Genomic DNA, 45,033 nt, shown 5'->3' on the forward strand with positions numbered 1-45,033 from the left:
TTTTGGCACGCTGTTGAGTTCTCAAGGAACGGACGCTTCCTTTGTACTCACCCTCTCGGGCTTTCCTCCGGGCTTTCGTTCTGTTCTTGCTGTTCCTGCGTTTCCGACTCTACCAGACTCTTTCGCGTCCGATTCCCGGTCGAAGCGGGATTTGCTTCCAGGTATTCGCTTTCGCGTTTCCCTTTCCGGCGATTCCGACTCTATCAGCGATTCCCCGTCCCTCTGACCGCTCTCCGCCGTGCCAAAAAGGCATGCGCAAATGAGGTCGAGTTCAAGATCGATACTGAATAGGAGGGTTCCCGTCCATGGGGCGTTCGTGAGAAATTCACACGTGGCGTCCCGGCAGGAGTCACGACAGTACAGGCCCGCCGACGCCCAGGCAAATCGTTTCAGGCGTATGGTCTAGTCCACCGGTCTAGTCCACTAGTCTCCGTGCCGAAGGGCCAGCCCGGATCGGGACCAACATCGGGCGAACCCGAATATCTCGTGACTTATCCTTCTCAAGAGTACGCCGTTCGCGACGGGTAGTGACGGCGACACGAAGAAGCCCCACCCCTGGGAGGCCCCTCATGACCAGCGTGACGTCCCCACTTGCCGGGAACGCCATCGGACTCGCGGCAGTGCCCGATCCGGTGTTCTCCGGCGCGATGGTGGGACCGGGCACCGCTATCGACCCCGTGCGTGAGCCCTCGGAGGCGGTGTCCCCCGTAGATGGTGTGGTCGTCTCCCTGCACCCGCACGCGTACGTCGTCGTAGACGGTGAGGGCCACGGCGTCCTTACCCACCTCGGGATCGACACCGTCCAGCTCAACGGCGAGGGCTTCGAGCTGCTCGTCAACAAGGGCGACACGGTGACCCGCGGTCAGGCCGTCATCCGCTGGAACCCCGCCGCGGTCGAGGCCGCGGGCAAGTCCCCCGTGTGCCCCGTCGTCGCACTCGAGGCGACCCCGGACGCCCTTTCGGACGTCGTCGAGTCCGGCGACGTGAAGGCCAGCGACGTTCTCTTCAGCTGGCAGTGACGCACCCGCCTGCGAAGGCGAGTCGGACATCCACCGCGGCGGCCGAGCGCCCGCCGCCCTACCGGAGACGGTGAAATGGAGACAACGCTGCGAGGCGTCGGCGTGAGCCACGGTGTGGCGATCGGCGAGGTTCGGCACATGGGTACGGCGGTTCTCGAACCACCGGCCAAGCAGATCACCGCGGACGAGGCGGAGCGCGAACAGGGGCGCGCCCGTCAGGCCGTGGAGGCTGTATCGGCCGACCTGATCGCGCGTGGCCAGCTGGCCGGCGGCGAGGCCCAGCACGTGCTCGAGGCCCAGGCGATGATCGCCACGGACCCCGAGCTGATGGCGGACGTCGACCGGCGGATCGCCGTCGGCAGCACCGCAGAGCGCGGGATCTACGACGCGTTCGCCTCCTACCGCGACCTGCTCGCGGGAGCCGGCGAGTACATGGCCGGGCGGGTGGCCGACCTGGACGACGTACGGAACCGGATCGTGGCGCGCCTGCTGGGCGTGCCCATGCCGGGCGTCCCTGACAGTGACGAGCCGTACGTACTGATCGCGCGGGACCTGGCCCCCGCCGACACCGCGCTGCTCGACCCGGCCCTGGTGCTGGGGTTCGTGACCGAGGAGGGCGGGCCGACCAGCCACAGTGCCATCCTCGCGCGGGCGCTGGGCGTGCCGGCGATCGTGGCGCTCCAGGGCGCCGGCGAGCTCGCCGAGGGCACCCTCATCGCGGTCGACGGCAGCACGGGCGACCTGTTCGTGAACCCGACGCCGGAGAAGCGGGCCGAGCTGGAGGCCGCGGCGGCCGAGCGCAAGGCCGCACTCTCCGCGTCGTCCGGTCCCGGTGCGACCTCGGACGGCCACAAGGTGCCGCTGCTGGCGAACGTCGGCGGGCCGGCGGACGTGCCGGCCGCGGTCGAGGCCGGGGCCGAGGGTGTGGGCCTGTTCCGCACCGAGTTCCTGTTCCTGGACGACAGCAAGAAGGCTCCGTCCGAAGAGAAGCAGATCGAGTCGTACCGCAAGGTGCTCGAGGCCTTCCCCGAGGGTCGTGTGGTTGTGCGGGTGCTGGACGCCGGCGCCGACAAGCCGTTGGACTTCCTCACCCCGGCGGACGAGCCGAACCCGGCTCTGGGCGTACGCGGCCTGCGCTCGCTCCTGGACCACCCGGAGGTGCTGCGCACGCAGCTGACCGCGCTGGCCAAGGCGTCCGCGGGCCTGCCCGTCCACCTCGAGGTCATGGCCCCGATGGTGGCGGACCGGACCGACGCCAAGGCGTTCGCGGACGCGTGCCGCGAGGCCGGTCTGCAGGCGAAGTTCGGCGCGATGGTGGAGATCCCCTCCGCCGCGCTCCGGGCGCGCTCGATCCTGCGGGAGGTCGAGTTCCTGTCGCTGGGCACGAACGACCTCGCGCAGTACGCGTTCGCCGCAGACCGCCAGGTCGGCGCCGTCTCGCGGCTCCAGGACCCATGGCAGCCGGCGCTGCTCGACCTGATCGCCATGTCGGCCGACGCCGCCAAGGCCGAGGGCAAGAGCTGCGGCGTCTGCGGTGAGGCTGCCTCCGACCCGCTGCTGGCCTGTGTGCTGACGGGCCTGGGTGTCACCTCCCTGTCGATGGGTGCCGCCTCGATCCCGTACGTGCGGGCGACGCTCGCCAAGCACACCCTCGCGCAGTGCGAGCGGGCCGCTGCCGCGGCGCGTGCGTGCGACACCGCCGAGGAGGCCCGCATGGCCGCCCAGGCGGTGCTCTCCGGCGAGTAGCCGCCGGGAGGAGTGAGGATGCGAGGGGCCTTCGCCGGTGGCGGGGGCCCCTCGGTCCGTCCCCGGCCGCTCCCCTACGGGTCCGGAGCCGGGCTCAGTGGTGCGGGGAGGGGAGGTCCACCTCGTAGCCGGGGCAGTATTCGACCCCTGGTTCGGGGGCGACGGGATCGCCGGTGTCGGCGTCGGTGCAGTACGCGTTGAACACGGCCGCCGCGGACAGGGCGGTCAGCCGGCCCCGGTCCAGGCGCCAGCCGTGGACCCGGTCGCCGCGGTCCTCGCGCGAGCTGCGCAGGACCAGTCCCCCGGGGCCGCCGAGGGCCAGTCCGGCCGCCAGGACCGTCACGAAGTCGAGGCCCTGGCGGCTCTCGATGCGGGGCGGGGCGTCCGCGTCGGCGGTCACGTCGGCGTGCAGGACGGCGAGAAGTTGTTCCGTCGCGGTGGGGACGCTGCAGACGAAGTGGTGGTGGCCGGGACCGGCGCCGGCCAGGAGGCGTTTGAGGGCTTCGGCCGCGCGGTCGAAGGAGGCGTTGCCGATGTCCTCGCCGCAGTCCGCGCAGTCGCCCACCCCGGCGAGGAGGGTGGTGGCGTACTCCCAGGTGGCCTGGCGGACGGCCTCGTCCACGAGGAGCGGGACCAGTTCGTCGATGGGCTGGCCGCGGTAGGGAAGACCGGCGCTGCTGCCCGCGAGTTCCGCGGTGAAGCGGGTGCGGGCGTCGGCCGTGTCGGGGTCGAGGCCGTGTTCCGCGCAGTGCTCGGCGTACTCCTCGGGGTCGAAGAGGGCGACGGTCGTGTGGATGCCCTGGGCCGCGAGGGACCGGAGCAGGTCCTCTACGTGGCGCAGGTAGTCCTGGTGGTCGTCGAAGGTGAAGCTGCGGTAGCCGCGCATGGCCGCGAAGTCCCCGGGGTCGGCGAGGAGGCCGACGGTGCTGGGGGCTTCGCGGCGCGCCGTGCGGCGCCTGCTGGTGCTGCGGGTCGTGCGGGTGGTGGCGGTCCGCCTGGTGCGGTGGCTCCCGGTGTCGTCCTTCGGTGGCATGGCTCCCCCTGAGTGGCACGGTCGATTGCTCACTCAGCGTAATCATGACCACTGACAGTGACGTCAGCCGTGGGTGCGGGTGCGGGCCAGCTCCTCGTAGAAGGAGAGGAGGTCGAGGTTGTCGACCGAGCCCGGGTTGACCGCCTTGGCCATGGGGGCGCCCTGCAGGAGGCGCTTGACCGGGACCTCGATGCGCTTGCCGGTCAGCGTGTGGGGGATGCCCGGGACCTCGATGATCTCGTCGGGGACGTGGCGCGGGGAGAGCTCCTCGCGGATCGTCGCCTTGATCCGGGCGCGCAGGTCGTCGTCGAGACGGGCGCCGGGGGCCAGGTGGACGAAGAGCGGCATCCAGTAGCCGCCGTTCGGCTCCTCCAGGCCGATGACGAGGGACTCCTTGATCTCGGGGAGGCGTTCGACGGCCTCGTAGATGTCGGCCGAGCCCATCCGCACGCCCTGGCGGTTGAGGGTGGAGTCGGAGCGGCCGTGGATCACGACCGAGCCGTGGTCGGTGAGCGTGATCCAGTCCCCGTGGCGCCAGGTGCCCGGGAACATGTCGAAGTAGCTGTCGCGGTAGCGGCTGCCGTCGGGGTCGTTCCAGAAGCGGATCGGCATGGACGGCATGGGGTTGGTGACGACGAGTTCGCCGACCTCGCCGATGACGGGCTTGCCGGAGGGGTCCCAGGCCTGGAGGTCCGTGCCGAGGCAGGCGGCCTGGAGCTCCCCGATGTACACCGGGAGGGTGGGGACGGCCCCGGCGAAGCAGCTGCACACGTCGGTGCCGCCGCTGACGGAGGCGATCCAGAGGTCCTCGGCGACCTCGTCGTGGAGCCAGCGGAACCCGTCGGGCGGGAGTGGGGAGCCGGTGGTGGCGACGCACTTCAGGGCGGACAGGTCGAAGTCGCGGGAGGGGTGGACCTCCGCCTTGCGGCAGGCCATGACGTACGCGGCGGAGGTGCCGTACAGCGTCGCCCCGGTCCGCTCGGCGATGCGCCACTGGGCGCCGGTGTCGGGGTAGCCGGGGCTGCCGTCGTACAGGACGACGGTCGTGCCGGTGAGCAGGCCGGAGACGAGGAAGTTCCACATCATCCAGCCGGTGGAGGTGTACCAGAAGAACCGGTCCTCCGGGCCGAGGTCGCAGTGCAGGCCGAGCTGCTTGAGGTGTTCGAGGAGGATGCCGCCCTGGGACTGGACGATGGCCTTGGGGAGGCCGGTCGTACCGGAGGAGTAGAGGACCCAGAGGGGGTGGTCGAAGGGGACCGGCTCGAAGACGGGCGCGGTGTCGGCCGCGGTCAGGTCGGACCAGGCGAGGGCCCCTTCGGGGGCTTCGGTGCCCAGGACCGGGATGTGGACGACGGCGCGCAGGGAGGGGAGCTCGGCCCGGAGCTCGGCGACGGTCTCGCGGCGGTCGTGCCGCTTGCCGCCGTAACGGTAGCCGTCTACGGCGAAGAGGACGACGGGCTCGACCTGCTGGAAGCGGTCCAGGACGCTGCGGGCGCCGAAGTCGGGGGCGCAGGAGGTCCAGACGCCTCCGACGGCGGCGGTCGCGAGGAGGGCGACCACGGACTCGGCGATGTTCGGGAGGTAGCCGCTGACCCGGTCGCCGGGGCGTACGCCGAGTGCGCGCAGTTCGGCGGCGAGCGACCCCACCTGCCGGCGGAGCTCGGCCCAGGTGACGGGGACGGTCTCGTGGGTCTCGTCCACGCACAGCAGTGCGGCGTCCCCGGCGCGGGCCGGGTCCTCGGCGGCGCGCAGGGCGTGCTCGGCGTAGTTGAGGGTGGCGCCGGTGAACCAGCGTGCGCCCGGCATGGAGCGGTCGGCGAGGACGGACTCGTACGGGGTGGTGAAGCGGACCTCGAACCACTCGGCGACGGCCTGCCAGAAGGTGTCCAGCTCGTCGACGGACCAGCTGTGCAGGGCGGGGTAGCCGCCGTCGGCGGGGGCTCCGAACCGGTCGGCGGCCCAGGCCTGGAAGGCGGTGATCCGGGCCGCGGCGATCCGGTCGGGGCCCGGGGCCCAGAGGGGTTCCGGCTGCGTGGCTGAGGTCATGGGTGGGCTCCCGGTCAAGTCTGCGGCTCGCGCTTCGTGTGCGTACGGTGCCATCGCGCGCGGGGTGTGCGCGCGGCGGCTCACTGGGACGATGCCATGTGATCGACATCCGCACCAGAGGTGTCCCGTACGGTCGGCCGCGGTCGGCCGGGGGTGCCGCTGCCGGGTGAACGGCAGCTGAACGCGGTCTCCTCGACCGGGGCCCGGTGGCAGGGTGATCCGCATGAACGGTGGGGATCTGGTGCGTGCGGTGAAGGACCTCGGTACGGAGCGCGGACGGCGCGCCTGGCGCTCGGCCTGGCGCCACCGGCGCGCCGACGCGGTGGGGCTCCCGCGCCGGGGCGCGGAGCGGGCGCGCGTGCCGGGGCTGCTGACGGGTACGGAGCCCCGGCCGGGCGGCGGCGTGCTGCGCTTCGCGCGCTCGGAGCTGCTGGTGCGGGTGACCTCGGGCGGCGCCGTGTTCTGGGGCTGGGACGGGGCCGCGCCGACTCCGTCGTACGCGGTGGTCGGCGACGGGCCGGAGCCCGATCCGCGGGCCGTGCTGGAGCCGGACACCGAGGGCGGCTGGCGGGTGGTGTCGGAGCGGGTGACGGTCGCGGTGTCCCGGCACGGGTCGGTGGAGGTGCGCACGCCCGGCGGGACGGTGCTGCGCCGGGACCTGCCGCCGCGCTGGTGGGAGCCGGTGGACCCGGCGCGGGGCGGGGCCCGGTGGTCGCAGCGCAGCGAGGTGGGGGCGGACGCGCGGTTCTTCGGGCTGGGCGGCCGGGCGGCGGGGCCCCGGCTGCGGGACGGGACGTACCGGCTGTGGAACACCGATCCGAAGGGCGGCTTCGGACCGGGCACCGATCCGCTGTACCTGACCATGCCGGTGCAGCTGGTGGTCGCCGACGCGGGGACGCACCTGGTGTTCCACGACAACTCCTGGGACGGGCGGGTGGTGCTGCGCGAGGGCGAGGAGGGCGCGGGCTCGGGGGCGGACCGTCCGGGGTCGAGCGAGCTGCGCGTGGAGGGCGGGCCGCTGCGGTGCTGGGTCTTCGTGGGGACTCCGGCGCGGGTGCTGCAGGGCTGGTCGGGGCTGACGGGTCCCGCGGCGGTGCCCCCGGAGTGGGCGCTCGGCTACCAGCACGCGCGCTGGGGCTTCGGGAGCGCCGAGGAGGTCCGCCGGGTGGTGGACGGGTACGCGGCGCACGGCATGGCGCTGTCGGCCGTGCACCTGGACATCGACCACTACGACGGGCACCGCGTCTTCACGGTGGACGAAGGGCGGTTCCCCGATCTGCCCGGGCTCGCCCGGGAGCTGCGTGCGCGGGGCGTGCGCCTGGTCTCGATCGTCGACCCCGCGGTGCGGGCGGGCGGCGCGGTGCACGCGTCGGGGCTCGCGGTGGGGACGCGCGGTGCCTTCGTGCGGGACGCCCGGGGCGTGGAGGTGCGCGGGGAGGTGTGGCCGGGCGAGTGCGCGTACCCGGACTTCACCGATCCGGCGGTGCGGGAGTGGTGGGGCGGGCTGTACGAGGAGCGGCTGGGCCAGGGCTTCGCCGGCTTCTGGCACGACATGAACGAGCCGGTGTCCTTCGCCCCGTTCGGCGACAACACGCTCCCCCGCTCCGCGCGGCACGCGATGGACGGCGCGGGCGGCGACCACCGCTCCGGGCACAACGTGTACGGCCTCGGGATGGCGCGGGCCGGCTGGGAGGGCCTGGTCCGGCTGCGACCGGACGAGCGGCCGTTCCTCTTCTCCCGGTCCGGCTGGGCGGGGATGCAGAGGTACGGGGGCTCGTGGTCCGGCGACGTGGAGAGCAGCTGGGAGGGGCTGCGCGCCTCCTTGGCCCTGGTCCTGGGGCTCGGACTGTGCGGGGTGCCGTACTCGGGCCCGGACGTCGGGGGCTTCGGCGGCTCCCCCTCCCCCGAGCTGTACGTGCGCTGGCTCCAGCTGGGGGCCTACCTTCCGCTGTTCCGCACGCACTCGGCGATCTGGGCGGGGCGGCGGGAGCCGTGGGAGTTCGGTCCGGAGGCGGAGGAACAGGCCCGCGGGGTGATGGCGGAACGCGAGCGGCTGCGGCCGTACTTCGTGACGCTGGCCCACCTGGCCCGCCGGACCGGGGCCCCGTACGTGCGGCCGCTGTGGTGGGGGGCGCCGGAGGAGCGGTCGCTGCGGGACTGCGAGGACGCCTTCCTCCTGGGCGACGCCCTGTTGGTCGCCCCGGTGCTGGAGTGCGGAGCGGACCGGCGGGCGGTGCGGCTGCCGCGGGGCCGGTGGTACGACACCACGACCGGGGCGGCGTACGAGGGCCCGGGCCAGGTGCTGCTGGACGCCCCGCAGGGCCGGATCCCGGTCCTGGCCCGCGCGGGCGCGGTGCTCCCGGTCCGCGATCCGTCCGGTGGCGGCGGGGTGGCACTGGAGGCGTGGGCTCCGGCGCGGGGGCGGACGGGCGGCGGGCTGGTGGTGCGGGACGCGGGGCCGGGCTTCGCGGCGGGCAGGATCGAGCGGTACACCGTGCGGTGGGCGGGGGACGAGGTGGTGGTGCAGGACGAGGCGGGCGAGCGGGTGCCGGGCGTGACGGTGCGCGGGCTGTGGGGGCGCGGACGGTAGGGGCGCCCGTCGGGGCGGACCCGGGCCCGGTGGGGTTCAGGCGTACCGGCCCGCGAACCACGAGGCCGCGGCCCGGGTGTGGAGGGGGAAGGCCAGTTCCGACGGCCCCCGCAGGACGTGCCAGCCCGTGGTCTCGTCCGTGGCGGCCGATGCGGGCAGGGACGCCACCGGACGGGGCGGGAGCAGGCCGAAGAGGAGCAGGTGGCCGGCCGGGGAGCTGAGGGCGTCGGCCAGGGCCACGTCCCGGGCGGGGGCCTCGATGCCGGTCTCCTCGCGGAGTTCGCGGACGACCGCGTCCCGCCAGTCCTCGCCGAAGTCGATGAAGCCGCCGGGGAGGGCGATGCCGCCGAGGGCCGGTTCGATGGTGCGGGTGATGACCACGAGGCCGGTGCCGTCCTCGTCCAGGACGGGGAGGAGCACCACGGCCACCGGGAGCGGATTGCGGTAGGCGGTGTCGCCGCACGACGGGCAGGTGCGGGGCCAGAGGTCCGTGTCGAACGGTGTTCCGCAGGTGGAGCAGTGCGAGTCCCTCAGCTGTGCCGGCATCCCGCGATGGTATGCCAAGCGGTATGAGGGCGGCGGCTGTTGTGATCGGTGTGGGACTACTGGCTGCGCTGGGTGCGCCGGCGCCCGGGGCGACGGCTCCGGAAGCGGCGGCGTCGCGAGCGACGGCACCGGGAGCGGCGACACCGGGAGCGGCGGCCCGCGGATCGGCGGCCCGCGGATCGGCGCCGCCGGGGTTCGCGGCCCTGGCGCACGTGGATCCGACGGTCCGGCAGGACATGCGGTACGCGACCGCCCGCAACTTCACCGGCCGCCGGGTCGACGGGTACCGGGAACCGGCGTGCCTGCTCGCGCGCCCCGCCGCGGAGGCGTTGCGGGGCGCGCAGCGCGAGCTGCTGCCGCGCGGCCTCACCCTGAAGGTCTACGACTGCTACCGGCCGCAGCGCGCCGTGGACCGGTTCGTCCGGTGGGCCGGGGACCTCGCCGACCAGGGGAGCAAGACCGAGTACTACCCGGACGTCGACAAGGACAGGCTGATTCCCGACGGCTACATCGCCGAGCGGTCGGGGCACTCCCGCGGGAGCACCGTCGACGTGACCCTCGTCGACAGCGCGTCGGGTCGGGAGCTGGACATGGGGACCGCGTTCGACCACTTCGGGCCGCTGTCCCACACCGACGGTCCCGCGGTCCCGCCCGCCGCCCGCGCGAACCGCCGGCTCCTGCTGGGCGTCCTGGGCGCGCAGGGCTTCGTCAACCTGCCCGAGGAGTGGTGGCACTTCACGCACCGGCCCGAGGCGTTCCCCGGCACGCATTTCGACTTCCCCGTCTCTGTCGCCGCCGTCCTGCCGTGACTACCGTGCCCCCATGACGTTCCGTTCGTACGAGGAGTTCTGGCCCTACTACGTCGCCATGCACGCACGGGCCGCCACCCGCTGGGTGCATCTCACCGGCACGCTCACCGGACTCGCCCTCACCCTCTACGGGGTGGCCCGGGGGCGGAAGGGGTACCTCGCCGCCCTCCCCCTGATCGGGTACGGGACCGCGTGGCCGGCGCACCTCCTGATCGAGAAGAACAACCCCGCGACCTTCGGGCACCCCGGGTGGTCGCTCCGCGGGGACGCGCAGATGATCCGGATGATGCTCGCCGGGCGGGACGCGGAGCTGGCGGAGATCGCGCAGAAGTGGCTCGCCGGGAACCGGTGACCCGGAGGGCCTCCCGTGCCAGACTCCTGACGATGCGTCAGAAACACTGACACGGGAGGAATCTTGGCACGCACGCGCACCCCCGTCGTGAGCGGTTGGTTCACCGAGGACGCCCAGGGACCCGAACCCGGGGCCGGCCCCGGGGGCGCCTTCCGGCTGCTCGGAACCCGGTGCTCCGCCTGCACCGCGGTGTTCTTCCCCCGCGAGGACGCCTTCTGCCGCAACCCCCGCTGCCCCGGCGACGGCGTCCTCGCCGAGGTGCCGTTGTCGCCCCGCGGCCGGGTCTGGTCCTACACCGACGGGCGCTACCGGCCTCCGGCGCCGTACGTGTCCGACCCCGGCGTCCCCTGGGAGCCGTACACCCTGATCGCGGTGGAGCTGGAGGCCGAGGGGATCGTCGTGCTCGGGCAGGCGGCGCCCGGGGTCGGCGTCGGTGATCTGGCGGTCGGCATGGAGGTCGAGGTGGTCGGCGGGGTGCTCGGCGAGGACGCCGGCACCACGTGGTCGACCTGGCAGTTCAGGCCCGTGGGAGGTGCGTCGTGAGCGCCGCCGACATCGCCGTGCTGGGAGCCGGCATGCACCCCTGGGGCAAGTGGGGCCGCAGCTTCGTCGAGTACGGGCGGGCCGCCGCCCGGGCCGCGCTCGCCGACGCCGGCCTGGACTGGACGGACGTGCGGTCCATCGTCGGCGCCGACACCGTCCGCTCCGGGTACCCGGGTTACGTGGCCGGCGCCACCTTCGCCCGCGCGCTGGGCTGGCAGGGCGCCCGGGTGACCAGCGTCTACGCCGCCTGTGCCTCGGGGGCGCAGGCCATCGGGGCGGCCCGGGCGCAGATCCTGGCGGGGCTGGCGGACGTGGTGCTCGTGGTGGGCGCCGACGCGGCGCCCAAGGGGTTCTTCGCACCGGCCGGGGGCGAACGGCCCGACGACCCCGACTGGCTGCGGTTCCGCGTGCTGGGCGCCACCAACCCGGCGTACTTCGCGCTGTACGCGCGCCGCCGGATGGCCGTCCACGGGGACACCCCGGAGGACTTCGCCCGGGTCAAGGTGAAGAACGCGGCGGCCGGGCTGCTGAACCAGAACGCCCGCTACCGCAAGGCCGTGACCATGGAGGAGGTGGCCGCCTCGGCGGTGGTCGCCGATCCGCTGCGGCTGCTCGACATCTGCGCCACCTCCGACGGGGGCGCGGCGCTCGTGCTGTCCAGCACGGACTTCGCGCGCTCGCGCGGTGTCGCCGACCCGGTGCGCATCCGGGCGGTGTCGACGGTGACGCCCACCTATCCGCGTACGGTGCTGGACCTCCCGGACATCGCCACCGACTCGACGGTGGGGGTGGGGGTCGAGCCGGCGGCGGGCTCCTTCCGCGCCTCCATCGCGCGGGCGGCGTACGAGGAGGCGGGGCTCGGCCCGGAGGACCTCTCGCTCGCCGAGGTGTACGACCTCTCCACCGCCCTGGAACTGGAGTGGTACGAGGACATCGGGCTCTGCGGGGAGGGCGAGGGCGCCAAGCTCCTGCGGGAGGGGGCGACGGCCCTGGGCGGGCGCGTCCCGGTCAACACGAGCGGCGGGCTGGCCTCCTTCGGGGAGGCGGTGCCGGCCCAGGCCATCGCGCAGGTCTGTGAGCTGACGTGGCAGTTGCGCGGGGAGGCCGGTGCCCGGCAGGTTCCGGGGGCGCGGGCCGGGATCACCGCGAACCAGGGGCTGTTCGGGCACGGCTCGGCGGTGATCGCGGTGCGCTGAGCGGGCGCCGGTGGCCGTGGATCGGGCTTCGCAGGGGGTCCGAACAGCGGTTTCCCGCGGGTGTTGTCCGCGTACTTGACGGCCCCCGGCGGCGGGTTCACACTCGCTCCACGGTCCCGCGCCGCACTCCGGGCGCCGAATCCCCCACGAGAGCTGCGGCCCGTACCCCAGTCGGCGGGGGTACGGGCCGCGTCCGTGTCAGGCGCCGGCCGAGAGGCTCCGGCGGCGGGCGCGGGCCAGCGACATCGCGTGTTCCACCACCCCCACGAGGACGTCCTTCACGGACTCCCGGTCGCGGGCGTCGCACAGCAGCACCGGTACGCCCGGGTCGAGGTCGAGCGCCTCCCGCACGGTCACCACGGGGTGGTGGTCCGCGTCGTCGAAGCAGTTGACGGCGACGACGAACGGGATCTCGCGGCGTTCGAAGTAGTCGACGGCGGCGAAGCAGTCGGCGAGGCGGCGGGTGTCCGCGAGGACCACCGCGCCCAGCGATCCCTGGGCCAGTTCGTCCCACAGGAACCAGAACCGGTCCTGGCCGGGGGTGCCGAACAAGTACAGCACCAGGTCCTCGCGCAGCGTGATGCGCCCGAAGTCCATCGCCACGGTGGTCGTGCTCTTGCCCTCCACTCCCTGGGTGTCGTCGATACCGATGCCCGGTTCCGAGAGTTGTTCCTCGGTCCGTAGCGGTCTGATCTCGCTTACCGCACTGACCAGGGTGGTTTTGCCCACCCCGAAGCCGCCCGCGACCAGGATCTTCAGGGTCAGCGGCTCGACCGGTGACACGGCGTGCATGGCACCGGTGCGGCTAGAGCGCCCGAAGGCCATCGATCACCTCACGCAGAATGGATTCATCGGGTAGTTCGGCCGGAGGTACCGGCCTGGTCACGTGGACCAGTTCATCGTCGACGAGGTCGCCGATCAGCACCCGCACGACCCCGATCGCGAGGTCGAGGTCGGCCGCCAGTTCGGCGACCGACTGCGGGCGGTTCCGGCACAGCCCCAGGATGCGGGCGTGTTCCGGGGCCAGGGTCATGTCCCAGACCGGGTCGTCGGCCGCGGATTCGGCGACGACGAGCGCGATCAGGTCGAGGCGGTGCTGGCCCGCGTGGCTGGTCCGGCCGCGGGTCATCGCGTACGGGCGTACGACGGGACCCGCGTCGTCGTCGAACCAGTGCGGGTGTTCCGGGGCGGCGGGCCCCTCCCCGGACGGGGTGCGGGCAGGGTGTTGGTCCTGGCCTGGATCGCTCATGCCGTACGTCTCACCCTCCGGCTGGCAGCCCGGTGCGCGGGGCGGTCGCCAGGTGGTCGCCCACTCGCTTGACCATGAGCGTCATCTCGTACGCGACCTGCCCGACGTCGGACTCGGCGTCGGCGAGGACGGCCAGGCAGCTGCCGTCGCCGGCCGCCATCACGAAGAGGAAGGCCTCGTCGAGCTCGACGACGGTCTGGCGGACCCGGCCGGACTCGAAGTGCCGGCCGACGCCCTTGGCCAGGCTGTGGAATCCGGAGGCCACCGCCGCCAGGTGCTCGCTGTCCTCGCGGGTCAGGTCCCGGGAGGTGCCGGTGGGCAGGCCGTCGCCGGAGAGGACGACCGCCTTGCGGATGGAGCCGACCTTGTCCACGAGCTCGTCGAGGAGCCAGTTGAGCGGGCCTGAGCCGCGGCTCCTGCTGTCGTTTCCGGTCTGCGGTGCGGTCATCGACCGTCCCCTTCGTTCTCGTTCGCGGGACCGGTGGCGGCGGAGGTGCCTGCCCCGGTCGCGGACTGCGTCCGTGCCTGCTGGTTGCGGCCCGCGGTCCAGCCGCGCTGGAGCGCGGACATGCGCGTGCGTACGTCCTCCGCGTCCCGGTCGTCCGCGACCTCGTCGGCGGTGTCCGGGGCGGGGGCGGCCGCGCGGGAGTTCTTCAGCTGCGGGGCCAGGCTGGCCTGGCGGACCCGGCGGGGCAGCAGGCCGCTGCCGCCCGGGGCGGGTGCGGGGGCGTCGGCCCCGGCGGCGGGGGCCGGCGGCGGAACCGCGGACACCCGGCGCGGCTCGACGCGGCGGCCGTGGTCCGCGACCAGCGTCGGGGCGGGGCGGCGGCGCGGCAGCGGCACCGTCCCCTGGCCGGCGCGGGGGCCGTCGGGGCGGGTGGCCTCCGGGCGGGGGCCGTCGGGCCGGGCGCTGTCGAGGCGGACCGGGCCGGTGGGGGCGAGCGGTTCGCGCTCGCCGTTGCGTGGGCCGGCGACCCGGTCGGGGTGGCGGTCGGCCCGCCGATCGGGGTGGCGGTCGGCGTGCCGCGGCTCGGAGTGCCGGTCCGCGGACGGGCGGTCGGCCGGGCGCAGGCCGAGCAGGCCGCTGCGCGGGAGTCCGTTCGGCGGGGTCTCGTCGTCCAGGGTGGCCATGGCGGGGCGGCCGCCGACGCCGGTGATCCCGGTGGTGGTGCCGTCCACGACGGCGGGGTCGTCGAGGCCGAGGACGCCCAGCGGCGCCTCTAGCTCGACGGGCCCGCGCAGGTCCGCCGCGGGCAGGGCGCGCCCGGACGGGGCCCGCTCGACGGCGGGGGCGTTGCGCTCGGACGGGATCACGCCGGGCCGGCCCGGCTTGCCCGGCTTCCCGGCCATGCCGGCGCCGACGCCGGCGTTCAGCCGGATGCCGGTGCCGTTGGTGTCGGGGGCCTCGGTCAGCAGGGCGTCGGGGAGGAAGACCACGGCGGTGGTGCCCCCGTACGGGCTGGGCTGGAGGACGACCTTGACGGCGTGGCGCCGTGCGAGGCGGCTGACGACGAACAGGCCGAGGCGGTCGGTGTCGGAGAGCTCGAACTCGGGGGTCTCGGCGAGCCGGAGGTTCGCGTCGAGGAGCGCGTCCGGGTTCATTCCGAGGCCGCGGTCGTGGATCTCCAGGGTGAACCCGTTGGCCACGCGCTCGCCGTGCACCTGGACGGCGGTGTGCGGCGGGGAGAACACCGTGGCGTTCTCCAGGAGTTCGGCGACGAGGTGGGTCACGTCCGCGACGGCGGGCCCGGCGATGCCCAGGCGCGGGAGCCGGCGCACCTCGATGCGCTCGTAGTCCTCGACCTCGGCGACGGCGGCCCGTACGACGTCCATCAGCTGGACGGGCCTGCGCCACTGGCGGGAGGGCGCGGCGCCGGAGAGGATCACCAGGCCTTCGGCGTGGCGGCGCATGCGGGTGGTCATGTGGTCGAGGCGGAAGAGGTCGGCGAGCTCCTCGGTGTCCTCGGTGCGGCGCTCCATGGTGTCGAGGAGGGTCAGCTGGCGGTGCAGGAGCACCTGGTTGCGGCGGGCGAGGTTGACGAACACCTCGGAGACGCCGCGGCGCAGCTCCGCCTGCTTGACCGCGGCCTCGACGGCGGCGCGCTGGAGGGTGTTGAGGGCCTGGCCGACCTGGCCGACCTCGTCCCTCTCGTACTCCAGCCGGGGCGCCTCGGTCTCCACGTCCACGTGCTCGCCGGCGGCGAGGCGGCGCATGACGCCGGGCAGGCGGACGCCGGAGGCCTCGTGGGCCTCCTTGCGGAGCCGGGACAGGTCACGGATCAGCTCGCGGCCGATGCGCACGGACAGGACCAGGGACACGATCAGCGCGATGAAGCCGAGGATGCCGGCGACGGCGGCCTGGACCAGGACGTCCATGGCGACGGGCTCGACGCGCTTCTGGTAGCGGTCCCCGGCCTCGGTGCCCATGGTGGCGAGCTCGTCGAGGACCTTGGTGGCCGCGGCGTCCCACTGGGCGGAGGTGCTGCTGCGGGGGTTCTTGACCGCGCCGGCGCTGAGGAAGCGTTCCTCCGCGTCGCGCAGGACCTTGGTGTCGGTGCCGGCCCAGTAGCGCTCGAAGCGCTCGCGGTCGGCGGGCGGGAGGATCGCGAGGTTGAAGTCGTAGAGCAGGGTGCGGTTCGCGGCGAGGTCGGAGATGCGGCGGAGGTCGGCGGCGTTGACGCTGCGGGCCGCGAAGGAGGAGGCCACGAGGGCGTCCTCGCGGGAGAGCGCCTCACGGGCCCGGGTGATGCCGACGAGGGCGCGGCCCTGCTTGTCCATCTCGACGTTCTCCAGCGCGTGGAGGTTCATCAGGAACTCGTGGCAGGGGTCGACGAGGCGGTTGTAGAACTCCAGGGCCTGGCCGGTGTCGAGGGTGTTCTGGTCGACGGAGCGGCGGATGCTCTCGATGCCGTGGAACGCGGCGAGGATCGAGCGCAGGCGCTGGCCGTTCTGGACGCTCAGCTCGTCGGTGACCTCGGGGTCGCGGGCGCTCGCCCGTATCTCGGCGACCACCTCGTCGGTGCCGGCGCGGCGCTTGGCGAGCTCGGCCGTGGCGGTGGAGGCGCGGGGGTCGCCGATCACGACGAGGGTCTGGCGGCGCTCCTTCTGGACGGCGCGGACGACGTCCTCCATGGGGTAGCCGACCTTGTCGATGACGTACGCGACGTCGAGCAGCTGGACGGCCTGGCGGCCGGTGATGACCGTCGCGAAGCCCCAGAGGGCGGTGAGGGAGACGAGCGGCACAAGGAGCAACGCCACGATCTTCCGGCGGATGGATTTCCCGCGAAAGCGCATGGCCTCCCCAGCCTCCCCCAGCTCAACCCCGTTACGGGGAGTCGGTGTTCCGTCATTTAAACGGCGTGAGCCTACTACTGCCGAGCAACAGCTTCGAAGGCGTGTCCGGACGTTTTCGGCCTGACCTCTGGATGAAGATCACGAGTTGTCCGATACTTCCGGTCAAGAGTGGTGCGATATGCGGCAGATGACACTTGGTGGGGCGTCAGTCCCCGCAACCGGATGGATGGCTGGAATTGTTCGTTCCGCAATCAGCGGGGTCGTGGGGGTGTCCGCGATACGGGAATCTCTCGATCGTGCCGGACGTCTTCTGTTCGAGCGGACGCGTGGGGGTAGACGTGGTGGAGCAGGCGGGGCGGACCGCGCGGTGGGGAGTGAGCGGACCATGAGCAGGTACGAGGGGAGGGCCGTGGGCGGCGGCAGGGAGGTTCCGGCGCGCGGACTGTGGGTGGAGGAACCGGCCCGCAAGCCCCGGATGCCGGATCCGGTGCGGACGTCGGCGGTGCGGGCGGTGCTGATCGTGGCCGTGACGCTGACCCAGGCGACGGTCACGTTCTTCCTCACGCTGACCGGCTCCTGGCTGGCCTTTCCGCTGGCGCTGTGCGCGATCGCGGGGACCATCGTGGCCACGTGGGGCGTACTGGACGTGTGGATCACCCGGCAGATGTGGAACCAGCGGTACGGGGTCCTGTCGGAGCCGAGCAGCACGGCGCGGCGCCGCCGCCGGGAGGCCCGCAGGGCCGAGCGGGCGGCCGCGCGCGAGCCGGGCCCGGGGCGCGTGTCCCGGGAGGACGGGCCCCTGACGGCGTTCGGCCGCCGCTAGGGCGGGGCCTCGGGCCCGGCGGAGCGCCCGAGGGGGGCGGCCCCGGCGCCTCCGGCGGGCACCCGGCCCTGCCCCGAGCTCCCGGCATCCCGCCGGACGGAGTCCGGCGCAGCGGTGCGAGCCCCGCGTCGGGGAAGAAGCCCGGCGCAGCGGGGCGAAGCCCGTAAGGCGGCCCCGGCGCCGAACGGTGCGAGCCCCGCGTCGGGAAAGGAGCCCCGCGTCGAGAAGGAGACGGGCTCAGCTCCGGCGGAACATGCGCGTGGCCGTGATCTCGCCGTGGATGGCCTCCCCGTCCGGCGACTGCCGCGGCAGACCCGGCCGGAGGTGTTCCTCGACGCTGATGTACTTCAGGCCCGCCCGCAGGTCGGCGTCGTTGCGCAGCCGGATGACCAGCGGGAACTCGGCCAACGCCGTGGTGTCGAACAGGCCCGTGGTGTAGAGCAGCTGGACGCCGAGCGCGTCCGAGACGGCCCGCTGGAGCTCCAGCAGGTACGTGGCGTTCGCGCGCCCGATCGGGTTGTCGAGGAACAGCGTGCCCGCGTGCCGGTGCTTGTCCCGGCCGCGGTCGTTGCTGCGCAGCGCGGCCATCGTGCAGTACAGCGCGATCGCCGCAGTCAGCAGCTGGCCGCCGGAGAACACGTCGCCCATCTGGCCGACCGGTACCAGCTCGGCGCGCAGCACCGCGTCCGGCTTGAGGATCTCGACGGAGATCCCCTTGGGCTCCAGGGCCGCCTGCACGCCCCGCAGCAGCAGCGACATGCCGTCGCGGCGGCCCTCGCCAAAGGAGGCGGTGCTGTTCTTCTTCACGGCCGCGCGGGTGGCCTCGTCGATGACCTCGCCGAGCCGTTCGGTGAGGGTGGCCTGGTCGGGCTCCTCGAAGCGGATGCGCAGGAACTCCTGGCCCGACCACTCCCCCAGTCCCTCGGGGAGCTGGGAGAGCCGCTGGGCGGAGCGGAGGGTGGCCAGGGCCGATTCGACCAGGCCGCGCAGCCGGTCGACGATGCTGTCCCGGTTGCGCTCCAGCTGGGCGAGCTCGTCGGTGAGGACGCGCAGCCGGGGCGCGAAGGCGGTGGCCCAGGAGGCCGCGTGCTCGGGCAGGGCGGAGGCGGGCAGTTCGCGGATCTGCTGGCGCGCGGGGGTGCGTACCTGTTCGTAGCGGGTGGCGTTGGCGTGGCGGACCAGGATGTCGCTCGCCTCCCGTACGGCGGACTCGGCGGCCGAGAGGTCGGCCGCGCAGCCGCGCAGGGAGCGGCGGGCCTCGGTCGCCGACTGGCGGGCCTCATCCAAGGTGCCGCGGTGGGGGGCGGGTTCCTGGTCGTCGTCCGGGTGGGTGTGGTCGCGCAGGAGGTCGCGCAGCAGGGCGGCCGTCTCGTCGAAGCCCCCGGCGCCGTCCTCGGCGGTGCGGTGGGAGCGCAGCAGGTCCGCGTGGGCGGACCGGGCGCCTTCCACGGCGGCGGTGTGGGCGGCGAGCTGGGCGGTGGCCGTGCGCAGCAGGGCTTGGGCCTGCTCGACGTCCACGGGGATCAGGTCCTCGGACAGTTCGGTGTGGGCCCCGCCCTCGGCCGGGGCGTGCCGCTCGGCCTCGCCGCGCAGCCGGCCGAGCTGCTCGCTCGCGGTGGACGCGCGGGTCTCCAGCATCTGTACGAGGGATTCGGCGCGGGCGGCGGCGGCCTGGCGGGAGGGGCCGTCGGCGCCGTCGGTGCCTTCGAGGAGCTGGGCGGCGCGGGTGCGGACCTTGTTGGTCAGGCGGTCGAGTTCGGCGAGGGCGGCGCTCTCGTCGCTCTCGGCGCGGGCCTGCTCGGCGCGCAGGTCGGCGCCGACCCCGACCTTCTCGTAGAGCTGGGAGGCGGCCCGGTAGGCCTCGCGGAGGTCGGGGAGCGGAGCCTTGGGCGTGCCGTCGTCCTGCGGGAGGGGGTCGGGGGCGCCGGCGATCTCGGCGCGTTCGGCCCGCAGCGCGCGGGCGGTGCGGCGGGCGTCGTCGGCGGCGCGCTGGACGGCGCGGCGGTCCTCGTCGGCGGCGCGGGCGCGGTCGAGGCAGGCTTCGGCGCGCGCCTCGGACTCGGCGGCCTCGTCGGCGAGTTCGCGGACCTTGGCCTGCCAGCCGACGCGCTCGCGCAGCCGGTACGCGAGTCCGGCCAGGGCGTCGGCGACGCGGCGGGCGCGCTGGGCGGTGTCCTGACGCTCGTCCCGTACCCGGGTGGCGTCGGCGGCGGCCTCGTCGGCCTCGGCGCGTACGGTACGGGCCTCCGCGAGCTCGGCGTCGGCCTCCTCGGCGAACGCCCGTGCGGCCGCGGCCTGTCGGACGAGTTCGGCGAGGCGGCCGGGCGGGCAGCCGGTGCGCCAGGAGTTCAGGCGGGCGGCGAGCTCGCGGTCCCCGGAGAGGCGGGCGGCGAGGTCGCGGATCTCGGCGTCGCGGGCCGTGGCGCGGGTGCGCAGCGCCTGACGCTCCTCGTCGGCGGCGTGTTCGTCGTGCATGGCAGGGTTCGGCGGTACGAGGAAGACGGCCGTGTCGGTGTCGCCGGCCGGGGGCACGGGGGCGAGCAGGGCGGCGGCCGTGCCGACGGCGACGGTGGAGCGGGGCAGCAGGGCCGCCTGCGACAGGACCTCGCGGGCGCGGCTGTGCGTGTCGGGGTCGGTGATGACGACGCCATCGACGAGCTCGGGGCGGGCGGCGAGGACGGCGGCGTGGTCGGCGGGGTCCACGGACTGGGCGAGGTAGCGCCAGCCGGGGAGGGCGGGGATGCCGTGTTCGCCGAGGTATTCGACGGTGGTGAGGACGTCGGGGCCGGGGGGCAGCAGCCCGCCGTCGCCGAGGGCGCCGAGGATGCGGGAGTCGTCGGCGGCGGCGGTGCGCAGGTCGAACAGCTGGCGTTCGGCGGCGGCGACGGCCCCGGTCAGCAGTTCGCGCAGGTCGTCGGCGTTGCGGTCGAGGTCCTCGGCGGTGAGGCCGCCCTCCGCGCCGGCCGGCGCCGTACGGGAGACGGCGGCCGCGCTGCCGGAGTGCTCCGAGGCGTCGCGCGGGCCGGGCACCGACGGGTCGTCGGCCGACGGGTCCGTGCCCGGGGGGAGGCCCAGGAGGTCGGCCAGGCGGGGGGCTTCGGCGAGGACGGCGGCCGTGCGGTGCTCCGCGGCGTGGGCGCTCTCGGCGGCGTCGGCCGCGTCGGCGGCCCGGGCGGCGGTCAGTTCGGCGCGGGATTCGACGGCGGCGGCGTCGCGGGCGGCCTCGGACGCGGTGCGGGCGGCCTCGCGGGCCTCGTCCCAGGCGGCCACCGCCGACTTCTCGGCGTCGGTGGCGGCCAAGGCGGCGCGGGCCGGGTCGGCGTCGGGGGCGGTGTCGTCGAGCCAGCCGGCGCGTACGGCCTCGGCGGTCTCCTCCTGGACCTCGCCGAGGCGGGCCCGCAGGTGCTCGGCCTCGCTGCGGGCCCGCTGGGCGGCGGTGGCGGCGGCGGTGGCGTCGCGGTGGGCGGCCTCGCCGATGGCCTGGAGCTCGGCGGAGCGCTCCTCCTCCTCGTTGGCGAGGGTCTCGCCGTGCTCGGCGGCCGTGTGCAGGGCCCGTACGAGTTCACCGGCGGCGGTGGCCCGGGCGGCGAGCGCGGGGGCGGCGTCCCGCTCGGCCTCCAGGATCGCGGACGCGACCCGGGCGGAGCGGTCGGCGGCCGCGCGGTGGCGCAGGACGTTCTCGGCGGCCTGCCAGGCGGCGTGCAGGGTGCGGGCCTCGATGAGTTCGCGGCGCTGGGCGGCGGCGGCCTTGTCGGCGACGGTCAGCGCCAGCGAGGCGTGCCGGTAGGCGAGTTCGGCGGAGACGGCGGCGCTGCGGGCGCGGGCCGATTCGGCGGCGGTGACCTCGTGGACGGCGCCGGTGACCCGCTGGGCGAGGTCGGCGGCGCGGCCGCGCTCCTCGCCGGCGCGGGCGGACAGCCGTCGGGCGAGGGTGCGCGTACGGCGTTCGGCGCCGGCGTGGACGTCGCGCAGCCGGGAGCGGGTCTCGGCGGCCTCGACGATGCGGGTGAGCAGGTCCACGGAGCCGGCGGTGAAGTCGCGTTCGGCCATGAGCTCGGCGCGGCGGCCCAGCTTGTTGCCGAAGCCGTGGACGAGGTCGGCGAGGCCGTCCGTGTCGCGGGTGTCGGTGACGGCGCGCAGCAGCAGGTCGGTGAAGTCGGAGTCCTTCTTGACCGCGAAGAGGCCTGCGGCCTCGCCCTCGTCGGCGTTCATCTCGCGCTGGTAGCGGAAGAGTTCGGGGTCGAGGCCGAGGTCGGTGAGGTGCTCGTTCCAGCGGTCGTGGATCTCCTCGAAGCAGACTTCGAGGTGCGGGTAGGCCTTGCCGGCCTCGGTGAGGGCGTCGCGGAAGCCCTTCATGGTGCGCCGGCGGCCCTGGGCCCCGGAGACGCCTTCGCCGGGCGGGCGCACGGAGGTGGCCTCGGCGACCGGGAGGTTGTCGAGGCTGAGGCCGGGTCCGGGCCGGAAGGAGTACCAGGCCTCGGCGAACTTGCGGGGGTCGTTGGAGACCTGGCGGCCGCGCCACTCGCTGACCTTGCCGACGACGACGCACTCGCCGGTCTGGGTGTGCTGCCACTCAAGCGCCACGTGCCCGCAGTCGTCGGCGAGGAGGAACTTGCGCAGTACGCCGGAGCTGGCGCCGCCGAGGGTGTTGCGGTGGCCGGGGAGCATCACCGAGAAGATCAGCTTGAGGAGGACGGACTTGCCGCCGCCGTTCTCCAGGAAGAGCACGCCGGCGGGCGCGGGGCGGCGCGGCGGGCCGGTGGGCTCCTCCTCGAAGAACTCCGCCTGGGCGGGTGCCGGGTGGGGCACCGGCTCGCCGACTCCGCGCAGGTCGAGCACGGTGTCGGCGTAGCGCGCGCCGGCGGGCCCGATGGAGTAGAGGCGGATCCGGGACAGCTCGTACATGGCGGCGGACTCTCGTGGTCTCTCGTGGGTCGTACGGAGGGCGGGGGGTGCTCGGGTGGCTGCGCGGCTCAGGCGTGGAAGGGGAGTCCCGCGTCGGCGGCGAGTTCCAGGTCGTCACCCTCGGGCGGCGGCAGGAGGGTGGCGGAGCCGTCGCTGACGGGTACCACGCCCAGTTCCAGGAGCTCGGCCATGGCCGCGCTGCCCGCCATGTCGCGGACCTGGAGCTGGTAGCGGGGGGTGGTGCGGTAGGTGCCTCCGGCCTCGTCGCCGGTGCGCTGGAGGAATCCGGAGTCGGTGAGGAAGGCGGCGGCCTTGCCGACGATGCCGGTGGTGGAGCCGGCGAGGCGGCGGGCGTCCTTGGTGGCGCCGGTGGAGCTGCGGCGGGCGTAGACGCGCCAGGCCGCCTCCAGGCCGGGGGCGTCGGTCGCAGGGTCGGTGTTCTCGCCGAGTTCCTCGGCGCGCTCCTCCAGGCGGCGGCAGGTCTGCCGGACGAAGGCGTCGACTCCGTTGACGGTGATGCGGCCGATGTAGCCGTCGTCGGCGAGGTCCTCGGGGCGGGGGAAGGCGAGGGCGGCGACGGCGAGGTGGGCGAGGCCGTGCAGGAACCGGTCGGCGGAGTCGGCGGCGGTGCGGCGCGCGTAGTCGCCCATGCGGACGGCGAAGACGGAGTCCTCGTCGGCGGCGACGGCCATGCCGGCCCGGGGGGACACCTCCAGGACCACCAGGCCGAGGCCGGTGGCGACGGCGTCGGCGAGGCGCCCGAAGCCGGGGTCCTCGCGGTAGCGGCGGAGCAGTTTGGCGTACTCGGCGTCACGGGCGGGCAGCAGCTTGGGCTGCAGCCCGAAGGAGACGAGCCGGGCGGCGTCGGCCGCGTCGGCGGGGGTGACGGCGTGCGCGTGGGCGGGCGCGACGGGAGCCGACGGCGCGTCGGGCTCGCTCCACGCGGGGTGCTCGGCGTGGTGGTCGCTCACGGGCTGGTCTCCTCGACGGTGGGGTGGTCGTGCTGGTGGTGGCGGTGCACGGCGCCGGCACCCTGCCGGGCGGCGGCCCGCGGTACGCGGCCGCCGCCCGGCGGGGGCGGTACGGTCCGGGCTCCACACGGGGGTGGTACGGAGCCGCCGCCCGGCGGGGGCGGTACGGGTGCTGCGCCCCGCGGCGGCCGTACGGGCCCGCCGCCCTGCGGAAGCCGTACGGGCCGGGCGACCCGCGACGGCCGTACAGTCCGCGCGCCGCGCGGGGGTGTCACGCCGCCTCCGCGCGGTCGGCGGCCATGCCGGCGGCGTCGAGGAGGGCGGTGCCGACGATCAGGTCGGCGCCGCCGAACTCGGCGTCCTCCAGCTGCGTGCCGTCGTCCACCGCGAAGAGCAGCCGCTCCTCGCCCTGGCGGTAGGCGGTGCCGACGGCCGGGCTCGCCGCGTGGACGGCCAGCAGGGCCACCAGGTACGGCAGGTCGGCATCGCTGCGGCGGGCCTCGGCGAGCAGCCCGGACAGACGGCGGGGCGCGTCGTGCGGGAGGTCGAGGAGTCGCATCGCGGCGGCGAGCTGCTCCTCGCTGAAGCGGCTGTCGTCGGGGGTGGCGATGAGGTCCGGCTCGCGCATCTCCGCGCCGAGGTGCTCCCGCTCCACGGGCGGGGTGAGCAGGATCTCGACCAGGTCCCCGACCCGGACGGAGACCGGGGTGCGCAGGCCCGCGCCGGACGCGAAGAAGGCGTCGGTGACCCGTCGGGCCTGCTCCAGCGGAAGGGGCAGGAGCGGGGCCACGAGCTGGCCGTACAGGTCGATGCCGGAGCGCGGCGCGGGGGCGGCGAAGGCCTGGCGGTCCTGTTCGGCGCGGAACAGCGGGCCGGCGTCCAGCAGCCGCGACTGGAGCTGGGTGTGGCGGCGGATGCAGTCCTTGACGATGTCGACGAGCTCGGCGGCGCGGCGCTTGTTCTCCGGCTCCTCGGCCTCGTCGCGGGCCTTGCGGATGTTCGTCAGGATCGCGTTCTCGTGCCGGTAGCGGTCGGCGACGTGTTCGAGGGCTTCCGCGATCATGTCGGGTACGGCCTGGAGCCAGTCCACGGCCCGGACGTTGCGCCGGGTGGCGTCCAGGGTCCGGCGCAGGGTCTCGGCGTACTGGACGGTCCGGTAGCGGGCCTGCTCGGCGGCGAGCTGGGCGTCGGCCAGCCGGCCGCGGCTGATCAGTACCTCCAGCTTGACCTCGGCGGCGATCTGGGCGCTGGTCACGTCCGTGTCGAGGGCGCCGACCAGGACGTTGACGGCCTCGTCGGTGGTGCGCAGGTAGACCGCGCCGCCGTGGCCGAGGACCTCTTCGATCAGCTTGAAGTCGTAGTCCCGGCGGACGTAGACGCCGTCGGGGCCGAAGGTGCCGTAGATCGCGCGGAAGCCGCGGTCCACGCTGCCCACGTTGATCAGGTTCTCCAGCACCCAGCGGACGACCCGCTCGTGCTCGGCGGCCGGGCGGGCCGGGGCCTGGGCGGCGACGCGCGGGAGCAGCCTGGTCACTATCTGCTCGTGGTCGGCTCCGGTGTCGAAGTCCATGTTCAGCGTGACCATGTCGATCGCGGCGAGCGCAACCTCCGCCATCGCGTAGACCCCGTACTCGCCGGCCAGATTGGCCTTGCGTACGTCGAGGTCGTGCAGCGGGGCGGTGCAGGCGAGGGCGCGCAGCCGACGGGCCAGGCCCTCGTCGGCGGCCGGGCCCGGCGCCGGGGACGGAAGGGTCTTCGCCGGGGCGGGGAGAGTCACGCGCAAAGACTAGGCGCTGACCCTGACAACAACCCAAACGGCATGGTTCGGCCGGATCGTCCCCGACGGACAGACCGCGGGCGGGACTGCGGACGGAACCGCGGCCGGGCCGCGGACTGGACTGCGGACGGGGCGGGTCCTTCCCCGGCGTTCTACGCTCGGCGCATGGCTTCCATGATCACACCTCCGGCGGCGGCGATCGACCTCAACGCCGATCTCGGCGAGGGCTTCGGCCGCTGGACGCTGACCGACGACGAGGCGCTGCTGGCGGTCGTCACCAGCGCCAACGTCGCCTGCGGCTTCCACGCCGGGGACCCCTCCATCATGCGCCGCGTCTGCGAGCTGGCCGCGGAGCGGGGCGTACGGATCGGCGCCCAGGTCTCCTACCGCGATCTGGCGGGCTTCGGCCGGCGCTCCATGGACGTGCCGGCCGGTGAACTCGCGGACGAGGTGGCCTACCAGATCGGGGCCCTGGAGGTGTTCGCCCGGGCGGCCGGCTCCACGGTGTCGTACGTGAAACCGCACGGTGCGCTCTACAACCGCACCGTGCACGACGCGGACCAGGCCGCCGCGGTGGTCGCCGGCGTCCACCTGGCGGCCGGGACCGGCCCGGGGGGCCGGTCGGCGGCAGGGCTGCCGGTCCTGGGGCTGCCGGTCCTGGGGCTGCCCGGGTCGCTGCTGCTCGCGGCCGCCGCCGACGCCGGGCTGACCGCGGTGCCGGAGGCCTTCGCCGACCGCGCGTACACGGCGGCCGGGACGCTGCTGCCGCGCACCGAGCCGGGGGCGGTGCTGCACGACCCGGACGCCGTCGTGGCCCGGGCGGTGCGGATGGCCGTCGAGGGTGTGGTGGCGGCCGCCGACGGGTCCGCGGTCCGGGTCGCCGCGCGCTCGCTGTGCCTGCACGGGGACACCCCGGGGGCGGCCGGACTCGCCCGCCGGGTCCGCGACGCGCTGGCCGCGGCCGGGGTCGCGGTGGAGGCCTTCGCGTGAGGGCCCTGGTGGTCGGCGCCGAGGCGCTGCTGGTGGAGGTGGGCTCGGACGCCGAGGTGGCCGCGCTCCACGCGGAGCTGCTGCGGCGGCGGGACGCTGGCGAACTGGGCGCCGTCCGGGACGTCGTGCCCGCGGCGCGGACGGTGCTGCTGGACGGCGTACGGGACCCGGCGGCGCTCGGGGCGCGCATCGAGCGCTGGGAGGTGCCCCCGCTCGCGGAGGCCGGGGGGCCGCTGGTGACCGTCCCCGTGCGCTACGACGGGCCGGACCTGGCGGAGGTGGCCCGGCTGTGGGGCGTGGCCCCCGGGGAGGTGCCGGGCATCGTGGGGGGCATCGGGTTCCGGGTGGCGTTCTGCGGGTTCGCGCCCGGCTTCGGCTACCTGACCGGACTCCCGGAGCGGCTGCGCCTGCCCCGCCGGGCCACGCCCCGTACGGCCGTCCCGGCGGGCTCGCTGGCGCTGGCGGGCGAGTACGCGGGGGTCTACCCGCGCTCCTCTCCGGGCGGCTGGCAGCTGGTCGGGACCACCGACGCGGTGCTGTGGGACCCGGAGCGGGAGCCTGCGGCGCTGTTCGCACCCGGGGTGCGGGTGCGGTTCGAGGAGGCCGGCCGTGGCTGAGCTGGTGGTGGTGCGGCCGGGGGCCCTGACCACGGTGCAGGACGGCGGCCGCCCGGGCCACGCCCACCTCGGGGTCCCCCGTTCGGGGGCCCTGGACACGGCGGCGTACGCGCTGGCCAACCGGCTGGTCGGCAATCCACGGGGGGCGGCCGTACTGGAGACCACCCTCGACGGGGTCGGGCTGCGGGCCCTGGCGGCGGTGACGGTGGCCGTCACGGGCGCGCCATGTCCCGTACGGGTCTCCGGGCGCCCGGTGGCCTGGGGCGCGCCGGTCCGGGTGCCCGCCGGGGCGGAGCTGGAGGTGGGCCGGGCGGAGTCGGGGCTGCGCGGGTACGTCGCGGTACGGGGCGGCCTGGCCGTGCCGCCGGTGCTGGGCAGCCGCTCGGCGGACCTGCTGTCGGGCCTGGGGCCGCCGGTGCTGTCGGCCGGGGCGCTGCTGCCGGTGGGGCCGGCCGGTCCGGGCCCGGCCGCGGGGCCGGAGGTCTGCCCGCTGCCCGGGGCGCCCGCCGAACTGGTGCTCCCGCTGCGGCCGGGGCCCCGGGCGGACTGGTTCACCGGCGCGTCCCTGGCCGGGCTGTGGCGTACGGGGTACCGGGTGTCGGCGGTGTCCAACCGCATCGGCCTGCGCACGGAGGCGGGTCCGCCGCTGGTCCGCGCCCGGTCCGGGGAGCTGCCGAGCGAGGGCATGGTGCTGGGCGCGGTCCAGGTCCCGCCGGACGGCCTGCCGGTGGTGTTCCTGGCGGACCATCCGGTGACGGGCGGCTACCCGGTGGTGGGCGTGGTCCCGCCGGGCCCGGCCCTCGACGCGGCGGCCCAGGCCCGGCCGGGGGTACCGGTGCGGTTCGTACGGTCCCGGTGAGGCGTTCGTTCGAGGGGGCGCCCGACGGCTGCCCGCGCGCCGTCCGGCAGGCACCTCGCCCGGGCCGGCCCCGGCCCGTCGGAGCTCAGGGCCGCGGCCGGCCGGCGTGCGCGACGAGGCGGGCCACGATCAGGTGGTGGAAGGGCTCGATGGCCCGGAAGTACAGGCGGCCGGCGGGGCGGTTGAAGCGGACCGCCGTCGTGAGCACGCCCTCGGTGCCCGTCGGGCCGGTCGTCGGCCGCACGGCGAAGGACGCGCGGAAGTCCAGGTGCTTGTCGTCGTCCCCGCAGAGGACCTCGTCGTCGGCCACCGCCAGGACGCGCATCGGCCCGATCTTCAGGCCGGGTTCGAGGCGGATGTCCCGGTGCGGGCGGTCGCGTTCCTGTACGTGGAGCCCGAAGGGCGCGGCCAGCCGGTCGCGCAGGGCGGTCAACCGGCCGATCCAGCGCGGGCCTCCCGCGAGGACGAGCCGGGCGAAGTCCACCGCCGAGGTGCCGGCCGGCAGGTCCACCGCCACCGCGTCCACGTGGTCGACGGAGCCCAGACCGGCGCGGGCCGCGTCCAGTACGGGTGGCGTGTGTCTGCGTACCTGACGGCCCATCGTGTGACCCTTCGCCGGTGTGTGCCCGGGGCCCGCCCCCGCAGGGCCCCTTCCCGGAACACCCCGGGCTGCTACACGGCGGACTCCGGAGTGATCCGGCTCCGCACGGCGGACTGTACGTCCTCTTCCTCGGCGGGGTCGGCCGCCAGCCGCCGCAGCCGGGGCGCGACGCGCGCGTCGGCCGTTTCGGCGTGGCGGGCGGCCACCTCGCGGGTGGTCTCCTCGCAGTCCCAGAGGCACTCGACGGCGAAGCCCGCCGCGAAGCAGGGGTCGGTGCTGGCGAGGGCGCGCGCGGCGCGGCCCCGCAAGTGGGACGAGGACGTCTCGCGGTAGATGTGGCGCAGCACCGGGGCGGCGCAGCCGATGGCGAGCCGGCCCGCCCCGTCGACCAGGGCGAACAGCCGCCGGTTGTCCGGGCCCGCGCCCCGGACAGTGGAGCGCAGGGCGCCCAGGACCAGGGTGGCGTCCTCGGGGCCGCCGCGGGTGGCGAGGGTGGCTCCGGCGGCCGCGCCGAGAGCGTCGGGCCGGTGGATCCAGCGCCGGGCCCGCTCGACGGCGGCCGGGCCGCACATGCGCTCGTAGGCGGCCAGGGCGGGCTCGTCGGCGGCGGCTTCGATGAGGTCCAGCACGGCCGGGTTCTCCGGCTCGGCCAGGACCAGGTGGTGCAGGGCGGTGGCCCGGGCGGCCTCGCCGAAGGCTCCGGCGGCGGCCGCGAGGATGGCGGGCCGGTCCTCGGGCTGGGCCACGGCAGCGAGGCAGCGCGCGGCGGGGACGTGCAGCGGGGTTCCGCGGCGCAGTCCGTCGGCGGCCCAGTCGAACACGGCCTGGACGCCCCAGCCGGGCCGGGGCCCGTTCGGGGTCAGCTGGCGCTGCCAGCGGTCGAAGGAGCCCTGCTGCCGGGCGGCGCGCAGGCGCTCCCCGTACAGCGGTGACTCCTCCCACAGGCTCCAGGGCCGGGGCTCGTACGCGTCGCGGACGGCGGCGGCCAGCCGCGCCTCGCCCTCCGCCGTGGCGGGGAAGCGGGCGAGCACGGGCGCGGCGAGGCCGCGCAGTCCCTCGTCGTCGTCGCGCAGGGCGAGCTCGTCGAGGGCCCAGGCCCAGTTCGCGCCGGAGGCGGCGTACCGGCGCAGCAGCATGAGCGCGTCGTCGCGTCCGTACGAGGCCAGGTGGCCCAGCACGGACAGGGCCAGGCCCGTCCGGTGGTCCTCTTCGTCGAGGAGGTCGTCGGCGCCGAAGAGGTGGGCCTCGACGGCGCCGAGCGGGCCGTCGAGGTCCAGGTACAGGCGGGCGTAGTACAGGGAGCGGTTCTCGACCTGCCAGTCCTGGCGCGGATCCCGGAGCACGCACTCGTTGAGGGCGTCCAGGGCCTCTGGCCTGGGCGCCGCGAGGGCGTGCAGGGTGCCGTCGCCGCGGCCCCGCTGGAGGAGCCCGAGCAGGGTGCCGCTCGGCGCTATGACTGGTTCGAACATGGGAATGGCCTCAAATCAAGCTGGGGACGCAACCGGGAATCAAAATTCACAGGGCCGCGTAACAGCATGTGAGGACGTCCGCCGTCATGTTCCGCTCGATGTAGACCATTGCCTTCTCACTCTCGTCGGTGCTCCGGGAGCAGGGCGGCCGGGCCGGGCCCGGACACCCGACGTGTCCTGCCCGCTCCTGCCCGTCCGCCGTGTTCGCGAATCGAATCCGTCGCCATGATGACCCAGGCGGTTTGTGCGCCGCGACCACATTTATGGCCGCCGTGACCAACCTGTGAGGTCCGCAACCGGTCAGGCCGGACCAGGGCACGGCAAAAAACGGACTACTTGGCTCCGAAGAGTTCCAGCAGGTCGGCCTTTGCGAACATGCGGGCTGTGTCCACGGCGGACGGGGTTCCGGCGTTCGGGTCGGCCCCGCCGGCGAGCAGCGCGCGGATGACGGCCTCCTCGCCCTTGAAGACGGCGCCGGCGAGCGGGGTCTGGCCCCGGTCGTTGGCGCGGTCGGCCTCGCCGCCGCGCGCGAGCAGGGCCGTGACGGCCTCGGCGTGGCCGTGGTAGGCGGCGAGCATGAGGAGGGTGTCGCCGCGGTCGTTGGTGAGGTTCGCCGGGACTCCGGCGTCGAGGTACGCGGCGAGCGTCTCGGTCTCCCCCTGGCGGGCGAGGTCGAAGATCTTGGTGGCCAGCTCGATGACGTCCTCGTCGGGGACGTCCTGGGAGCCGGAGCCGCCTTCGGTGTGCTCGCTCATCGCGCGTACCGCCTTTCGCTCGCTGCGTGGGTGGCCCGTCCGGGAACCGGGCCGCGGGCCGGGCGGGCAGGGGGGTGCACGGCACTGCGTCCGTACGGGTGAAACGTCAGGGTAGCGCCCGGACCTGCACATGGAGGGCGCGGGCCGAGGCAAGGATCACTCTTGACCCCCTGCGTGCCGGACGCGCCAGCCGGGGTGGGCCGGTCAAGTGAAAAAGGGCTCGATTCACCCGTATGCACCTTTTGTCGCATTGATACTTGCTGTGAGCCTGGAAGGACTGATGGTGACTGTCCCCACCCACCAGGAGAAACCTCATGGTCCTGTCGATCTCAGGTGTCGTCCTACTCGGCATCATCGCCTTCCTGTTCTTCAAGAAGGACGGGATGAAGCTGTCGCACGCGTTCGTCTGCGCGCTCTTCGGCTTCTTCCTCGCCGGCTCCGCCATCGCGCCGAGCATCACGGCGAGCACGGCGAGCCTCGCCAGTCTGCTCGGCGGGATCAAGCTCTAGGCCGGCCACCACGGCACAGGAACACCAGCCACACCCGAATCACCCGTCAGCACCACATCTCCAGGAGACGCCCGTGGCCCGGCGCCCACTTCCCCGCATCCTCAGCAGCGGCACGACGTCGCTGGCCCGGGGCCGCGACCTCGCTCGCACGGCCGCCGACAGCGCCACGGACGTCCTCCATCCGCTCCTCACCATCGGGCGCGGCCTGCGCATCCTGGCTTCCGCCGGGCGGCGCAAGTGGTCGCAGACCCCCAAGGACAAGCGTGGTCCCGCGCTGTTCCTGGCGGCCGCCTGCGTCCTCGTGGTCGCGCTCGTCCCCTACGGCCCCCTCCTCGCCCTGATCACCCTCATGGCGGCGGCGGCCTGGCGGGGACGCGACCGCACCCCGGTGAAGACCGGACCCGGCGATGCCGAGACCGAACGGCTCGGCTCCCTCTACGAAGCCCTCGTGCCGTACTTCTCCATCCCGGAGGACCCCAGCCCGCTCTTCGCCCACGGCGGCGAGTGGGACAAGGCCTTCAGCGGCTACGAGTTCGACGAGGCGGGCCGCATCACCCGGCTCCGCATCCGCTACCCGGCCTACTTCACCGACGGCGAGGCCGCTGCACGGGCCCGGATCGAGGCACTGCTGCACGCCAAGTCCGGGCGCGGACGGGAGTACCTCTTCGACTGGGACGAGGAGGGCAACCAGCTCGACCTGAGCGTGCTGGCGGCGCTGCCGACCGGCATCGCCGCCCAGCCGTTCGTGACCTCCCCCGGTGAGACCGTCCTCGGCTTCACCGACGCGGGCAGCGTGCAGCGCACCCTGCCCGTGCGGGACGGGGGCGACGAGCCCCGCGACGTCCCGCCGGTGGTCTGGCGCACCGGCCCCCGCTCCACCGAGCCCCATCTGCTGGCCGTAGGCCAGCCCGGCGCGGGCACCTCCAGCCTGCTGCGCTCGATCGCCCTCCAGGCCCTGCGGCACGGCGGAGACGTGCTGATCGTGGAGGGCGGCGGCAGCGGCGAGTACTCCTGCCTGTCCGGACGGGCCGGCGTCCTCGCCGTGGAGTGCGGGCCGACCGGAGCCCTCGCCGTCCTGGAGTGGGCCGCGCAGGAGACCGAACGCCGGCTCATCGCCACCCACCGGGCCCGCGAGGCCGGCCGCCCGGCCCCGGAGGACACCCGGCGCCCGCTGTGGATCCTGCTCGACCGGCCCAGCGTGCTCGCTCACCTGGCCGCCGCCGACGGCCGCCCCGACCCGCTCGCCCAGCTCCAGGCGCCGCTGCGGCACGGCCGCGGCGCGCACATCACGGTGGTCGTCGCCGAGCAGTTCGACCACCTGGAGCTGCTGAACGACGCCGTCTGGCAGCACACCCGGGCCCGCGTCGTCCTCGGACCGGCCACGATCCAGCACATCACCGACGTGCTCGGACTCCCGCCGCACACCACGCCGACGACCCAGGTGCCCCCGGGCCGCGGGTACGCCCGGCTCGGCACCGGTCCGGTGCACCGGCTCCAGGTACCGGCCACCCCGGACCCGTACGACGACGCGACCCACCCGGCGCACCGGCAGGCGGTGCTGGAGCTGCTCCCCGACCGCGGACCGGCGGGCCCGGGCGCGGGCGGTGACGCCGCCGGGGACGGGGAAGGGCCCGTCACGCTGACGAAGCCGCTCCCGGGGCAGCCCGAGGCACCGGAGCCGGCGTCCTCGTTCGACGCCTCGGAGATCCCGGAAGTACCCGCCGAGGCCCCCTGACCGCGCGGGGCGGCTCGGTCGCCCCGCGCCCGCCGCCGCCCGCTCCCCCGGCCCCGTCGGCTGCGTCGGGCTCCCCCGGCTACGCCACGAACGTCCGCGGCGGTTCCGCACCGCTGCCGCCCGCGCCCGTGCCGACCAGCCGGGCCGCCGCCGCCAGCCGCGCGGCGGCCTCCACGGCCACCGGCCCGCCCACGGTGAACGGCAGGCGGACGTAGCCCTCGAAGGCGCCGTCCACCCCGAAGCGGGGCCCCGAGGGGACCCGTACGCCGACGCGCTCCCCCACCTCCGCGAGCCGGGAGCCGGAGAGCCCGCCCGCCCGCGCCCACAGGGTCAGCCCGCCCTGCGGAACCGTGAACTCCCAGTCCGGCAGCTCCCGGCGGACGGCGGCGACCAGGGCGTCCCGGTTGTCCCGGGCCTGGTCGCGGCGGATCCCGACGGCCTCCTGCCAGCCCCCGGTCCGCATCAGCCAGTTCACGGCGAGCTGCTCCAGCACCGGGGTGCCCAGGTCGGCGTAGGCGCGCGCGGCGACCAGGCTCCGGATCACGTCGGGGGCCGCGCGGACCCAGCCGATCCGCATGCCCGCCCAGAAGGCCTTGCTGGCGGACCCGACGGTCACCACCGTGCTGCCGCCCGGGTCGAACGAGCAGACCGGGCGGGGCATCGCCAGGTCCGGGTCCAGCTGGAGCTCGATCATGGTCTCGTCGGCGATCAGGACGGTGCCGGCCGACCGGGCGGCCTCCACCATCGCGCGGCGCTGGTCGTCCGAGGCCAGCGCCCCGGTCGGGTTGTGGAAGTCGGCGACGACGTAGGCCAGCCGCGGGGCCGAGTCGCGCAGCACCTGGCGCCACACGTCCATGTCCCAGCCGGAGAGCCCGCCGGCCATCGCCACGGGCACGAGGCGGACCCCGGCGGCGCGCATGAGCTGGAGGATGTTGGCGTAGGAGGGGGACTCGACGGCGATCCGCTCCCCGCGCCCCGCGAAGAGGCTGCAGATGGCGTCGATGGCGCCCATCGCCCCGGTGGTGACCATGATCTGCTCGGGCATGGTGGGGATGCCCTGCTCGGTGTACCGGTCGGCGAGCATCCGGCGCAGCGCGGGCAGGCCCGCCGGGTAGTCGCCGTGGGTGTGGGCGTACGGCGGGAGTTCTTCGAGCGCGCCCTGCACGGCCTTGGTCAGCCACGGCTCGGGGGCCGGCAGCGCGGCGCAGCCGAGGTCGATCATCGAGCCGAGGGACTCGGGCGGCAGCGGCTCCAGGCCGCGGGCCGGCAGCGGGTTCCCGGCGGGTACGGACGTCCAGCTGCCGGAGCCGCGCCGGGACTCCAGGAACCCCTCCCCGCGCAGGGCCTCGTACGCGGCGGCGACGGTGGTGCGGCTCATGGAGAGGGCGCCGGCCAGCTCGCGCTCGGCGGGCAGCCGGGCCGCGACCGGGACCCGGCCCTCCAGGACGAGCAGCCTGATCCCGTCGGCCAGGGTGCGGTACGCGGGCGGCTTGCGGGTGCCGGGGACTGCGGTCCGCTCCTGCTGGGAGGTGATGAGGCGGGCCAGCTGGGCGGCACCGACCGCCGAGGTCCATTCGGCCATTGCGTCCGGTCCACCTTCGCGGGATTGGCCTGGGCCGTGGGGCCGCGGGCCGGGATTGGAGTGCTGCCTTCCGGCCCAGGGTGTCACGCGCCGGTCCACTCGTGCCAGAGCGGGGCCGCGCGGCGCCTCCCCGGTTCCCGCCCCGCGGCCCGGCCGCTCCCGCCCCGCGGGCGGGAGGGGGCATACTGCCGCCGTGACGCACGTACGCCTTCGCCACCCGTATCTGGACCACCCCGCTCCGATTCCTTTCGCGCACCGGGGAGGGGCCGCCGACGGGCTGGAGAACACCGCCGCCGCCTTCCGGCGGGCCGCCGCCGCGGGCTACCGGTACTTCGAGACCGATGTGCACGCCACGGCCGACGGGAAGCTCGTCGCCTTCCACGACTCCACGCTGGACCGGGTGACCGACCGCCGGGGGCGGATCGCCGAGCTGCCCTGGGGGCGGGTCCGCGAGGCCCGGGTGGCCGGCTCCGAGCCGCTGCCGCTCTTCGAGGAGCTGCTGGAGGAGTTCCCGGACGCCCGGTGGAACATCGACGTCAAGGCCGAGTCGGCGCTGCTTCCGCTGGTCGACCTGATCGCGCGGGCCGGGCTCTGGGACCGGGTCTGCGTGGGGTCCTTCTCGGAGGGCCGGGTGGCCCGGGCGCAGCGGATCGCCGGTCCCCGGCTGGCCACCTCGTACGGCGCCCGCGGGATCGTCGGCCTGCGCCTGCGCTCGTACGCGATCCCGGCGGCGCTGCGCGTGGGGGCGGTGGCCGCGCAGATTCCGGAGACCCAGGCGGGCGTCCGCGTCGTCGACCGGCGCTTCGTGCGCACCGCGCACGAGCGGGGGCTCCAGGTGCACGTGTGGACCGTGAACGAACCGCAACGCATGGAGGCGCTCCTGGACCTGGGCGTCGATGGCATCATGACCGACCGGATCGACATCTTGCGCACGGTGCTGGACCGGCGCGGGGCCTGGGCCTGAGCGCCTTCCGGCCGCGCGCGGGCCCCCGGCGGGCCGCAGCGGTACGGGATCAGCGAGGGGGCACCAGATGAGTGCGCGGACGACGGACACGACGGAGCCAGGGCCCGAGGACGGCGGGGCGCAGGCGGCGACCGACCCCGACGCCGCCGCCCGCAAGCGCGAACAGCACGGCTGGTACTTCTACGACTTCGCCTGCTCGGTCTATTCGACGAGCGTGCTCACGGTGTTCCTCGGCCCGTACCTGACGGCCGTCACCAAGGCCGCCGCGGACGCCGAGGGGTACGTCCACCCGCTGGGGATCCCCATCCGGGCCGGGTCCTTCTTCGCGTACTCCGTGTCCCTGTCGGTGATCGTGGCCGTCCTGGTCATGCCCCTGGCGGGCGCGCTCGCGGACCGCACCGGCCGCAAGAAGCCGCTGCTGGCGGTCGCGGCGTACACCGGGGCCGCCGCGACAGCGGGCATGTTCTTCCTCGACGGCGACCGCTACCTGCTGGGCGGGCTGCTGCTGATCGTCGCGAACGCCTCGCTGGCCGTGTCGATGGTCCTGTACAACGCGTTCCTGCCGCAGATCGCCACGCCCGACGAGCGGGACACCGTCTCCTCCCGCGGATGGGCTTTCGGTTACACCTCGGGCGCGCTCGTGCTCGTACTGAATCTGGTGCTCTACCAGGGCCACGACGCGTTCGGCCTCTCCGAGGGCACGGCGGTACGGATCTGCCTGGCCTCGGCGGGCGTGTGGTGGGGGGCCTTCGCGCTCATCCCGCTGCGCCGGCTGCGGGACCGGGCGGTGGTCCGCGAGGCGGGGGCGGGCCCGGCGGTCAGCGGCTGGAAGCAGCTCGTCGCGACCCTGAAGGACATGCGGCGCTATCCGCTGACCCTGTCGTTCCTGCTGGCGTACCTGATCTACAACGACGGGGTGCAGACGGTCATCTCCCAGGCCTCCGTCTACGGTTCCGAGGAGCTGGAGCTGGAGCAGTCGACGCTGATCGTGGCGGTCCTGCTGGTGCAGGTCCTGGCGGTGGCCGGCGCCCTGGGCATGGGCCGGCTGGCCCGCGTCTACGGCGCCAAGCGGACGATCATGGGCTCGCTGGTCGCGTGGGCGGTGACACTGGCGGCCGGATACTTCCTTCCGGCCCGCACGCCGGTGTGGTTCTTCGCGCTCGCCGCGATGATCGGACTGGTCCTGGGCGGCAGCCAGGCGCTGTCGCGCTCCCTGTTCTCCCACCTGGTGCCGGCGGGCAAGGAGGCCGAGTACTTTTCCGCGTACGAGGTGAGCGACCGCGGGGTGAGCTGGGTGGGACCGCTGGTGTTCGGCCTCACGTACCAGGTCACGGGCAGCTACCGGGACGCGATCATCTCGCTGGTGGTCTTCTTCGCACTGGGTTTCGTGCTCCTGGCACGAGTGCCGGTGCGGCGCGCGGTGGAGGCGGCAGGCAATCCTGTACCCGCACGCATCTGACCACGCTCCGCGCACCCCGCCGACCCGGATCCACGAACGAATTCCGAACGAATTTAGACGTTGAAGCAAAGGGCCGGTAGTGTACGCCTTTGGCCTGCCAGGCGGACCGTTACTGCGCGCTCGAAAAGACGCGACGTTGGGTGACATCTGTTGCCAGATGTGACAAAACGGGCACTGGTGGGTAACAACAAGGGGCGGTACGACGGGCGACGCATCACCCGGAGCGGGAATCTATACCGCCGGCCGGACGTTGACCGGATGACGACGACAGCGACACCTGTCCTGTGGGCGAGAAGCCCGGGAGGCACGATTCATGAGTGAGCGAGCTCTCCGCGGTACGCGCCTCGTGGTTACCAGCTACGAGACGGACCGCGGCATCGATCTGGCCCCGCGCCAGGCGGTGGAGTACGCATGCCAGAACGGACATCGATTTGAGATGCCGTTCTCGGTTGAGGCAGACATTCCGCCGGAGTGGGAGTGCAAGGCGTGCGGCGTCATGGCACTCCTGGTGGACGGGGACGGGCCCGAAGAGAAGAAGGGCAAGCCTGCGCGAACGCACTGGGACATGCTCATGGAGCGACGCACCCGCGAGGAGCTGGAGGAAGTGCTTGCCGAAAGGCTTGCGGTCCTCCGTTCCGGCGCCATGAACATTGCCGTGCATCCGCGGGACAGCCGCAAGTCCGCCTGACAGCCGGACGACAGCACGACAAAGCCGAGGGGCCCCGCCACACAGTGTGGCGGGGCCCCTCGGCTTTCGCGCGTGGCCGTGTTCGGGGCGACGGCCGGGCGCGTGGGCCGGCCGGGAGGCCGGGACCTCCGTCGCGGGGCCACGGGGTACGAGGTCACCGGTCACCGGTCGCTGGGTGTACGGGCTCACCGGGTGCGGTCCGGGGCCTCGCGGGCACGAGGGGGTGGCCCGGCGCTGCGTGCACGGGCCACCCGGGTCGTACGGCTGCCTTACGGGGCCAGCGGGGGGCGGTAGGAGGTGTCGGGGCCCTGGTGGCCCGGTCCCTGGCGGTCCGGAGCCGGCCGGTCGTCGCGGATGACCTCGCCCTGGACGACCTTGCCGTCCGGCTGGTGGATACGGGCCTGCCGGAAGGCGTCGCCGAAGCTGCCCGCGGGGGCGGAGGCCATCTTGCGCTCCAGCGAACGGGCCGCGCGCCGGCCGATCCACGCCCGGACGGGCGGGAGCAGCAGGACCAGGCCCGCCGCGTCGGAGATCAGGCCCGGCACCATCAGCAGCAAGCCGGCCAGCATGGTGAGGCCGTTGCCCTGGCCGGGGCGCTGCGGGGTGGGCTGCACGCCCTGCTGAGCCTGCTGGAAGGTCTCCGCCAGGTTCTTGAAGGCACGCCGCCCGGCCCGCTTGATGACCACCGCGCCCAGGACCATTCCACCCGCCAGCAGCGCGGCGACGGCCGGCCCGCCGGCCGCGCCCGCGACCAGGGTGAGCAGCCAGATCTCCAGGATCAGCCAGGCGGTGATGGCAAGGGGAACGAAGGTGCGGGCGGGCGAGCGCCGCCGGGGGGCCGTCGAAGTGGGAACGCCGGTCGTCATACCACCAGTGTGCCCGGGCCGGAGTGAAAGTGGCCTCAGTCGGAGGTACCGGACATCCCCTAGGGTGCCCTCCGGCTCCGGCGCGCGGGTCCGCCGCCGCGGGTCCGCCGGAGCGGCCGTTCCGGGGCGCGTTCCGGGGCCGCGGCCGCTCAGGCCTGGCCGGTCGCCCCGTCGGCGTCCGGGCCGGAGCCCGTGTCCGCCGCGGAGCCCGTGCCCGCCGCGGGCCCCGTACCGGACGAGGTGCCGGTCGCGGACGAGGTGCCGGTGTCGTTCGCCGGTCCCGTGGCGGACGCCGGTCCCGTGGCGGGGCCCCGCGTCGCGGTCGGGCTCGCGGCCGTGCCCGCCGCTGCCTGCGGCTTGCCCGGCAGGAGCTTGGCCGCCTGGGCCTTGATGCCCCACTGGGTGACCCGCCACAGGGCCTCGACCAGGATGTCCTTGCTCATCTTGCTGTCGCCGAACTCGCGCTCGACGAACGTGATGGGGACCTCCACCACACGGAACCCCTTCTGCACGGCCCGGCGCGCCAGGTCCACCTGGAAGCAGTAGCCCGCGGACGCCACCTGGTCCAGGCCCAGCCCCTCCAGGGTCTCCCGGCGGAACGCCCGGTAGCCGCCGGTCACGTCGCGCATCGGGAGGTTCAGCATCAGCCGCGAGTACGTCGAACCGCCGCGCGAGAGGAACTCCCGGCTCTTGGGCCAGTTCACGACCCGCCCGCCCGGCACCCAGCGGGAGCCCAGGACCAGGTCGGCGCCGGCCAGCGCGGTCAGCAGGCGGGGCAGTTCCTCGGGCTGGTGGGAGCCGTCGGCGTCCATTTCGACGATCACCCCGTAGCCCTGCTCCAGGGCCCAGAGGAAGCCCGCCAGGTAGGCGGCGCCCAGCCCCTCCTTGCCCTTGCGGTGCAGCACGTGGACGTGGTCGTCGCCCGCCACCAGCTCGTCGGCGAGCTTGCCGGTGCCGTCCGGGCTGTTGTCGTCCGCGACGAGGATGTGCGCCTCGGGCACGGCCGCGCGCACGCGCCCGACGATCAGCCCGATGTTCTCCGCCTCGTTGTAGGTCGGAATGATCACCAGGGCCGTACCGAGCGGTCCGTAGGTCCGCTGTCCGCCGTCGCTCACTGAGTCCCCTTTTGTGCTGTCGCACGTCCTGTACGTCGTGTCGCAGAGGATGACTTTAGAACAGTGGTCGGGGCCCGCGGTCCTTCGGGCCGGTCAGACTCCCGCTGGCTGCGGGCCGCCGTGACCGTTGTCTACTGGACCGCCGGGCCCCGACCCGGGGCCACCCGCCGCCCGGCGAAACCTTCCCTCGCCCCCGAGGCGCGGGCGCGCTGCGCAGACGGTCCCTTCCGGCACGGACGTCCTGTGGTGGACCCGGCCGAACCTATCCGGGTCGGGCCGCCCGTACCGAACCGAGGCCGACCGGATCACCCCTGTGGGCGTACGAATGCCTCCCGCCCGCCGACCACGGTGGCGAGGCACACCGGCAGCGCGGCGCCGGGACTCAGGTCGGGCAGCCCGGGGGTGCCCGAACGCGGGTCGGTGGACCAGCGGGCCACCCGGTCGTCGGGGGCCTGGACGACCAGTTCCGCGGTCTCCCAGACCGCGTAGTCGGCCGGTGCCCCCGGGACCAGGACGCCCGCGTCGTCGCGGCCCAGCGCCCGCCAGCCGCCCCGGGTGTGGGCGGTGAAGGCCGCCCGTACGGAGATCCGGTGCTCGGGCGTCCGGTGGAAGGCGGCCGCGCGGACCGTCCCCCAGGGGTCGAGCGGGGTCACGGGCGCGTCCGAGCCGAACGCCAGCGGGACGCCCGCCTTGAGCATGGCCGCGTACGGGTTGAGGGTGCGGGCCCGCTCGGCTCCCAGCCGGTCGGCGTACATGCCGTCCGCGCCGCCCCAGGCCGCGTCGAAGGCGGGCTGCACGGAGGCGGTGAGGCCGAGCTCCGCGAAGGCGGCGATGGTGGCCGGGGTCATCATCTCGGCGTGCTCGATCCGGTGCCGGGCGGCCCGCACGCGAGCCAGGCCGACCGTCTCGGCGGCCGCCCGGACGCCCTCGACGACGGCGGTGAGCGCGGCGTCGCCGATGGCGTGGAAGCCCGCCTGCAGACCCGCCTCGGTGCAGGCGGCCACGTGCTCGGCCACGGCGCCCGCGTCCAGGTAGCCGGTGCCGGTGTGGGTGGCGTCGGCATACGGGGCGTGCAGGCAGGCCGTGTGCGAGCCGAGGGCGCCGTCCACGAAGAGGTCCCCGGCGGCTCCGACGGCCCCCAGCTCCTTCGCCCGGCCGAGATCCCGGTCGGCCCAGTACCCGAAGACCCGGGGCCCGGGACGCCCGGCGGCCAGGGCCAGCAGCCCGGTGAAGTCCTCGGCGGAGGAGATGTCGGGGCCGCCGCACTCGTGCACGGAACCGATCCCGAGGGAGGCCGCCCGGTCCAGGGCGGCCCGCTGCGCCTCCGCCCGCTGGGCGGGGGTGACGGCGGCCAGGGCGGCCGCGCGGACGGCGTGGTGGGCGTCCCGGGTCAGGGGCTCGTCCCCGCGGGCGGCGACGCCGGGAACGAGGTCGAGCAGGGCCGTGGTGACCACGGCGGAGTGCACGTCGATGCGGCTCAGGTACAGCGGGCGGCCGCCCGCGGCCTCGTCGAGCTCGGCGCGCCGGGGCGCCCGCCGCTCGGGCCAGCGGGCCGCGTCCCAGCCGTGCCCGAGGAGCACCCGGTCGGCGGGTCGGCTCGCGGCGTACGCCCGTACGAGCTCCAGCGCGGCGGGTAGCGAGCGGGCCGCGGTCAGGTCCAGCCCGGTCAGGGCCAGGCCGGCGGAGGTGGTGTGGACGTGGGCGTCGGTGAAGGCCGGCGTGACGAGCGCCCCGCCGAGGTCGACGACCTCGTCCACGCCCTGCGCGAAGGCGTTTGCCGCGCCCTCGGAGCCGACCCAGGCGATGTGGCCGCGCTCGACCACCATCGCGGTGGCGAACGGGTCGGCGGGGCTGTGTACCTCGCCCCCGCGCAGGAGGACGGTCCTTGTCGGTGCTCCGGCGGCGGCGTCGGCGGAGTGGGCGGTGCGGTCAGTCATGGGGACCAGTCTCCCGCGCCGCCGGCCCCGGCCCGACCGCCGGGTCCCCGGCGGGCTCGGGGCGCGCTCTGGGCGTGCTGGATTCGGGACGGGCTAGACGCGGGGCGGGCGGGCCTCGTACGGGGTCGAGAGGACCACCGTCGTGCGGGTCGAGACGTGCGCGAGGGCGCGCAGGCGGCCCAGCAGGTCCTCCAGCTCCAGGGGGGTCGCCACCCGGACCTTGAGGATGTAGTTCTCGTCGCCCGCCACGCTGTGGCAGGCCTCGATCTCGGGGACCCCGGCCAGCCGGTCGGCGATGTCGTCCGGCGCGCTGGGATCGAACGGCTTGACCGAGATGAACGCCGTCAGCGGCAGCCCGACGGCCTCGGGGTCGACGACGGCGGCGTAGCCGCGGATCACCCCGCGCTGTTCGAGTCGGCGTACCCGCTGGTGGACCGCCGACGTGGACAGTCCGGTGGCCTTGCCCAGATCCGTATAGCTCATCCGCCCGTCCCGCACGAGCAGATCAACGATCTGGCGGTCCAGCTCCTCCATTGCGCTCATAGCCGCTCAACTTAAGGCCCAGGGGTGCTCCAGGCACAGTGCTGTCCGCCCAGTGGAGGCATCTGCGGCGGGCATGTGACCAAGGCCACAAGCCGATGCGCGCGTACAGCGGACGGATGTGGTTACTCGTGCCGCGGGACGGGAAGTGCTTGCTGTGGCCGTGGCCGTAGAACCTGCCCGCCCGGCCCACCCAAGGGGGAGTACATCCATGCTGAACACCAAGCGCGCCGGTCGCACCGCACCGGAGCCCCTGGAGCTTCTCGATTCCGGGGACGACCCGTACCCGGAATACGCGGAGGACGGCGAGGGCTTCGACGTCCACCACGCGACCTGCCCCGACTGCGGACAGTCGATCGCCCTCTTCGCCGACGAGGAGCACCTGCCGCAGCACGCCCTCTGCCTGACCCCGTGGAACCCGTTCGGGCTCACGGTGTGCGCCGGCACCGGGCGGCCCGCCTCCGACGCGCTGCCGACCGTGGGCGTACCGCGTCCGGACGACGCCCCGGAGCTGGAGCCGATCGTGCACCTGACCCTGCCCCAGGGGCTGGACTGGCGGACCCAGCCGTTCTCCCACGCCGGCGGGCCGGGCTCGCGTCCGGTGCGGATGGTGAGCCCCGTACCGCCCCAGACCCGGCAGCAGCACGCGCAGGCGGCCTGACACCGGCGCCGGGAACCCGGCACCGGCCGGCCTGCGGGCCTACCGGCTGACCGGCTGACCGGCTGACCGGCTGACCGGCTGACCGGCTGACCGGCTGACCGGCTGCGGGATCCTGCCCCTGGGCCTACCAGTACGCACCCCGGACCATGGCGTCCAGACTGGCGTGGTGGAGGATCAGGCCGTCGGGATCGGCCGGGATCTCGACCTCGCCGAAGTGCGCCTGCCGGTAGGCGATGCGCAGCATCACGATGCCGTGCCGCAGAGCCGCGTAGAGGGTGTGGAACTCCATGTCCCGGGGGGTGTGCCCGGTGAGTTCGGCGTACCGGCGCTCGATGTCCTCGCGGCGCAGGAAGTCGGGCAGGCCCGGCTGCCCGAAGCCGACCGTGAGGTCCTGGAAGAACCGGTGGAGGTACACCGTCCAGCCGAGGTCGACCTCGCGCGGGGCGTACGCCGCCATCTCCCAGTCGAGGACGGCCACCGGCGTGAAGCCGTCGTAGACGACGTTCCCGATGCGGGCGTCGCCCCAGTTGAGGACGGCGGGGCCCTCGTCCGCGGGCCACAGCCCCTCCAGGCGCGCGAACGCCCGCTCGATGAGCGGGGACGGGGCCAGTCCGCCCACCACCCAGGCGTAGTAGGCGCGTTGGCCGTCGACGTGCCGGCGCAGCGGCGTCCCCTCGCCCTCGGGGAGGAGGAACTCGGCCTCCGCGGCCGGGAACTGGTCGTGCAGGCGTGCCAACAGCGCGACGCTCGCCTCCTGGAGTCCGGCGCGCTCGGCGTCGGTGGCGGCGTGCAGCCAGTTCCCCTCGTACGTGTAGGGCATGACGTCGGGCGGGACCCGGCCCTCCGCCCGGGCCATGACGAAGAACGGCGCCCCGAGCGGCCCCGGGTCCTCCTCCAGCCACTGCACGCGCGGTACGGGCAGGTCGGTGTGCTCGGCGACCAGGCTCATCACGCGGTGCTGGCGCGGCATGTCGTACGTGGGGAAGACGGTGTAGGCGGCCGGATCGGCGGCGAGCCGCAGCGCGCAGGCGCGGAGCGGGGCGTCCGGGTGCTCTATGTCGAAGAGCAGGGTCTCGCTGGACATGCCGTTCGACCCGGGAACGGACGGGTTGGTGACCCGCGCGCCCGGGAGCCGGGTGTCCAGCCAGGCGGCGAGGCGCCGGCCGAGCTCCTCGGGCTCCCGGGTGGAGGTGCGCGGACGTGGTGCGGTGGCCATGGGTACCCCTCTCTTCTTTCTTCCTGTTCGGCTGGGGGAGGCGGGGGCGGCGGGACGGGCGGCCAGAGGCCTACGGGGCTACGGGGCTACGGGGCTACGGGGCTACGGGGCTACGGAGGAGTAGTCGGTGAAGCCGCTCGGGTCGTGGCGGCCGAAGCTGCCGTGCTCGAAGATGCCGTGACCCACCTGGCCGTCGAGGGTGAAGCGGGCCGAGTGGTCGGTGACCCCGAATGCGGCCATGGGGTGCGCCGCGGGGTCGGAGAGGTCGTAGCGGCGGCGGTCCGTCCAGTCCCGGCCCTGCCAGGTGCCGTGCTGCCAGTCGGCGGCGGGCGGGTAGCCGGCGCCGACTGCGAGCGGGGAGGAGTTCAGGATCTCCACCCCGAGTTCGAGGGGCTTGCGGGAGGGGTCGGCGAGGTGGACGACCGCGCTCACCGGGTGTCGGCTGCCGGGGCGGTAGCGGATCTCGGTGTGCGGCCAGCCGAGTTGGACGTCGTGCCGGTCGCTGCCTTCGGGGAAGACCTGTACGGCCTCGTTGAGGGTGCGGTGGCCGTCCGCGTCCTCCTGGGCGATGACCATGAGGAAGCGGTCTTCGAAGCGGACGGGTATCCAGAGCCAGTGGAACCCCTCGGGGCGGTACTCCTCGGCCGCCCGGCCGCCGTCCTCCCCGGGGATCGGCCGTACGCCCCAACTGCGGTCGCGGGTACCGGTCCACTCCCCCGGCGCGAGGACGAGTTCCTCCCCGTTCGCGCGAACGGTGCCGGTGACGCCTCCGGCCTGGACGAACCGGCGGCCTTCGAGCATGAGGCGGTCGCCGCGCCGCTGGACGTGGTGGGGCTCCCACACCGCGGGGAACTCGGCGGTCCAGGTGACGTCGTACGAGAGCCCCAGAGGGTCGTCCGGATCGGCGGCGCAGCGGAGGGTGAGCTGCTTGAGCGGTATGTCGACGGTGATGGAGAGCGGGCCGACGGAGAGGTTCATCCGGTCGTCGGTGAGCGCGTCGCAGGCGCGGACGGCGAGGAGTTCGTCGCCCATGCGCAGGGTGGCGTAGGCGTCGATGACGCCGGCGTTGGGGTAGACGCCGAGACCGAGGATGAGGACGGCGCGGCCGGCGTGGTCGAAGACGTGGAAGATGCACCGGTCGTAGGCGTTGCGGTCGCCGCTGACGAGGTGCTTCATCGACAGGGGGGCCTGGTGGATGGGGTATTCGTCGAGGGCGATGGGCCGGTCGGCGGGCATGGCGGACCTCCTGGACACGGTGACGGTGACGGCGGCGCCGGCGGCTTCGATGGCTTCGGCAGCGGCGACCTCGGGGGCGTCATGTCGGGCAGACATGACGGTACGTCAGAAACCGTGCGGGGGAACAGACTTCTGGCACGAAGTGGCGACACGGCACGGTGTGGCGGGGCGGGACTTCGACACGCGGGGGTAGGGCGGCGCACCCGTTCGGCGGCACCGCGTTGGGTGGGGCGGGGGTGCGGGGGGCGGTGCCTGTGCCGGGCGGGAGCGCGAGGTGTTGGGGGGTTCCCGTCAGTCTCATCGTCTCTCCGGGTCGGGCCGTCCCCTCAAGGGCG

The 45,033-nt window shown here is 74.5% G+C and carries 38 protein-coding genes; 18 read left to right on the forward strand and 20 right to left on the reverse strand.

Features of this window, described 5'->3' with window-relative positions:
- The 3 genes from ACFWTC_RS31275 to ptsP all read left to right on the forward strand — a co-directional run.
- A partial coding sequence (locus ACFWTC_RS31275) for a hypothetical protein (protein WP_384074870.1) occupies positions 1 to 226 on the forward strand: 226 nt, incomplete at its 5' end.
- A gap of 343 nt (positions 227 to 569) precedes the next feature.
- Complete coding sequence (locus ACFWTC_RS31280; protein WP_383930662.1) at positions 570 to 1,019, forward strand: PTS glucose transporter subunit IIA; 450 nt, start codon at positions 570 to 572, stop codon at positions 1,017 to 1,019.
- A 75-nt stretch (positions 1,020 to 1,094) separates the two neighbouring features.
- Positions 1,095 to 2,765 carry a phosphoenolpyruvate--protein phosphotransferase gene (ptsP, locus tag ACFWTC_RS31285; protein ID WP_384029378.1) on the forward strand — a complete coding sequence of 557 codons (1,671 nt, stop codon included), beginning with the start codon at positions 1,095 to 1,097 and terminating at the stop codon, positions 2,763 to 2,765.
- Between the two features lie 94 nt (positions 2,766 to 2,859).
- Here the strand turns inward: ptsP and ACFWTC_RS31290 are convergent, their stop codons facing one another.
- Both ACFWTC_RS31290 and ACFWTC_RS31295 read right to left on the reverse strand, forming a co-directional pair.
- Complete coding sequence (locus ACFWTC_RS31290) at positions 2,860 to 3,798, reverse strand: hypothetical protein (protein ID WP_384074873.1); 939 nt, start codon at positions 3,796 to 3,798, stop codon at positions 2,860 to 2,862.
- A 63-nt stretch (positions 3,799 to 3,861) separates the two neighbouring features.
- Complete coding sequence (locus tag ACFWTC_RS31295; RefSeq protein ID WP_383930669.1) at positions 3,862 to 5,844, reverse strand: acetoacetate--CoA ligase; 1,983 nt, start codon at positions 5,842 to 5,844, stop codon at positions 3,862 to 3,864.
- Between the two features lie 223 nt (positions 5,845 to 6,067).
- On the opposite strand from ACFWTC_RS31295, the gene ACFWTC_RS31300 reads away from it, so the two are divergent.
- Positions 6,068 to 8,434: a glycoside hydrolase family 31 protein gene (locus ACFWTC_RS31300; RefSeq protein WP_383930672.1), complete on the forward strand. Its 2,367-nt coding sequence runs from the start codon at positions 6,068 to 6,070 to the stop codon at positions 8,432 to 8,434.
- A gap of 36 nt (positions 8,435 to 8,470) precedes the next feature.
- On the opposite strand, the gene ACFWTC_RS31305 is transcribed toward ACFWTC_RS31300, so the two are convergent.
- Positions 8,471 to 8,980, reverse strand: a complete 510-nt coding sequence (locus tag ACFWTC_RS31305) for an NUDIX domain-containing protein (RefSeq protein ID WP_383930675.1) — start codon at positions 8,978 to 8,980, stop codon at positions 8,471 to 8,473.
- 23 nt (positions 8,981 to 9,003) lie between these two features.
- Here ACFWTC_RS31305 and ACFWTC_RS31310 point away from each other — a divergent pair, with 23 nt between their 5' ends.
- The 4 genes from ACFWTC_RS31310 to ACFWTC_RS31325 all read left to right on the forward strand — a co-directional run bounded on the left by ACFWTC_RS31310 (position 9,004) and on the right by ACFWTC_RS31325 (position 11,880).
- Positions 9,004 to 9,789, forward strand: a complete 786-nt coding sequence (locus ACFWTC_RS31310; RefSeq protein WP_383930678.1) for a M15 family metallopeptidase — start codon at positions 9,004 to 9,006, stop codon at positions 9,787 to 9,789.
- A gap of 13 nt (positions 9,790 to 9,802) precedes the next feature.
- On the forward strand, positions 9,803 to 10,141 hold the full coding sequence (locus tag ACFWTC_RS31315) for an Mpo1-like protein (RefSeq protein ID WP_383930681.1): 339 nt from the start codon (positions 9,803 to 9,805) through the stop codon (positions 10,139 to 10,141).
- 63 nt (positions 10,142 to 10,204) lie between these two features.
- On the forward strand, positions 10,205 to 10,684 hold the full coding sequence (locus ACFWTC_RS31320; RefSeq protein ID WP_383930684.1) for a Zn-ribbon domain-containing OB-fold protein: 480 nt from the start codon (positions 10,205 to 10,207) through the stop codon (positions 10,682 to 10,684).
- Positions 10,681 to 11,880: a lipid-transfer protein gene (locus ACFWTC_RS31325; RefSeq protein ID WP_384029380.1), complete on the forward strand. Its 1,200-nt coding sequence runs from the start codon at positions 10,681 to 10,683 to the stop codon at positions 11,878 to 11,880. The genes ACFWTC_RS31320 and ACFWTC_RS31325 overlap by 4 nt, the downstream gene beginning before the upstream one ends.
- Positions 11,881 to 12,078: 198 nt before the next feature.
- Here ACFWTC_RS31325 and ACFWTC_RS31330 read toward each other — a convergent pair whose 3' ends face one another.
- Genes ACFWTC_RS31330 through ACFWTC_RS31345 form a run of 4 tightly spaced genes read right to left on the reverse strand, consistent with a single transcriptional unit; the run spans position 12,079 to position 16,387 of the window.
- Entirely contained in the window at positions 12,079 to 12,705 is a 627-nt protein-coding gene (locus ACFWTC_RS31330; RefSeq protein WP_351281736.1) for an ATP/GTP-binding protein, read from the reverse strand.
- The gene (locus ACFWTC_RS31335) at positions 12,686 to 13,129 is read right to left on the reverse strand and encodes a DUF742 domain-containing protein (protein WP_383930689.1); all 444 of its coding nucleotides are present in this window, start codon (positions 13,127 to 13,129) and stop codon (positions 12,686 to 12,688) included. The genes ACFWTC_RS31330 and ACFWTC_RS31335 overlap by 20 nt, the downstream gene beginning before the upstream one ends.
- Before the next feature lie 10 nt (positions 13,130 to 13,139).
- Positions 13,140 to 13,577, reverse strand: coding sequence for a roadblock/LC7 domain-containing protein (locus tag ACFWTC_RS31340; protein ID WP_267722980.1), 438 nt, complete (start codon positions 13,575 to 13,577; stop codon positions 13,140 to 13,142).
- Entirely contained in the window at positions 13,574 to 16,387 is a 2,814-nt protein-coding gene (locus ACFWTC_RS31345; protein WP_383930692.1) for a nitrate- and nitrite sensing domain-containing protein, read from the reverse strand. Before ACFWTC_RS31345 ends, ACFWTC_RS31340 begins: the two co-directional genes overlap by 4 nt.
- 421 nt (positions 16,388 to 16,808) lie before the next feature.
- On the opposite strand from ACFWTC_RS31345, the gene ACFWTC_RS31350 reads away from it, so the two are divergent.
- Entirely contained in the window at positions 16,809 to 17,246 is a 438-nt protein-coding gene (locus ACFWTC_RS31350; protein ID WP_383930695.1) for a hypothetical protein, read from the forward strand.
- 237 nt (positions 17,247 to 17,483) lie between these two features.
- On the opposite strand, the gene ACFWTC_RS31355 is transcribed toward ACFWTC_RS31350, so the two are convergent.
- From ACFWTC_RS31355 to ACFWTC_RS31365, 3 genes are all read right to left on the reverse strand, one after another.
- Entirely contained in the window at positions 17,484 to 22,151 is a 4,668-nt protein-coding gene (locus tag ACFWTC_RS31355) for a hypothetical protein (RefSeq protein WP_384074876.1), read from the reverse strand.
- Positions 22,152 to 22,219: 68 nt separating this feature from the next.
- Positions 22,220 to 23,122, reverse strand: a complete 903-nt coding sequence (locus tag ACFWTC_RS31360) for a hypothetical protein (RefSeq protein WP_384074879.1) — start codon at positions 23,120 to 23,122, stop codon at positions 22,220 to 22,222.
- A gap of 271 nt (positions 23,123 to 23,393) precedes the next feature.
- Complete coding sequence (locus tag ACFWTC_RS31365; protein ID WP_383930951.1) at positions 23,394 to 24,899, reverse strand: hypothetical protein; 1,506 nt, start codon at positions 24,897 to 24,899, stop codon at positions 23,394 to 23,396.
- 174 nt (positions 24,900 to 25,073) lie between these two features.
- Here ACFWTC_RS31365 and ACFWTC_RS31370 point away from each other — a divergent pair, with 174 nt between their 5' ends.
- Genes ACFWTC_RS31370 through ACFWTC_RS31380 form a run of 3 tightly spaced genes read left to right on the forward strand, consistent with a single transcriptional unit; the run spans position 25,074 to position 27,365 of the window.
- Positions 25,074 to 25,889 carry a LamB/YcsF family protein gene (locus ACFWTC_RS31370; RefSeq protein ID WP_384029392.1) on the forward strand — a complete coding sequence of 272 codons (816 nt, stop codon included), beginning with the start codon at positions 25,074 to 25,076 and terminating at the stop codon, positions 25,887 to 25,889.
- Positions 25,886 to 26,506: an allophanate hydrolase subunit 1 gene (locus ACFWTC_RS31375; RefSeq protein WP_383930949.1), complete on the forward strand. Its 621-nt coding sequence runs from the start codon at positions 25,886 to 25,888 to the stop codon at positions 26,504 to 26,506. The genes ACFWTC_RS31370 and ACFWTC_RS31375 overlap by 4 nt, the downstream gene beginning before the upstream one ends.
- A complete protein-coding gene (locus ACFWTC_RS31380) occupies positions 26,499 to 27,365 on the forward strand; it encodes a biotin-dependent carboxyltransferase family protein (protein WP_383930946.1) in 867 nt (288 codons plus the stop codon). Before ACFWTC_RS31375 ends, ACFWTC_RS31380 begins: the two co-directional genes overlap by 8 nt.
- An 85-nt stretch (positions 27,366 to 27,450) precedes the next feature.
- On the opposite strand, the gene ACFWTC_RS31385 is transcribed toward ACFWTC_RS31380, so the two are convergent.
- The 3 genes from ACFWTC_RS31385 to ACFWTC_RS31395 all read right to left on the reverse strand — a co-directional run bounded on the left by ACFWTC_RS31385 (position 27,451) and on the right by ACFWTC_RS31395 (position 30,190).
- Positions 27,451 to 27,966 (reverse strand): DUF2867 domain-containing protein, encoded by a 516-nt coding sequence (locus ACFWTC_RS31385; protein ID WP_384029382.1) that lies wholly within the window; start codon positions 27,964 to 27,966, stop codon positions 27,451 to 27,453.
- Positions 27,967 to 28,037: 71 nt separating this feature from the next.
- Entirely contained in the window at positions 28,038 to 29,435 is a 1,398-nt protein-coding gene (locus tag ACFWTC_RS31390; protein ID WP_383930940.1) for a HEAT repeat domain-containing protein, read from the reverse strand.
- A 332-nt stretch (positions 29,436 to 29,767) separates the two neighbouring features.
- Positions 29,768 to 30,190 carry an ankyrin repeat domain-containing protein gene (locus ACFWTC_RS31395; protein WP_384029384.1) on the reverse strand — a complete coding sequence of 141 codons (423 nt, stop codon included), beginning with the start codon at positions 30,188 to 30,190 and terminating at the stop codon, positions 29,768 to 29,770.
- A gap of 314 nt (positions 30,191 to 30,504) precedes the next feature.
- Here ACFWTC_RS31395 and ACFWTC_RS31400 point away from each other — a divergent pair, with 314 nt between their 5' ends.
- Complete coding sequence (locus ACFWTC_RS31400) at positions 30,505 to 30,699, forward strand: hypothetical protein (RefSeq protein ID WP_365627890.1); 195 nt, start codon at positions 30,505 to 30,507, stop codon at positions 30,697 to 30,699.
- Positions 30,700 to 30,772: 73 nt separating this feature from the next.
- Entirely contained in the window at positions 30,773 to 32,434 is a 1,662-nt protein-coding gene (locus ACFWTC_RS31405) for a hypothetical protein (protein ID WP_384029386.1), read from the forward strand.
- A gap of 79 nt (positions 32,435 to 32,513) precedes the next feature.
- Here ACFWTC_RS31405 and ACFWTC_RS31410 read toward each other — a convergent pair whose 3' ends face one another.
- A complete protein-coding gene (locus ACFWTC_RS31410) occupies positions 32,514 to 34,016 on the reverse strand; it encodes a PLP-dependent aminotransferase family protein (RefSeq protein WP_384029388.1) in 1,503 nt (500 codons plus the stop codon).
- A gap of 193 nt (positions 34,017 to 34,209) precedes the next feature.
- Here ACFWTC_RS31410 and ACFWTC_RS31415 point away from each other — a divergent pair, with 193 nt between their 5' ends.
- The 3 genes from ACFWTC_RS31415 (at position 34,210) to ACFWTC_RS31425 (ending at position 37,127) form a co-directional block, all read left to right on the forward strand.
- The gene (locus tag ACFWTC_RS31415; RefSeq protein ID WP_384029390.1) at positions 34,210 to 34,980 is read left to right on the forward strand and encodes a glycerophosphodiester phosphodiesterase family protein; all 771 of its coding nucleotides are present in this window, start codon (positions 34,210 to 34,212) and stop codon (positions 34,978 to 34,980) included.
- A 67-nt stretch (positions 34,981 to 35,047) separates the two neighbouring features.
- A complete protein-coding gene (locus ACFWTC_RS31420; RefSeq protein WP_383930926.1) occupies positions 35,048 to 36,439 on the forward strand; it encodes an MFS transporter in 1,392 nt (463 codons plus the stop codon).
- 313 nt (positions 36,440 to 36,752) lie between these two features.
- Positions 36,753 to 37,127 carry an RNA polymerase-binding protein RbpA gene (locus ACFWTC_RS31425; protein WP_185301965.1) on the forward strand — a complete coding sequence of 125 codons (375 nt, stop codon included), beginning with the start codon at positions 36,753 to 36,755 and terminating at the stop codon, positions 37,125 to 37,127.
- 269 nt (positions 37,128 to 37,396) lie between these two features.
- On the opposite strand, the gene fxsA is transcribed toward ACFWTC_RS31425, so the two are convergent.
- From fxsA to ACFWTC_RS31445, 4 genes are all read right to left on the reverse strand, one after another.
- Entirely contained in the window at positions 37,397 to 37,993 is a 597-nt protein-coding gene (gene fxsA, locus ACFWTC_RS31430) for an FxsA family membrane protein (RefSeq protein ID WP_383930923.1), read from the reverse strand.
- A 149-nt stretch (positions 37,994 to 38,142) separates the two neighbouring features.
- A complete protein-coding gene (locus ACFWTC_RS31435; RefSeq protein WP_383930920.1) occupies positions 38,143 to 39,108 on the reverse strand; it encodes a glycosyltransferase in 966 nt (321 codons plus the stop codon).
- 305 nt (positions 39,109 to 39,413) lie between these two features.
- The gene (locus ACFWTC_RS31440; RefSeq protein WP_383930917.1) at positions 39,414 to 41,045 is read right to left on the reverse strand and encodes an amidohydrolase; all 1,632 of its coding nucleotides are present in this window, start codon (positions 41,043 to 41,045) and stop codon (positions 39,414 to 39,416) included.
- A gap of 93 nt (positions 41,046 to 41,138) precedes the next feature.
- Positions 41,139 to 41,579, reverse strand: a complete 441-nt coding sequence (locus ACFWTC_RS31445) for an Lrp/AsnC family transcriptional regulator (RefSeq protein ID WP_030011705.1) — start codon at positions 41,577 to 41,579, stop codon at positions 41,139 to 41,141.
- 217 nt (positions 41,580 to 41,796) lie between these two features.
- Between ACFWTC_RS31445 and ACFWTC_RS31450 the strand changes: the two genes are divergently transcribed.
- Positions 41,797 to 42,246, forward strand: a complete 450-nt coding sequence (locus ACFWTC_RS31450; RefSeq protein WP_383930914.1) for a hypothetical protein — start codon at positions 41,797 to 41,799, stop codon at positions 42,244 to 42,246.
- Between the two features lie 124 nt (positions 42,247 to 42,370).
- On the opposite strand, the gene ACFWTC_RS31455 is transcribed toward ACFWTC_RS31450, so the two are convergent.
- Together ACFWTC_RS31455 and ACFWTC_RS31460 are read right to left on the reverse strand one after the other, a co-directional pair.
- Positions 42,371 to 43,462 carry a phosphotransferase family protein gene (locus ACFWTC_RS31455; RefSeq protein ID WP_383930912.1) on the reverse strand — a complete coding sequence of 364 codons (1,092 nt, stop codon included), beginning with the start codon at positions 43,460 to 43,462 and terminating at the stop codon, positions 42,371 to 42,373.
- 102 nt (positions 43,463 to 43,564) lie between these two features.
- The gene (locus ACFWTC_RS31460; protein WP_384029394.1) at positions 43,565 to 44,698 is read right to left on the reverse strand and encodes a hypothetical protein; all 1,134 of its coding nucleotides are present in this window, start codon (positions 44,696 to 44,698) and stop codon (positions 43,565 to 43,567) included.
- Between the last annotated feature and the right edge of the window lie 335 nt (positions 44,699 to 45,033).

The organism is Streptomyces sp. NPDC058619 (assembly GCF_042717785.1).
Classification (GTDB): domain Bacteria; phylum Actinomycetota; class Actinomycetes; order Streptomycetales; family Streptomycetaceae; genus Streptomyces.

Excerpts from the sequence above, each read along its gene's own strand:
- ACFWTC_RS31280 (WP_383930662.1), top strand. The coding sequence starts at position 570 with ATGACCAGCGTGACGTCCCCACTTGCCGGGAACGCCATCGGACTCGCG.
- ptsP (WP_384029378.1), top strand. The coding sequence starts at position 1,095 with ATGGAGACAACGCTGCGAGGCGTCGGCGTGAGCCACGGTGTGGCGATC.
- ACFWTC_RS31290 (WP_384074873.1), bottom strand. The coding sequence starts at position 3,798 with ATGCCACCGAAGGACGACACCGGGAGCCACCGCACCAGGCGGACCGCC.
- ACFWTC_RS31295 (WP_383930669.1), bottom strand. The coding sequence starts at position 5,844 with ATGACCTCAGCCACGCAGCCGGAACCCCTCTGGGCCCCGGGCCCCGAC.
- ACFWTC_RS31300 (WP_383930672.1), top strand. The coding sequence starts at position 6,068 with ATGAACGGTGGGGATCTGGTGCGTGCGGTGAAGGACCTCGGTACGGAG.
- ACFWTC_RS31305 (WP_383930675.1), bottom strand. The coding sequence starts at position 8,980 with ATGCCGGCACAGCTGAGGGACTCGCACTGCTCCACCTGCGGAACACCG.
- ACFWTC_RS31310 (WP_383930678.1), top strand. The coding sequence starts at position 9,004 with ATGAGGGCGGCGGCTGTTGTGATCGGTGTGGGACTACTGGCTGCGCTG.
- ACFWTC_RS31315 (WP_383930681.1), top strand. The coding sequence starts at position 9,803 with ATGACGTTCCGTTCGTACGAGGAGTTCTGGCCCTACTACGTCGCCATG.
- ACFWTC_RS31330 (WP_351281736.1), bottom strand. The coding sequence starts at position 12,705 with ATGGCCTTCGGGCGCTCTAGCCGCACCGGTGCCATGCACGCCGTGTCA.
- ACFWTC_RS31335 (WP_383930689.1), bottom strand. The coding sequence starts at position 13,129 with ATGAGCGATCCAGGCCAGGACCAACACCCTGCCCGCACCCCGTCCGGG.
- ACFWTC_RS31340 (WP_267722980.1), bottom strand. The coding sequence starts at position 13,577 with ATGACCGCACCGCAGACCGGAAACGACAGCAGGAGCCGCGGCTCAGGC.
- ACFWTC_RS31350 (WP_383930695.1), top strand. The coding sequence starts at position 16,809 with ATGAGCAGGTACGAGGGGAGGGCCGTGGGCGGCGGCAGGGAGGTTCCG.
- ACFWTC_RS31355 (WP_384074876.1), bottom strand. The coding sequence starts at position 22,151 with ATGTACGAGCTGTCCCGGATCCGCCTCTACTCCATCGGGCCCGCCGGC.
- ACFWTC_RS31370 (WP_384029392.1), top strand. The coding sequence starts at position 25,074 with ATGATCACACCTCCGGCGGCGGCGATCGACCTCAACGCCGATCTCGGC.
- ACFWTC_RS31385 (WP_384029382.1), bottom strand. The coding sequence starts at position 27,966 with ATGGGCCGTCAGGTACGCAGACACACGCCACCCGTACTGGACGCGGCC.
- ACFWTC_RS31390 (WP_383930940.1), bottom strand. The coding sequence starts at position 29,435 with ATGTTCGAACCAGTCATAGCGCCGAGCGGCACCCTGCTCGGGCTCCTC.
- ACFWTC_RS31395 (WP_384029384.1), bottom strand. The coding sequence starts at position 30,190 with ATGAGCGAGCACACCGAAGGCGGCTCCGGCTCCCAGGACGTCCCCGAC.
- ACFWTC_RS31400 (WP_365627890.1), top strand. The coding sequence starts at position 30,505 with ATGGTCCTGTCGATCTCAGGTGTCGTCCTACTCGGCATCATCGCCTTC.
- ACFWTC_RS31410 (WP_384029388.1), bottom strand. The coding sequence starts at position 34,016 with ATGGCCGAATGGACCTCGGCGGTCGGTGCCGCCCAGCTGGCCCGCCTC.
- ACFWTC_RS31420 (WP_383930926.1), top strand. The coding sequence starts at position 35,048 with ATGAGTGCGCGGACGACGGACACGACGGAGCCAGGGCCCGAGGACGGC.
- ACFWTC_RS31425 (WP_185301965.1), top strand. The coding sequence starts at position 36,753 with ATGAGTGAGCGAGCTCTCCGCGGTACGCGCCTCGTGGTTACCAGCTAC.
- fxsA (WP_383930923.1), bottom strand. The coding sequence starts at position 37,993 with ATGACGACCGGCGTTCCCACTTCGACGGCCCCCCGGCGGCGCTCGCCC.
- ACFWTC_RS31440 (WP_383930917.1), bottom strand. The coding sequence starts at position 41,045 with ATGACTGACCGCACCGCCCACTCCGCCGACGCCGCCGCCGGAGCACCG.
- ACFWTC_RS31445 (WP_030011705.1), bottom strand. The coding sequence starts at position 41,579 with ATGGAGGAGCTGGACCGCCAGATCGTTGATCTGCTCGTGCGGGACGGG.
- ACFWTC_RS31450 (WP_383930914.1), top strand. The coding sequence starts at position 41,797 with ATGCTGAACACCAAGCGCGCCGGTCGCACCGCACCGGAGCCCCTGGAG.
- ACFWTC_RS31455 (WP_383930912.1), bottom strand. The coding sequence starts at position 43,462 with ATGGCCACCGCACCACGTCCGCGCACCTCCACCCGGGAGCCCGAGGAG.
- ACFWTC_RS31460 (WP_384029394.1), bottom strand. The coding sequence starts at position 44,698 with ATGCCCGCCGACCGGCCCATCGCCCTCGACGAATACCCCATCCACCAG.